General features: G+C 65.2%; 62 protein-coding genes (2 of these 62 cut by a window edge). 40 read left to right on the top strand and 22 right to left on the bottom strand.

The window, feature by feature from the left end:
• From ACP156_RS19110 to ACP156_RS19060, 11 genes are all read left to right on the top strand, one after another.
• Nucleotides 1-804, top strand: partial view of a MaoC family dehydratase gene (locus tag ACP156_RS19110; RefSeq protein WP_425052973.1) — the 3' portion only. 225 nt of this gene lie to the left of the window's left edge; the window shows 804 of its 1029 coding nt (coding positions 226-1029); its start codon lies beyond the left edge, outside the window; it ends in the stop codon at nucleotides 802-804.
• A gap of 131 nt (nucleotides 805-935) precedes the next feature.
• Entirely contained in the window at nucleotides 936-1682 is a 747-nt protein-coding gene (locus ACP156_RS19105; protein ID WP_425052972.1) for a DUF4344 domain-containing metallopeptidase, read from the top strand.
• Between the two features lie 201 nt (nucleotides 1683-1883).
• Nucleotides 1884-2270, top strand: a complete 387-nt coding sequence (gene sdhC, locus ACP156_RS19100) for a succinate dehydrogenase, cytochrome b556 subunit (RefSeq protein ID WP_425052971.1) — start codon at nucleotides 1884-1886, stop codon at nucleotides 2268-2270.
• 11 nt (nucleotides 2271-2281) lie between these two features.
• Nucleotides 2282-2653: a succinate dehydrogenase, hydrophobic membrane anchor protein gene (gene sdhD / locus ACP156_RS19095; RefSeq protein WP_425052970.1), complete on the top strand. Its 372-nt coding sequence runs from the start codon at nucleotides 2282-2284 to the stop codon at nucleotides 2651-2653.
• A 10-nt stretch (nucleotides 2654-2663) separates the two neighbouring features.
• Nucleotides 2664-4469, top strand: a complete 1806-nt coding sequence (gene sdhA, locus ACP156_RS19090; RefSeq protein ID WP_425052969.1) for a succinate dehydrogenase flavoprotein subunit — start codon at nucleotides 2664-2666, stop codon at nucleotides 4467-4469.
• Between the two features lie 99 nt (nucleotides 4470-4568).
• Nucleotides 4569-5219 (top strand): class I SAM-dependent methyltransferase, encoded by a 651-nt coding sequence (locus ACP156_RS19085; protein WP_425052968.1) that lies wholly within the window; start codon nucleotides 4569-4571, stop codon nucleotides 5217-5219.
• Nucleotides 5216-5971: a hypothetical protein gene (locus ACP156_RS19080; RefSeq protein WP_425052967.1), complete on the top strand. Its 756-nt coding sequence runs from the start codon at nucleotides 5216-5218 to the stop codon at nucleotides 5969-5971. Before ACP156_RS19085 ends, ACP156_RS19080 begins: the two co-directional genes overlap by 4 nt.
• Before the next feature lie 27 nt (nucleotides 5972-5998).
• On the top strand, nucleotides 5999-6781 hold the full coding sequence (locus ACP156_RS19075; RefSeq protein WP_425052966.1) for a succinate dehydrogenase iron-sulfur subunit: 783 nt from the start codon (nucleotides 5999-6001) through the stop codon (nucleotides 6779-6781).
• A 93-nt stretch (nucleotides 6782-6874) separates the two neighbouring features.
• Complete coding sequence (locus tag ACP156_RS19070) at nucleotides 6875-7075, top strand: hypothetical protein (RefSeq protein WP_425052965.1); 201 nt, start codon at nucleotides 6875-6877, stop codon at nucleotides 7073-7075.
• 212 nt (nucleotides 7076-7287) lie between these two features.
• A complete protein-coding gene (locus ACP156_RS19065; protein WP_425052964.1) occupies nucleotides 7288-7557 on the top strand; it encodes a hypothetical protein in 270 nt (89 codons plus the stop codon).
• Nucleotides 7558-7667: 110 nt separating this feature from the next.
• Nucleotides 7668-8525, top strand: coding sequence for an urea carboxylase-associated family protein (locus tag ACP156_RS19060; RefSeq protein ID WP_425052963.1), 858 nt, complete (start codon nucleotides 7668-7670; stop codon nucleotides 8523-8525).
• Nucleotides 8526-8527: 2 nt separating this feature from the next.
• On the opposite strand, the gene ACP156_RS19055 is transcribed toward ACP156_RS19060, so the two are convergent.
• The 12 genes from ACP156_RS19055 to gspG form a co-directional block, all read right to left on the bottom strand.
• Nucleotides 8528-9739 (bottom strand): type II secretion system F family protein, encoded by a 1212-nt coding sequence (locus ACP156_RS19055; RefSeq protein WP_425052962.1) that lies wholly within the window; start codon nucleotides 9737-9739, stop codon nucleotides 8528-8530.
• Nucleotides 9739-11169: a GspE/PulE family protein gene (locus ACP156_RS19050; protein WP_425052961.1), complete on the bottom strand. Its 1431-nt coding sequence runs from the start codon at nucleotides 11167-11169 to the stop codon at nucleotides 9739-9741. Before ACP156_RS19050 ends, ACP156_RS19055 begins: the two co-directional genes overlap by 1 nt.
• Before the next feature lie 101 nt (nucleotides 11170-11270).
• Nucleotides 11271-13202: a type II secretion system secretin GspD gene (gene gspD / locus ACP156_RS19045; RefSeq protein WP_425052960.1), complete on the bottom strand. Its 1932-nt coding sequence runs from the start codon at nucleotides 13200-13202 to the stop codon at nucleotides 11271-11273.
• Nucleotides 13189-14046, bottom strand: coding sequence for a type II secretion system protein N (locus tag ACP156_RS19040; protein ID WP_425052959.1), 858 nt, complete (start codon nucleotides 14044-14046; stop codon nucleotides 13189-13191). Before ACP156_RS19040 ends, gspD begins: the two co-directional genes overlap by 14 nt.
• Nucleotides 14047-14133: 87 nt before the next feature.
• A complete protein-coding gene (gspN, locus tag ACP156_RS19035) occupies nucleotides 14134-14859 on the bottom strand; it encodes a type II secretion system protein N (protein ID WP_425052958.1) in 726 nt (241 codons plus the stop codon).
• Nucleotides 14856-15347, bottom strand: a complete 492-nt coding sequence (gene gspM / locus ACP156_RS19030; RefSeq protein WP_425052957.1) for a type II secretion system protein GspM — start codon at nucleotides 15345-15347, stop codon at nucleotides 14856-14858. Before gspM ends, gspN begins: the two co-directional genes overlap by 4 nt.
• Nucleotides 15348-15349: 2 nt before the next feature.
• The gene (gspL, locus tag ACP156_RS19025) at nucleotides 15350-16480 is read right to left on the bottom strand and encodes a type II secretion system protein GspL (protein ID WP_425052956.1); all 1131 of its coding nucleotides are present in this window, start codon (nucleotides 16478-16480) and stop codon (nucleotides 15350-15352) included.
• Nucleotides 16481-16553: 73 nt separating this feature from the next.
• A complete protein-coding gene (gene gspK, locus ACP156_RS19020) occupies nucleotides 16554-17471 on the bottom strand; it encodes a type II secretion system minor pseudopilin GspK (protein WP_425052955.1) in 918 nt (305 codons plus the stop codon).
• A complete protein-coding gene (locus ACP156_RS19015; RefSeq protein ID WP_425052954.1) occupies nucleotides 17468-18064 on the bottom strand; it encodes a type II secretion system protein GspJ in 597 nt (198 codons plus the stop codon). The genes gspK and ACP156_RS19015 overlap by 4 nt, the downstream gene beginning before the upstream one ends.
• Nucleotides 18061-18435 (bottom strand): type IV pilus modification PilV family protein, encoded by a 375-nt coding sequence (locus ACP156_RS19010; RefSeq protein WP_425052953.1) that lies wholly within the window; start codon nucleotides 18433-18435, stop codon nucleotides 18061-18063. The genes ACP156_RS19015 and ACP156_RS19010 overlap by 4 nt, the downstream gene beginning before the upstream one ends.
• Entirely contained in the window at nucleotides 18426-18854 is a 429-nt protein-coding gene (locus ACP156_RS19005; RefSeq protein WP_425052952.1) for a prepilin-type N-terminal cleavage/methylation domain-containing protein, read from the bottom strand. The genes ACP156_RS19010 and ACP156_RS19005 overlap by 10 nt, the downstream gene beginning before the upstream one ends.
• Complete coding sequence (gspG, locus tag ACP156_RS19000) at nucleotides 18851-19306, bottom strand: type II secretion system major pseudopilin GspG (protein WP_425052951.1); 456 nt, start codon at nucleotides 19304-19306, stop codon at nucleotides 18851-18853. The genes ACP156_RS19005 and gspG overlap by 4 nt, the downstream gene beginning before the upstream one ends.
• A 169-nt stretch (nucleotides 19307-19475) precedes the next feature.
• On the opposite strand from gspG, the gene ACP156_RS18995 reads away from it, so the two are divergent.
• The gene (locus ACP156_RS18995) at nucleotides 19476-20609 is read left to right on the top strand and encodes a hypothetical protein (RefSeq protein ID WP_425052950.1); all 1134 of its coding nucleotides are present in this window, start codon (nucleotides 19476-19478) and stop codon (nucleotides 20607-20609) included.
• Between the two features lie 21 nt (nucleotides 20610-20630).
• On the opposite strand, the gene ACP156_RS18990 is transcribed toward ACP156_RS18995, so the two are convergent.
• Nucleotides 20631-22109 carry an NAD-dependent succinate-semialdehyde dehydrogenase gene (locus ACP156_RS18990; protein ID WP_425052949.1) on the bottom strand — a complete coding sequence of 493 codons (1479 nt, stop codon included), beginning with the start codon at nucleotides 22107-22109 and terminating at the stop codon, nucleotides 20631-20633.
• Nucleotides 22110-22188: 79 nt separating this feature from the next.
• On the opposite strand from ACP156_RS18990, the gene ACP156_RS18985 reads away from it, so the two are divergent.
• Nucleotides 22189-22983 carry an alpha/beta hydrolase gene (locus ACP156_RS18985; RefSeq protein ID WP_425052948.1) on the top strand — a complete coding sequence of 265 codons (795 nt, stop codon included), beginning with the start codon at nucleotides 22189-22191 and terminating at the stop codon, nucleotides 22981-22983.
• 28 nt (nucleotides 22984-23011) lie between these two features.
• Here the strand turns inward: ACP156_RS18985 and ACP156_RS18980 are convergent, their stop codons facing one another.
• Nucleotides 23012-24001 (bottom strand): P1 family peptidase, encoded by a 990-nt coding sequence (locus tag ACP156_RS18980; protein ID WP_425052947.1) that lies wholly within the window; start codon nucleotides 23999-24001, stop codon nucleotides 23012-23014.
• Between the two features lie 71 nt (nucleotides 24002-24072).
• A complete protein-coding gene (locus ACP156_RS18975) occupies nucleotides 24073-24813 on the bottom strand; it encodes a glucose 1-dehydrogenase (RefSeq protein ID WP_425052946.1) in 741 nt (246 codons plus the stop codon).
• 204 nt (nucleotides 24814-25017) lie between these two features.
• Here ACP156_RS18975 and ACP156_RS18970 point away from each other — a divergent pair, with 204 nt between their 5' ends.
• From ACP156_RS18970 to ACP156_RS18930, 9 genes are all read left to right on the top strand, one after another.
• A complete protein-coding gene (locus ACP156_RS18970; protein WP_425052945.1) occupies nucleotides 25018-26229 on the top strand; it encodes an aminopeptidase P family protein in 1212 nt (403 codons plus the stop codon).
• Between the two features lie 184 nt (nucleotides 26230-26413).
• Nucleotides 26414-27490, top strand: a complete 1077-nt coding sequence (locus ACP156_RS18965) for a hypothetical protein (protein WP_425052944.1) — start codon at nucleotides 26414-26416, stop codon at nucleotides 27488-27490.
• Nucleotides 27491-27541: 51 nt separating this feature from the next.
• Nucleotides 27542-28681: a hypothetical protein gene (locus ACP156_RS18960; RefSeq protein WP_425052943.1), complete on the top strand. Its 1140-nt coding sequence runs from the start codon at nucleotides 27542-27544 to the stop codon at nucleotides 28679-28681.
• Between the two features lie 112 nt (nucleotides 28682-28793).
• Nucleotides 28794-30728, top strand: coding sequence for an ATP-binding protein (locus ACP156_RS18955; protein ID WP_425052942.1), 1935 nt, complete (start codon nucleotides 28794-28796; stop codon nucleotides 30726-30728).
• A 4-nt stretch (nucleotides 30729-30732) separates the two neighbouring features.
• The gene (locus ACP156_RS18950; protein WP_425052941.1) at nucleotides 30733-31053 is read left to right on the top strand and encodes a hypothetical protein; all 321 of its coding nucleotides are present in this window, start codon (nucleotides 30733-30735) and stop codon (nucleotides 31051-31053) included.
• Nucleotides 31050-31430, top strand: a complete 381-nt coding sequence (locus tag ACP156_RS18945; RefSeq protein WP_425052939.1) for a hypothetical protein — start codon at nucleotides 31050-31052, stop codon at nucleotides 31428-31430. Before ACP156_RS18950 ends, ACP156_RS18945 begins: the two co-directional genes overlap by 4 nt.
• On the top strand, nucleotides 31427-32803 hold the full coding sequence (locus ACP156_RS18940; RefSeq protein ID WP_425052938.1) for a DUF6638 family protein: 1377 nt from the start codon (nucleotides 31427-31429) through the stop codon (nucleotides 32801-32803). The genes ACP156_RS18945 and ACP156_RS18940 overlap by 4 nt, the downstream gene beginning before the upstream one ends.
• A gap of 3 nt (nucleotides 32804-32806) precedes the next feature.
• Nucleotides 32807-33082 carry a hypothetical protein gene (locus tag ACP156_RS18935; RefSeq protein ID WP_425052936.1) on the top strand — a complete coding sequence of 92 codons (276 nt, stop codon included), beginning with the start codon at nucleotides 32807-32809 and terminating at the stop codon, nucleotides 33080-33082.
• A 10-nt stretch (nucleotides 33083-33092) separates the two neighbouring features.
• Entirely contained in the window at nucleotides 33093-33782 is a 690-nt protein-coding gene (locus ACP156_RS18930) for a DUF1523 family protein (RefSeq protein ID WP_425052935.1), read from the top strand.
• A 22-nt stretch (nucleotides 33783-33804) separates the two neighbouring features.
• On the opposite strand, the gene ACP156_RS18925 is transcribed toward ACP156_RS18930, so the two are convergent.
• Nucleotides 33805-34044, bottom strand: a complete 240-nt coding sequence (locus ACP156_RS18925; RefSeq protein ID WP_425052934.1) for a hypothetical protein — start codon at nucleotides 34042-34044, stop codon at nucleotides 33805-33807.
• A gap of 138 nt (nucleotides 34045-34182) precedes the next feature.
• On the opposite strand from ACP156_RS18925, the gene ACP156_RS18920 reads away from it, so the two are divergent.
• From ACP156_RS18920 to ACP156_RS18905, 4 genes are all read left to right on the top strand, one after another.
• The gene (locus tag ACP156_RS18920; protein ID WP_425052933.1) at nucleotides 34183-34872 is read left to right on the top strand and encodes a M48 family metalloprotease; all 690 of its coding nucleotides are present in this window, start codon (nucleotides 34183-34185) and stop codon (nucleotides 34870-34872) included.
• A gap of 88 nt (nucleotides 34873-34960) precedes the next feature.
• Complete coding sequence (locus tag ACP156_RS18915; protein ID WP_425052932.1) at nucleotides 34961-35209, top strand: DUF6455 family protein; 249 nt, start codon at nucleotides 34961-34963, stop codon at nucleotides 35207-35209.
• Between the two features lie 207 nt (nucleotides 35210-35416).
• A complete protein-coding gene (mscL, locus tag ACP156_RS18910) occupies nucleotides 35417-35851 on the top strand; it encodes a large conductance mechanosensitive channel protein MscL (RefSeq protein WP_425052931.1) in 435 nt (144 codons plus the stop codon).
• 237 nt (nucleotides 35852-36088) lie between these two features.
• Complete coding sequence (locus ACP156_RS18905; RefSeq protein ID WP_425052930.1) at nucleotides 36089-36733, top strand: SH3 domain-containing protein; 645 nt, start codon at nucleotides 36089-36091, stop codon at nucleotides 36731-36733.
• On the opposite strand, the gene ald is transcribed toward ACP156_RS18905, so the two are convergent.
• Nucleotides 36730-37848, bottom strand: a complete 1119-nt coding sequence (gene ald / locus ACP156_RS18900) for an alanine dehydrogenase (protein ID WP_425052929.1) — start codon at nucleotides 37846-37848, stop codon at nucleotides 36730-36732. The two genes, ACP156_RS18905 and ald, sit on opposite strands and share 4 nt — an antisense overlap.
• A 130-nt stretch (nucleotides 37849-37978) precedes the next feature.
• On the opposite strand from ald, the gene ACP156_RS18895 reads away from it, so the two are divergent.
• The 4 genes from ACP156_RS18895 (at nucleotide 37979) to ACP156_RS18880 (ending at nucleotide 41412) form a co-directional block, all read left to right on the top strand.
• Complete coding sequence (locus ACP156_RS18895) at nucleotides 37979-38440, top strand: Lrp/AsnC family transcriptional regulator (protein ID WP_425052928.1); 462 nt, start codon at nucleotides 37979-37981, stop codon at nucleotides 38438-38440.
• A gap of 76 nt (nucleotides 38441-38516) precedes the next feature.
• Complete coding sequence (locus tag ACP156_RS18890; protein ID WP_425052927.1) at nucleotides 38517-39242, top strand: STAS/SEC14 domain-containing protein; 726 nt, start codon at nucleotides 38517-38519, stop codon at nucleotides 39240-39242.
• A 115-nt stretch (nucleotides 39243-39357) separates the two neighbouring features.
• On the top strand, nucleotides 39358-39675 hold the full coding sequence (locus tag ACP156_RS18885; RefSeq protein WP_425052926.1) for a hypothetical protein: 318 nt from the start codon (nucleotides 39358-39360) through the stop codon (nucleotides 39673-39675).
• Nucleotides 39676-39678: 3 nt separating this feature from the next.
• Complete coding sequence (locus tag ACP156_RS18880) at nucleotides 39679-41412, top strand: methyl-accepting chemotaxis protein (RefSeq protein ID WP_425052925.1); 1734 nt, start codon at nucleotides 39679-39681, stop codon at nucleotides 41410-41412.
• Between the two features lie 280 nt (nucleotides 41413-41692).
• Here ACP156_RS18880 and rpsU read toward each other — a convergent pair whose 3' ends face one another.
• Nucleotides 41693-41899, bottom strand: a complete 207-nt coding sequence (gene rpsU, locus ACP156_RS18875; protein WP_057812606.1) for a 30S ribosomal protein S21 — start codon at nucleotides 41897-41899, stop codon at nucleotides 41693-41695.
• A gap of 125 nt (nucleotides 41900-42024) precedes the next feature.
• On the opposite strand from rpsU, the gene ACP156_RS18870 reads away from it, so the two are divergent.
• The 3 genes from ACP156_RS18870 to ACP156_RS18860 all read left to right on the top strand — a co-directional run bounded on the left by ACP156_RS18870 (nucleotide 42025) and on the right by ACP156_RS18860 (nucleotide 44718).
• Entirely contained in the window at nucleotides 42025-42759 is a 735-nt protein-coding gene (locus ACP156_RS18870) for a COQ9 family protein (protein ID WP_425052924.1), read from the top strand.
• A 7-nt stretch (nucleotides 42760-42766) separates the two neighbouring features.
• Nucleotides 42767-43753 (top strand): NAD(P)H-quinone oxidoreductase, encoded by a 987-nt coding sequence (locus ACP156_RS18865; RefSeq protein ID WP_425052923.1) that lies wholly within the window; start codon nucleotides 42767-42769, stop codon nucleotides 43751-43753.
• 161 nt (nucleotides 43754-43914) lie between these two features.
• Complete coding sequence (locus ACP156_RS18860; RefSeq protein WP_425052922.1) at nucleotides 43915-44718, top strand: aldo/keto reductase; 804 nt, start codon at nucleotides 43915-43917, stop codon at nucleotides 44716-44718.
• Nucleotides 44719-44724: 6 nt separating this feature from the next.
• Here the strand turns inward: ACP156_RS18860 and ACP156_RS18855 are convergent, their stop codons facing one another.
• Nucleotides 44725-45354: a ribonuclease T2 family protein gene (locus ACP156_RS18855; RefSeq protein ID WP_425052921.1), complete on the bottom strand. Its 630-nt coding sequence runs from the start codon at nucleotides 45352-45354 to the stop codon at nucleotides 44725-44727.
• 127 nt (nucleotides 45355-45481) lie between these two features.
• Here ACP156_RS18855 and ACP156_RS18850 point away from each other — a divergent pair, with 127 nt between their 5' ends.
• Entirely contained in the window at nucleotides 45482-46246 is a 765-nt protein-coding gene (locus tag ACP156_RS18850; RefSeq protein ID WP_425052920.1) for a DUF1013 domain-containing protein, read from the top strand.
• A 167-nt stretch (nucleotides 46247-46413) separates the two neighbouring features.
• Nucleotides 46414-47316, top strand: coding sequence for an oxygen-dependent coproporphyrinogen oxidase (gene hemF, locus ACP156_RS18845; RefSeq protein ID WP_425052919.1), 903 nt, complete (start codon nucleotides 46414-46416; stop codon nucleotides 47314-47316).
• A gap of 10 nt (nucleotides 47317-47326) precedes the next feature.
• Here hemF and ACP156_RS18840 read toward each other — a convergent pair whose 3' ends face one another.
• Both ACP156_RS18840 and hemE read right to left on the bottom strand, forming a co-directional pair.
• On the bottom strand, nucleotides 47327-49018 hold the full coding sequence (locus ACP156_RS18840) for a tryptophan halogenase family protein (protein ID WP_425052918.1): 1692 nt from the start codon (nucleotides 49016-49018) through the stop codon (nucleotides 47327-47329).
• 122 nt (nucleotides 49019-49140) lie between these two features.
• The gene (gene hemE / locus ACP156_RS18835) at nucleotides 49141-50169 is read right to left on the bottom strand and encodes a uroporphyrinogen decarboxylase (protein WP_425052917.1); all 1029 of its coding nucleotides are present in this window, start codon (nucleotides 50167-50169) and stop codon (nucleotides 49141-49143) included.
• A 141-nt stretch (nucleotides 50170-50310) separates the two neighbouring features.
• On the opposite strand from hemE, the gene hemC reads away from it, so the two are divergent.
• The 5 genes from hemC to nusG all read left to right on the top strand — a co-directional run bounded on the left by hemC (nucleotide 50311) and on the right by nusG (nucleotide 53294).
• Entirely contained in the window at nucleotides 50311-51261 is a 951-nt protein-coding gene (gene hemC / locus ACP156_RS18830; protein ID WP_425052916.1) for a hydroxymethylbilane synthase, read from the top strand.
• Between the two features lie 69 nt (nucleotides 51262-51330).
• Nucleotides 51331-51531 carry a preprotein translocase subunit SecE gene (secE, locus tag ACP156_RS18825; RefSeq protein ID WP_425052915.1) on the top strand — a complete coding sequence of 67 codons (201 nt, stop codon included), beginning with the start codon at nucleotides 51331-51333 and terminating at the stop codon, nucleotides 51529-51531.
• A gap of 111 nt (nucleotides 51532-51642) precedes the next feature.
• Entirely contained in the window at nucleotides 51643-51861 is a 219-nt protein-coding gene (locus ACP156_RS18820; RefSeq protein WP_425052914.1) for a DUF2945 domain-containing protein, read from the top strand.
• Nucleotides 51862-52134: 273 nt separating this feature from the next.
• Nucleotides 52135-52488, top strand: a complete 354-nt coding sequence (locus ACP156_RS18815) for a hypothetical protein (protein ID WP_425052913.1) — start codon at nucleotides 52135-52137, stop codon at nucleotides 52486-52488.
• A gap of 272 nt (nucleotides 52489-52760) precedes the next feature.
• Nucleotides 52761-53294: a transcription termination/antitermination protein NusG gene (gene nusG, locus ACP156_RS18810; RefSeq protein WP_425052912.1), complete on the top strand. Its 534-nt coding sequence runs from the start codon at nucleotides 52761-52763 to the stop codon at nucleotides 53292-53294.
• Between the two features lie 45 nt (nucleotides 53295-53339).
• Here the strand turns inward: nusG and ACP156_RS18805 are convergent, their stop codons facing one another.
• Nucleotides 53340-53527, bottom strand: partial view of a PLP-dependent aminotransferase family protein gene (locus tag ACP156_RS18805; RefSeq protein WP_425052911.1) — the final stretch only. Its footprint extends 1030 nt past the window's final position; the window shows 188 of its 1218 coding nt (coding positions 1031-1218); its start codon lies beyond the right edge, outside the window — the gene reads right to left on this strand; it ends in the stop codon at nucleotides 53340-53342.

Below are 53527 nucleotides of genomic sequence, written 5' to 3'. Positions count from 1 at the left end.
GTGCCGGACGTGTCGCTGAACGCGGTCGCGAACCTTGGTTATGCCGAGGGCCGCTGGCTGAAACCGGTCTGGCCGGGCGACACCCTGCGGTCCGAGTCCGAGGTGATCGGCGTCAAGGAGAACTCCAACGGCAAATCCGGGGTGGTCTGGGTGCGTACGCGGGGCCTGAACCAGAACGACGAACCGGTGCTGGAATACGTACGCTGGGTCATGGTGCGGAAGGGCAACCTGTCGGCGCCTGCGCCCGAAACGGTGATCCCGGACCTTGCGAAGGCCGTCGATCCATCGGCGCTGGTGATCCCGGACGGGCTGGATTTCAGCGGCTACGATTTCGGTCTGGCCGGAGAGCCGCACCGCTGGGGCGACTACGAGGTGGGAGAGACCATCGACCATGTCGATGGCGTCACCATCGAGGAAGCCGAGCACATGATGGCGACCCGCCTGTGGCAGAACACGGCCAAGGTCCATTTCGACGCCACTTACCGCCCGGACGGCAAGCGGCTGATCTACGGTGGCCACGTGATCTCGATGGCGCGGGCGCTGTCGTTCAACGGGTTGGCCAACGCGCAGTTGATCGTCGGTCTGAACGGCGGAGCGCATGCGAACCCCTGTTTCGCCGGAGACACCGTTCGCGCATGGTCCGAGGTGCTGGATAAGGCGGAGACCCCGGCGCCCGGCGTCGGTGCGATCCGGCTGCGGTTGGTGGCCACCACGGGTGCGCCGTTCGTGCTGAAGGGCGACGATGGGAAGTACCTGCCCGAGGTCTTGCTGGACCTCGATTACTGGGCATTGATGCCGGTTTAAGGCGGCTGGCAGGGTCGGGCATGTCACCGATGGCCAGCCGGAAAGGCCTTCCAGCCACAGGCACGCTTGTGCGAACCGAAGACCGTTCGAGGGTCTTGACCGGAATCGCGCACGGGGCCTTAATCCGCGGCATGAAACAAGTCATTGCCTTGCTCATTGCCCTTAGCGTCGCGCTTCCTGCCAATGCCGCCCGGTTGCGGCAGGAACGTCACGACTACCTCGACGCCAACCTGCGCGCGATCTTTTATCACGAACTGGGGCACGCCCTGATCGACGTGATGAAGCTGCCGATCTTCGGACAGGAAGAAGACGCCGCCGATGTGCTTTCGGTGTTCCTGATCGACGCGTTGTTCGACAACGATGTGGCGGTCGAGATGGCGTATCACACCGCCACAGGCTTTCTTGGCGAGGCGAAGAACAGCGGCGGTGTCGAGCCCGCCTACTGGGACGTGCATGGACCCGACCTTCAGCGCTATTATACCTTCGTCTGCCTGTTTTATGGCGCCAAGCCGGACCTGCGCCGCAATGTCGCGCGGGACCTCGAGTTGCCCGAACCGCGACAGGCGACCTGCCGCGACGAATACGAGCAGGCTCGGGAAAGCTGGGGCGAAGTGATCAAGCGGCTTTACGAGAACGGGCCGGGCAGTTCGATCCGCTTCCTTGCGGACCACCGCGTCGACGAATACGGGCGCTTTACCGCGAATGCGCTGGAACAGATGATCGACGAGATGAACGCCGAGATGTCGCTGCCGAAGCGTGTTCTGGTTCGGGTCGAGGAATGCGGCACCGCCAATGCCTTCTATGACGGCAAAACCCGCGAGATCATCATGTGCACCGAGTTCGCGCGCTATCTGCACGACCTTGCGCCGAACCGCTGAGGCTGCTTGCCCGGCGGGATTCGCGGAACTGCGACCGTTAGCGCCGAAACTGTGATCACACGCTTGATTTCTGTGATCACAACGCGCGGAAATTCGGAAAATGCGGCAATTTTCCACCGTGCCATTGCAGCATTCCCACGTGACTTGCCCTGAAAACATACGTTATGGGAAGGGCAGCCACCGCCACGCAAAGGAGCCGACATGCCAGACAAACCCGTGGAACGGCCTCTCTCTCCATTCATGCTGGGGCAGTATTACCGCCTCCAGATAACGTCGGTCAGTTCGCTGCTGACCCGGATCACCGGCAACGCCCTGATCGTCGCCGCGTTTCTGATCGTCTGGTGGCTGGTCGCCATCGCGTCGGGGCCCGAATATTTCGAACCGGTCAACCGCTTCATGACATCGTGGTTCGGTGATCTCGTGTTCACCCTTTCCGCGCTGGGCATGTGGTACCACTATCTTGCCGGGCTGCGGCACTTCCTGTTCGACGCGGGCCGTGGGCTCGAGGTCGAGACGGCGGAGAAGCTGGGCTGGGCCTGCATCATCGGCTCGGTCGTGCTGACCCTGCTGACCATCATCATCGTCTGACGGAGGCGTTCATGCGTTATCTGACCGCCCGCAAGCGCGCCGAGGGCAAGGGCGCCGCCCACCACGGGACCGAGCACCACTGGTATATGACGGTTTCCGGTGCGGGGCTGGCCCTGCTGGTGCCGATCTTCATCTTCATTTTCGGCCGCGCCCTTGGCGGCAGTTATGAAGAAGTCGTCGCGACCTTCGGCCGCCCGTTCCCTGCCATCATCACCGGTCTCGTGATCGTCGTCGGCCTGCGCCACTTCGTCAGCGGCTTCACGATGATGGTCGAGGATTACACCCACGGCACCACGCGCAAGCTGCTGGTGATCGGTGTGATCACAGTTTCCTACTTCCTCATGGCCGCCGGTCTCTTCGCGCTGGCCAAGATCGCACTTTAAGGAGCCTCCCATGGCCGCTTACGACTACGAGACGCATGATTATGACGTCGTGGTGATCGGGGCCGGTGGCTCCGGTCTGCGCGCGACGCTGGGCATGGCCGAACAGGGCCTGCGCACCGCCTGCGTCACCAAGGTGTTCCCGACCCGGTCCCACACCGTTGCCGCACAGGGTGGCATCGCCGCCTCGCTTGGCAACATGGGGCCGGACAGCTGGCAATGGCACATGTACGACACCGTGAAAGGGTCGGACTGGCTGGGCGACACCGATGCGATGGAATATCTTGCGCGCGAGGCGCCGAAGGCTGTCTACGAGCTGGAACACTACGGCGTTCCGTTCTCGCGGACCGAGGAAGGCAAGATCTACCAGCGCCCGTTCGGCGGCCACACCACCGAGTTCGGCGAAGGCCCCCCGGTGCAGCGGACCTGCGCCGCGGCCGACCGGACCGGTCACGCGATCCTGCACACGCTGTACGGCCAGTCGCTGAAGCAGCAGGCCGAGTTCTACATCGAATATTTCGCCATCGACCTTCTGATGTCCGAGGATGGCGCCTGTCGCGGGGTCCTCGCATGGAAACTCGACGACGGCACGATGCACGTGTTCAATGCCAAGACCGTGGTGCTGGCCACCGGCGGCTATGGCCGGGCCTACTTCTCGGCCACCTCGGCGCACACCTGCACAGGTGACGGCGGCGGCATGGTGGCCCGTGCGGGCCTTGCGCTGCAGGACATGGAATTCGTGCAGTTCCACCCGACCGGCATTTACGGTTCGGGCTGCCTGATTACCGAGGGCGCCCGCGGTGAGGGCGGCTATCTGACCAACTCGGAAGGCGAGCGGTTCATGGAGCGCTATGCGCCCCAGTACAAGGACCTCGCGCCGCGCGACTACGTCAGCCGTTCGATGACGATGGAAATTCGCGAGGGTCGCGGTGTGGGCGAACATGGCGACCACATCCACCTGAACCTGTCGCACCTGCCGGCCGAGGCGCTGGCCGAACGTCTGCCGGGCATCTCGGAATCGGCGAAGATCTTCGCCGGTGTCGACGTGACCAAGGAACCGATCCCGGTTCTGCCGACCGTGCACTACAACATGGGCGGCGTTCCCACGAACTATTGGGGCGAGGTGCTCAACCCGACCGCCGAGGATCCGACCGCGATCGTTCCGGGCCTGATGGCCGTGGGCGAGGCTGGCTGTGCCTCTGTTCACGGTGCGAACCGGCTGGGTTCGAACTCGCTGATCGACCTTGTGGTCTTCGGCCGTGCCGCCGCGATCCGCGCCGGCAAGGTGGTCGACGCCGACACCGCCGTCCCGGCTGCGCCGAAGGCTGCCATCGACAAGGCCTTCGACCGGTTCGACGCGGTGCGCAACGCCAGCGGCGGCACGCCGACGGCCGATCTGCGTGACGAGATGCAGCGCACGATGCAGGCCGACGCCGCCGTGTTCCGCGCCAGCGAGTCGTTGAAAGAGGGCGTCGAGAAGATGACCGCCATCGCGGCCAAGCTGGACGACCTGAAGGTCACCGACCGGTCGCTGGTCTGGAACTCGGACCTGATGGAAACGCTGGAACTGACCAACCTCATGCCCAATGCGCTGGCGACCATCGTCGGAGCCGAGGCGCGGCAGGAGAGCCGTGGCGCCCACGCGCACGAGGACTTCCCGAACCGCGACGACGACAAGTGGCGCGTCCACACCGTCAGCCGCGTCGACGGCAACAAGGTGGACCTGACCTATCGTCCGGTCATCACCGACCCGCTGTCGACCGAGGACGAAGGCGGCATCAGCCTGAAGAAGATCGCGCCGAAAGCGCGGACGTTCTGAGCAGCTGATGCCAGCCGGTCATCGCATAGCCACAGGGGACTCCCCCCGGTCCTGCCGGTTCGTCCGGCAGGCAACGGCGATGCGCGGTCCGGTGCTGCCATGAAATGGCTGTTCTCGAAGAAACGGAAGCGTCCCTTCACCGGGTCCGGTGACTATTGGGTTCAGCGATACGGCGACGGGCGCACCTTTGGTTCCGGCAGCTACGGACGGCTGGCGGAGTACAAGGCCGGCTTTATCAACGATTTCGTTCGTGACAACGGCATTGGCGCTGTCATTGAGTTTGGCTCGGGCGACGGTAATCAGGCGTCGATGTTCGACTTCGCGGACTACACCGGCGTCGATCTGGTGCCGCAGGTGGTGGAAGCCGCCCGCGCACGGTTCGCGGACCGTCCCGGATGGCGGTTCCTGACCGTGGCGGAGGATGTGGCAGAGGCTGGTCGCTATGATTTGGCGATGTCGCTCGACGTGATCTATCACCTCGTCGAGGACGACGTATTCGAGGCTTACATGACGCGCCTCTTCGCTGCGTCGGATCGGTTCGTTCTGGTCTATGCCTCCGACGTCGATATGGTCGATACCGGAAACGCCCACGTCCGGCACCGCCGTTATTCCGACTGGGTGGCAGCGAATGCACCTGACTTCCGCGAAGCCGGCGCATGGGACCAGCCCTATCCGGCGGCGCCCAGCCAGGAAACGCGGGCCACGAGCTTTGCCGCGTTCAAACTCTTCGAGCGGCGGAGGCTGTCATGATCGTCGCCAACCTCGCCACCTATCCGCCGCGCCGCGATGCGCTGCTGCCGGTCGTGCAGGCCATCGCGCCGCAGGTCGATCGGCTGAACGTCGTGCTGAACCAGTACGACGACACGCTGCCCGAGCTGAGCGGTATCGCGAACGTCGAACAGATCATCCCGGACTACGACACCAAGGACGTCGGGAAATTCTATCCCGACGTGTCCGGCGCCGAGTATGTGTTTCTGATCGATGACGATCTGATCTATCCCGCCGATTTCGTGTCAAAAACGATCGAACGGTTCGACGCATTGGGGTCGGGAAAGTTCATGGGCGGCTATCATGCCTCGCTTTACACCAAGCCCGAATTCTCTCTGAGCCCGAAGAAGCTGCTGAAGCGGCTGCGCTACTCCGACGACCGCATCGCCGACTATCGCAAGCCCTACCGCTTCTACGAGCAACTGAACGCGCCGGTCGTCGTGGATCAGGTCGCCACCAATGCCGCCATCCTGCGCGGCGCCGATTTCCCGCCGCATGACTTCATGGCTGGAAGCCAGAAGTTCGTGGACGTTCGTCTTGCTGCCTGGTGCTTTCAGCACGGCATCCGCCCCGTCGCCCTGCCCAAGGACGCCGGCTGGCTGGGGGAAGTCCGGTTCGAGGAAACGATCTTCCGCGATTTCACCCGTAAAAACCCGCCGCATGTCGCAGCCGAGATCTGGAGCTATGCCTTCAAGGTCGAAGGGCGTGGCATGCCACTAAACCCGCCCGCCTGACCCAGCGGCCCGAAACGGAGACATCTGATGGTTCAACTGACCCTCCCCAAGAACTCCCGCATCCGCACCGGCAAGACCTGGCCGAAGCCCGAGGGCGCTACGAACGTCCGCGAGTTCAAGATCTATCGCTGGAACCCGGATGACGGTGAGAACCCGCGTGTGGACACGTACTTCCTCGACATGGACAAGTGCGGCCCGATGGTTCTGGACGCGCTGATCAAGATCAAGAACGAGATCGACCCGACGCTGACCTTCCGCCGTTCCTGCCGCGAAGGCATCTGCGGGTCCTGCGCGATGAACATCGACGGCATCAACACACTGGCCTGCATCTACGGGATGGAGGACATCAAGACCCCGGTGGTGAAGATCTACCCGCTGCCGCACATGTCGGTGGTCAAGGACCTGATCCCGGACCTGACGCACTTCTACGCGCAGCATGCCAGCATCATGCCGTGGCTGGAAACCAAGACAAACCGCCCGCAGAAAGAGTGGAAGCAGTCCATCGAGGACCGCAAGAAGCTTGACGGTCTGTACGAGTGCGTCATGTGCGCCTCGTGCTCGACGTCGTGCCCCTCCTACTGGTGGAACTCCGACCGCTACCTTGGCCCGGCGGCTCTGCTGCACGCGTACCGCTGGATCATCGACAGCCGTGACGAAGCGACGGGCGAGCGTCTGGACGACCTTGAGGATCCGTTCAAGCTGTACCGCTGCCACACGATCATGAACTGCGCCAAGACCTGTCCGAAGGGTCTGAACCCGGCCGCAGCGATTGCCGAGATCAAGCGCATGATGGTCAACCGGATCGTCTGAGCTATCTGAACCGAAGTGAATGGGCCGCGCCGGGGAAACGGGGCGGCCCTTTTCGTTCTGACGCCGCCATTGCGGCCTTCAACCGGTGGTCCCGTGATCCTATTCGTCTTCCTCGCCATCGGAGTGGTCGCCTACCTCTGGTGGAAACGGACCCATACGACGCTGACGCGCGACTGCCGCTGGCGGCAGGACAAGCCTGCTGGGGACTGGCATTGCGTCGCCTGTGGTGCGCGAACCGTTCCGCCCGAGGGCCAGTCGCCACGCAACTGCCTGAGGTCGGCGCGCGCCGGCTGATCGCAGGCGACTGACCGCATTGTTACAACCTTGCCACAGGATCGGCGGAGCCGCGCCGGTCTTCGGCCGGATTCCGGCCTGTTGCCGGGGGGTAAGGTTTTTGTGACTTTGCCGGAATCGGAAGCCGTGGCTAGTTGGCAAAAAAGAGCAGAACAAAAAACACGGTGAATGTGATGATTGCAATTCGAGAGAACTCCCGCGCGTTTCGGATCATGCCGCGCCGCACGTCGATGATTTCAATTGGCAGAGGCACCAAGGCAAAATCGGGCTTCGACGGGGACACCATCCGCAGCCAGTGGCAGGCAATTTACGCCTTCTGCACGATGGATGAACTGGAACTGGAGCTGAACCGGCTTCAGCGCGAACGCGCCGCGATGCGCGACTGCGAAACGACCGAGAAGCGCGCCCGCCGGATCAACCGGATCCGGACCGAGCTTGTCGATGCCCGGATCGCCTTGCTGACGGCGCGCTCGGACGGCTGACGGTTCCCGCGTCCGCCCGGTGCTTTACGCGCCGGGGCGGATCGTCCTACATCGGTCCCGACCACGCGGTGGCGGCGTATCAGCCGCCCCGCGAATGGAAGGGGACTCTGATGACCGACACACCCGGCACTCCGCCCGCCGACGCCGAGGCGCGTCGCGCCATCCCGCCTGTTGTGGCGTATCCCGACGACACGCTGCCTGAGCCGGACCTAACGCTGTACACCCGTGTCCGTGCCAGCGCCGAGAAGGTGTTTGAAACGCAGGCCGCTCCGCGCGACGCCGCGACCTTCCGCGTGCCGGCTGGCCACTTCTTCCGTATCACTTCTATCGAGGGGCCACAGGTCGGGGACCTGAACCTGTGGGCCGCCGATGACCTGACAGAGCGGTTCTTCTCGGGCAAAACCCGCGCGCTGCACGGAACCCATGTCACCACCGGTGACCGGTTATGGAGCAGTCTTCCCTACCTGCGACCGATGGCGACCGTCGTCGAGGATACGCTGGGGTGGTACGGAACCGACCCGCATGGCGGGCGGGTGCATGACGTAATCGGAACGCGCTGCGATCCTTATACGCATCGCCTGTTGACGGGCGGCGAGTATCACCACTGCTGCCATTCCAACCTGTCCCGCGCCTTGGCCGCCGAAACCGGGATGCCGGTGCGCGAGGCCGAGATGTACGTGCATGATGTTCTGAACGTCTTCATGTGCACCGGTTTCACGCCGGACACCGGGCAGTATTTCATGAAGGCCAGCCCGGTGCGTCCCGGCGACTACCTCGAATTCTTCGCCGAGATCGACCTGCTGGGCGCGCTGTCGGCCTGTCCCGGCGGCGACTGTTCCGCCGAGCATTCCAGCGACGCCGCCGCCTGCCATCCGCTGCTGATCGAAGTCTTCGCGCCTGCGCCCGGTGCGCTGGAGGGGTGGGAGCCTGCAAAAGTGAACGCGTACAGCCGAGGCCACGGGCTCTGACGCTACTGCATTACCGCCGATTGAAGATCGAAGATCGGCAGCAGGACCGCCAGTACGACGATCAGGACGAAGCCGCCGACCAGCATCATCAGGACCGGGTCGAGTATCGCCGCGAGCCGTTTGCGGTCATTCGCGAGCCATGTTTCGACCAGCACGGCGGCGCGTTCCGCCATCGGGGCGAGCCGTGCCGAGTCCTCTCCCACGCGGATCAGCTGCAACGCCACCGGCGGCAGGATCGGGAACCGCTTGAGCGCCATGCCAAGGCTTTCGCCCTGCCGGACAGCCGTCACGACCGCATCGGCCTCGGCCCGGTGGGTCGAGACGTCGACCACCTCTGCCGCGCCGGTGGCGGCGTTCAGCGCGGTCTGACGGCTGCCCAGCACGACAGCCATCGTGCGAAGATACTGCGCCGCGATGGTCATCCGCTTGAGCCGGCCGAACACGGGGATCCTAAGTCCCGCGCGCCGCATCCGGTCGCGCCCTGCCGGTGTGCGCCATGTCACCACGACCCCGAGGACGGCGGCAATCAGCCCGAGGCACAGCGCCAGCCAATGCGCCTCGATCCAGCCGGAGACGCCCAGAACGGTGCGGGTGATGCCGGGCAGGGGCTGGCCCGTGACCTCGAACATGCCGACCAGTTCCGGGGCGACGGTGGTGACGAGGATCGCGCAGACCACCAGCGACACGGCCGCCACGAAACCGGGATAGACCAGCGCCGTCGCGATCTCTGCGCGGTTCGCGCCCTGCGCTTCCAGATAGTCGGCCAACCCGCCGAATACCGCCGCGAGTTCCCCCGAGCCCTCTCCGGCTCGAAGGCTGGATGCGTAGTAGGGTGCGAACCCGGCACGGCTGCTGTCGATGGCGTCGGATAGCGGATAGCCTTCGAGTGTTGCAGCTTTCAGCCCGGCGGCGAAGGCCTGCATCGACTTCGATCCATCGCTTTCGATCACCGCGTCCAACGCGTTCTCGATCGGCAGGTCGGCGGCCAGCAACACCGCCATCTGCCGCGTGAAGAGCGCGCGTTCGTCGGCGTCGAGTTTTCCCCCGCGCCGCGCCGGACCGTCCCGTTTCGCCCCGGCGCGCGCCTCGATCTCCGAGGCCATCAGACCCTGCGCCTTCAACGCGTCGATCGCTGCCCGCTCGGATTCCGCAACCAGCGTACCCGTCCGGCGCTGGCCCTTCGCGGTATAGGCGACGTAGGCGAAGGGCTGCACTAGAGGTCGCCCAGCACGCGGCGCACTTCGGCGAGACTGGTGCGGCCTTCGGCAGCCAGTGCGAGGCCCTGCGCCAGAAGCGTGCCATCCTTCGCAACCGCCATCTTCCGCAACTCCAGTTCGCTGGCATTCTCGCCGATCCGCGCCGACAGCGTCTCGTCTACCTCGACGATCTCGAACACGCCCTGCCGCCCGGCATAGCCGGTGCCGCCACAGGCGTCGCATCCGTTTGCGTGATGCAGTTCGGCCGGGGCATCGATCCCGGCGGCGCGGAACAGTGCGCCGTCCTCGGGGCCGGCAGGTTCAGAGGTCGCGCAGGTGCACAGCTTCCGCAGAAGGCGCTGCGCAAGAATACCGCGCAGCGTCGCGGCGATCAGGTAGTTGTCGAGCCCGAGGTCACGCAACCGGGTCACCGCGGCAACCGAGTTGTTCGCATGCAGCGATGAAAACACGAGGTGCCCGGTCAGCGACGCCTGCGCCGCGACCTGCGCCGTCTCGCCATCGCGGATTTCGCCCACAAGGATCACGTCCGGGTCCTGCCGCAGCGTGGCCCGCAGCCCGGCGGCGAAGGTCATGCCGATCTCGGCGTTGGTCTGGGTCTGGCTGATGCCGGGCAGGTGATACTCGATCGGGTCCTCGACCGTGACGATGTTGCGCCGGCCATGGTCCGCGAGTTGCAGCAGGGAATACAGCGTCGTGGTCTTGCCGGACCCGGTGGGACCGGTCGCAAGCACGATGCCGTCGGGCCGGTCCGCCAGCCGCCGCAGCACCGCTTCCTGCGCGGGCTTCAGCCCCAGCGCGTCCAGCGGAAGCAGGCCGGAATGACGGTCCAGCATCCGCAAGACGACCCGCTCGCCGAACTGCCCGGGCAGGGTCGAGATCCGCACGTCGATGTCCCGCCCGCCATAGCGCAGCCCGATGCGCCCGTCCTGCGGCAGCCGCGTCTCGGCGGTGTCGAGCCCGGCCATCACCTTGAGCCGCGACACGACACGCTTCACCGGCACGTCGTCGCGGTCCATCACGGTGCGCAACATCCCGTCCACCCGAACGCGCGCGCGCAACCCGCCCTCGTGCGGTTCGACGTGAAGGTCCGAAGCCGTCGCGCGCACGGTGCGGCGCAGAAGCTGGTTCACCAGTTCGATCACAGGCGCTTCGGTCGCGTCTTCCAGAAGGTCGCGCATACCGGGGCCGTTGCGGGTTTCGAGGTCGAAGGACAGGTCTGCCTCGCCGTCCTCTGCGCCCTGGCGGTAGTGGGCGTTCAGAACCGCGTCGAAAGAGGCGGCCTCCACCTTTTCGATCCGCAGCGGACGGCGCATCCGCCGCCGCACCTCGCGCAGGCCGAACGCGGTGGCGCCGGGGCCGCACACAAGACGGTCTCCTTGCAGAACAAGCTGCTGGTCGCGGGCAAAGACGAAGGGCAGATCGGCCATGACGGAAATCTACCGCAAGCGAAGCGGGCTAGGCGAGGGGGAACAGAATTTTCGCGAAAATTCTGATGCCTCCGGCGGGGATATTTTCAGACCAAAGAAGCTCAGGGCGTGCTGAATTCCAGCCGCGACGGTAGCGGCGGGAAGGTGCGCGTGCGGGCGTAGGGGTCGATGAAGCCCGCGTCGAACGGTTGGTTCAGGTTGGCGCCGTCGAACGGGAAGCTGGACGGCGGCAGGTTCGGGTACTGATCGTCCGGGTTCGGCTTGATCGCATCCGAGGCGCGGCGAGCGTCCAGCGCCAGCTCCGCCGTCAGGCGATGCGCGTCCTCGTCATTGTGCACCACGCGGGGGCGCAGCAGAAGCAGCAGCACCCGCTGGTCGCGGTTCACGGACCGCCCGCGGAACAGGTTGCCGAACAGCGGCAGGTCCTTCAGGCCCGGCACACCCTGGTTCTCGGCGCCAGAGCCGTTCTCCAGCAGGCCGCCCAGCATGATGACACGACCGTCTCCGACCAGCACGTTGGTGTTCAGCGTCCGTTTCGAGGTGATTTCGCCGCCCGCGGCCGAGGTCGAGTTCGTGAGGTTCGACACCTCCTGCTCGATCGACATCCGCACGGTGGCGTCACCGGTGATCTGCGGGGTGACGCGCAGGGTCAGGCCGACGTCCTCGCGTTCGATGGTCTGGAACGGCGCGTCGGGCAGGGCGCTGTCGCCGACGGTGGAATAGCTGCCGGTGACGAAGGGCACCGACTGGGCCACGACGATCTCGGCTTCGGTGTTGTTCAGGGTCAGAACCGAGGGCGTCGACAGCAACCGCGCAGAGGTGGACCCCGTGAGCGCGGTGATGAACCCAAGGAAGCCGTCGTCGCCGTTCTGCTTGCCATAACCCAGCGTACCGCCCTGACCGGGGCTGATGGCGTTGCCGTCGATTGCGGCCGAGACCAGCGAGGTCAGCGAGGGGCGGCCGCCGATCGAGAACTCGGCGCCGCCGAACAGGGCGTTGTTCAGAAGAACCCCGAACTGGGCGGACAGGTCCGACAGGGTCTGCACCGAAAGCTCGAAGATGACGGCCTCGACAAGCACCTGGCTGGGGCGCTGGTCCAGACGGCGGATGGCGGCGGTGATGGTGCCGATGCGGTCCGCCGGCGCGGTGATCAGCAGCGAGTTGGTTTGCGGTTCGGCGACGATGGTCACCTCGCCCGGCTGGTCCTGCCCACCGGCAAGGACGGATCGGGCGATGACCGATTCAAGCTCGACCGCGTCGGCGTAGTTCAGGCTGACCACGGCGGTCGAGACGCTGCGCTGCGGGGTGTCGAGTTGAGTGACGACCTGCCGGATACGGCTGCGGAACTCGTCGTTGCCCGACACCACGATGGCGTTGGACCGCTGGTCCGCCGACAGGCTGCCGCCGGGCGGAACGATGTCCAGCGATTGCAGGGTGGCAAGGATCTCGGTCGCGATCGAATGGCTGAGCCGGATGGTTTCGATCGTTTGCGCCGCTGGCCGGTCCAACTGGTCGATCAGGCGCGCGATCCGTTCGATGTTCTCGCGCCGGTCGGAGATTACCAGAAGGCTTGACTGGTCGATGGTGGACACCACCGCCTCGGCCGGCAGAAGGGGGCGGATCACCTCGACCACCTGCGGAAGCGGGATGTTGCGGATCGCGAACACGCGTGTCTCGAAGGCGCCGCCCGCCGTCCTGACACGTTCTCCCGGCGCCAGTTCGCGGGCGAGGTCCAGCGGCACGATGCGGTCAACCTGCTGACCCTCGATGATGGTCAGACGGTTCAGTTCCAGCACGTTGAGGAAGACTTCGTACAGCGCGGCGGAGTTCACCGTCCCCGGCGCGATCACGGTCACGGTCCCCTGCACGCGTGCGTCCAGGGTGAAATTCCTGTTGGTCGCCTCTGCCACGATCTCGACGAAGCTACGCAGATCGGCGTCCCGAAGGTCGAGAGCGATCTGGGCACGTGCGGTCGTAAGCGTTGCGCAAATCAGCGCGAGGGCGACAAGGACTGCTCTGCTAACCTTGCCCAAGGTTGACCTTTATGATCTGGCGGGTTCCATCGCGAAGGATCTCTAGGTCGATGGTCCCGCCTTGCGTTATGGCGTCTGGCAGGTGTGCCAGCAGGTCTGGATTCTCCACCATGGACCCGTTGATGCGCAAGATTTTATCGCCGGTTCGCAGCCCGATGCGCTCATAAAGCTCGCCCTGTCGTATCCAGACCACATCCAGCGCGCTGGATCCGTCGTCTTCATCAGTCAGGACAAGACGCCCTGCGGCCTCGAACGTACGCTGAAGAAAACGCCGATCCATCCGCTCCATCGTCACGTCCACTTCGCCGAGCGTTTCCGGCGGCGGCGCCGGTTCCTCGGAGACGGTGGTCATGAACAGGCTGCTGTCGGTGCGTGTGACGGGGATCAGTTGCGGCAGGCCGCGCCACGTGATCCAGACGCCGTCATTGTCGATCTTCTCGACGACCTCGCCGCCTTCCAGTTCGTCGCCGACGCGGATCAGTTGCTGCAGGCCACCGGCCGAAACCAGCGCCCAGCCCTCGCGGTCGCCAGCGACGATCCCGGCGAGGATGTAATCGTAGCGGATTTCCGGTTCGGGCTCGGGCTGGGGCTCTGGCGCGGGTTCTGGGGCTGCCACCGGTTCGGGCTCGGGGGCGGGTTCCGGTGCGGGCGGCACCGTCCCGAACACATCGGGCCACTGTGGCGACAGCGCCGGGGCGGCCGCCAATACGACCGGAACGCCCGCAGGTTCGGGCGGCACGAAGGCATCACGGTCCGGAGTTGTTGCCGTCAGCGCGACGCTGCCCGCCGCGACTCCCAGAGCGGCGACAGAGGCGTATTGCGCGATGTTCGACAGGACGGTCATTGTTGAAATAGCTCCGATGTCCGCCAATGCATTAGGAAACCGGCGATTTCATGTCTATCACCGTTTGAGCCGTCGCGCCATTCCCGCTCAGCGTGTGGCCGCCGATCCCTCGATGATCCAGCCCGCACCGTCCGGGCGTCCGATACGGTCGAGCGCCGACACGATCTCGGGCGGCAGGTCTTCGCTTTCGGCGACGCGCAGGCTGTAGGTGAACAAGGTCTCGGTCAGAGTTCCACGCGCGTCGGCCTCTACCGGCGCGGCTCCATCGGACAGTGCCAGGTCTGCGGTCCAGTTGCCTTCCCGGTCCAGCGTCGCGTGCAGGGGGCCGCTGCCAAAGCCGGTGCCGGCGACGTTCGCCCCGACAACTTCGGCCGTGACATCCCCGGTGACTACGGGGGCTTCGTTCAAGCCGGTGACGTAGAGCACGCCCTGCGCGCCGGTGATGTCGCCGGTCACGCCGGGCACCAGTGCCGAGACCGGGCCGCTGCCATCGCTGATCCGGACCCGCATCGAGGTGGGCCAGAACGGGACCGACACACGTCCGACCGAGTCCACGCCGTCGCCGCGAAGACGCACGTTCCATTGCCAGCCGGACGCATTCGGCAATTGCGCGGTCCAGCTCACCGTCATTCCGGCAAAGGGCAGCCCGTCTGGCAAAATGGCGCTGCCTTTGCGGACGGTGGAGTCCGGCGTGACCGCATCCGTCCAGCCCGGCAAGTCGGTCACCGACCGCAGGTGCTGCATCCGTCCCTGCCATGCAAGGGCGACCAGCGCCCCGCCAAGGAACACAAGGATCAGGACAAGCACCCTCATTGCGACGGCTCGAGCACAAGCGAGGCGCGGGCCAGCCCCGGTTCGTCACGCTCGATCCGGAAGGCCGCGACGTCGTATCCCCAGGATGGCGCGACCTGCGCCAGCCAACCGATGAGATCGGTGAAGGGCACGGGGCCGAAGGCAATCTCCAGCCTGCCGCTCTCGCGGTTGGCAAGCTCGGTAACGCTTTCGCGCAGACCTACGGCGACAAGACTTTGCTCCAGCGTGCTCAGCCCCATGGGAGGCGGGGTGTCCTGCGCCGCCGTTTCTTCCAGTCCCGTTGGCGGAAGATCGGCGACGCGGGCGGCGACCCAATCGCGCAGGTCTTCGGCTTGGGTCACCGCGCTGCGGGCGTCCGCGCGGGCGTCGAGAAGCGGCACGGCAACGAGGAACAGCAGCGCCAGCGGTACGATCACGGCGGCCAGCAGCGCGAGAAGGATGCGTTCCCTGTCCGACAGCTGCGAAAGGCGATAGCTCAGGCGGTCCATCGTCACGCTCCCGCAGCCGCCAGATGAAGACGGGCCGAGACGCCGCCACCGGGACGCACGCCCGTGTCCTGCTGTTCGACGTCGAAGCCGGCGGACTGCAGGTCGGCGACCACCCGTTCAAGCGCCGCGAAGTCAGCCAGCACCACAGAGGCGATCAGCCCGGTTTCGGTCTGCCACGTAATCGACTGAAGCTCGATACCTTCGCCCGTCAGCCACGGGGCGGCGGTCTGGAACAGCACCAGCGCGTCGGGTTCCTGGGCATCCGGCGCGGCGGCGTCCGCAAGGGCGCGGTCGACTTGCGCGCGCACGTCGAGGATCGGGCCGGCGGGAACGAAATGTGCGCGTACCATGGCCAGCGTGTCGCCCTGCGCATTGCGGGCGCGGGCGTCGAGATCGTGTGTCTGCCACGCGACCCCGCCAAGCCACACCGCCAGCGCAAGGCCCGCGGCGATCGCCGGAGCGGCCCAGCTGCGAAGCCGGGCGCTGATGCGGTCGAAGCCCGCGTGGGGCGGCGTCATGAGGTCGAGGCCAGCCGTCGCATGCGCCCAGTTCAGCGGCTTGCCGGCGTCCGTGTTCTCCAGCGATGCCGTGTCGGCGTGGACCGGCACACCGCGTTCCGCGAGTGCCGAGTCCACCGCGCCATCGGCTTCGCCAAGCCGGAGGATGGCCTCGGGGCGCTCGGCCTCGGCCAGCAGCAGGGCGGCAAGCTCCGGTTCTGCGGTGAACCCGTCCGTTTCACCCAGCCGCGCACGGACGATGCCGTTGCTGACTTCCACGGTCCAGACGCCGGAATAGCAGGGAAGGGCGGCATAATCGGGCAGCATCCCGGTGCAGCCGGGCATCAGCCGGGTCCGCCAGTCCGCAAGCTGCCCGGCGTCCGCGACGATGGCGCGGTCCCATTGTGCGCTGGCACGCAGGCACGGCCGGATTTCGACCGTTTCCGCAGGAAGCCCCAGCGCCTCGGCCAGCATCCTGCGCCCGACGCGTTCGCGGGCTATGCCTTTCAGCGTTGCGGGAAGGTCCACGGGCAGCAGCGGAGCGTCGGTGCCGGGCACCAAGGCGATATGCGGGCCACGCGGCGCCTCGCCATCGTCCAGTCGCCACAGCACGGGCTGTCCCGGTCCCCGTTTCACGCGCGTTCTCCGTCTACCTGCAAGTGCGGACCGTGGGCCGCAGTTCGCACTATGGGCGCAAGGCGCGGCGGCATCAATCGGGCAGCGCCCAGCGGTACACGACACTTGGCCGAACGTCGTCCAGCCGTTCGCGGTGCAGGATCACCCGCCGCGACGCGACGCGGCCTTCGTGCTCGGCATGGATGTCTGCGGCGAACCAGCTGCTCGAGACGGTCATCCGGTCCAGCGGCAGGCCGGACAGATCCTCGGTCTCGAGCACGGCGATGGCCAGGTCGCGCAGTTCCTTCATGTGTTCGACAGGGCCTTCCCTGTCGGGCCGCAGGAACTCTGTCCGGACCTCGGCGGGGAAGGGCGCCAGCAAGGCTTCGAGGACCGCCGCCGGCGCGGTGTTGACGTTGACCCGCGTGTCCCACGGCAGTGCTGCCGCATTGTCGGACAAGGTCGCGAAGGCGGTGGCGTCAAACCCGTTGACCAGCCGCAGGTCTTCGATGGTGGATGCGGCGCCGCCCCTTGGCTGAACGGGAAAGCTGCGGCGCAGGTAGACCGGCAGGCTGCGGGGACCGCCGGGCGCAAGGTAGTCGCGGATCTCGTCCAGAAGCGCCAGCGGCAGGTCGATCCGCCGGAACAACTCTGCGAACGCGCCTTCGACCAACGCGTCCTCTGCACCGGCTAGCCAGTTGACGTTCATCCGGCCCTGAAGGTCGGTGATGCGGATGCGCACTTGGCCGTCGCCGATCCGGTACAGATGATCCCCGGCGGCCCAGTCCTGCCGGGTGTGGACGATCTGCCCATTCCGTCCCGTGTCGGCAAGCAGCAGCCGCACAAGGCTTTCGGCAGCATCCAGGTGGTGATCCAGTTGCTCGGCGTCCTGCACCGACGCGGCCCGCATCATCGCCGCACCGGACCGGGTGAGAAGCGCGGCAGAGACCGAGGCCAGCACGAGCACGACGATCAGTGCGTTCAGCAGGACCATGCCGCGGTCGTTCCTCATCGCAGGGTCACCACCGTGGCGAGCGGGCCGAGCGTCGCGTGTTCCAGCGTGACCCGGATGGCATCGGGCAGCGCGTCGGTGTCCTCGTCCGGCTTCGGATAGCCGACCGTCCAGCCGTCTGCGGCGTCATACCCCTCGACCGTCAGCGCGGTGATGCTCTCGAACACGGTTACCTCTGGACCGGCCAGCCGGGTGTCGCCGGGGATCAGCGCGGGCCAGTGCTGTCGTGTCACGACGCCGGTCACCGGGTTCAGCGACCATGTCACGCGCGCCTGACCCGGCCCTGCTCCATCAAAGCCGGGCTGGCCGCCGAGGCTGAGAGAGAACCGTGCCTGCCGCGCGGGCGCGTCGAACGCGGGCAGCGCAAGGTTGCCGGGCGGATAGAACGGCAGGGCAACCGCAGCGCCGAGGTCGTTGCTCAACAGGGCAAGGCCATAGGCGACCTCTGCGCTTGCCTCGCTGGTTTCGGTCAGGCGCGCGTCGCTGCGGACGGCCTGCGCGATGACCTGCGCGCCGATCAGGGCGATGACCGCGAAGATCGCCATCACGACAACCAGTTCCAGCAGCGTCAGGCCCCTGTCGCGTCCGGTCATTCCGTCGCCTCTGGCTGGACATAGGTCACCACCGATGCACCCGGCAGACCCTCCGACCGGGCGGTGACCGTGGCCTCTACGAAGCCGCCGGCCGTCGCGGCCTCTGTCACCTCGATCCGCCAGTCCCAAGGCCCCATGTTCACGACGTCCGGCAAAGCGCGACCGGCGGCCATGCCCAGAAGCTGCAACTCCTCCGCCCGGTTGAGGGCGGCGTGCCGCGCCATAAGCCGGGGCGTTTCTTCCCCGATCACCCGCGTGGCCTGTCCGAGACCGCGAAAGCCCGCCGCGACGCCTATCGCGAGGATGAGAACGGCGATCACCACCTCGATCAGGCTGAGACCGGCGTCTTGGCCAGAAGGGTTCAGCCGCATTCCACCGCCCTCCATCCGTCGCCCTTGCAGGTGCGCGCGCCGTCCGAGACACCGAAACGCACCGTGACCGGTGTGCTGCGGCCGTCCGGCAGGAATGTCACGACCGCCCCCGGATCGAAGGGCCGTTCGATCCGCACCGGGTCTTGCCAGTCGCCGCCGCCTCCCTCGGCCTGCCACACCCCGTCAATCCGGCGCATCCGGCGAAACCCCGTCGCGTTCAGTTCCAGACCAAGGACCTGCCGGCCCAGCACCGCTTGTTCGCGCAGGCTGTCGTGCAGGGTGGCGAAGCGGCTCCAGTCCTGCGACCGGGCCAGTCCGGGGCGGTTCACGCCAAGGACGACGGACAACGTCAGGACGGACAGGATCGCCACCACGACGACCAGTTCGACCAGGGTGAAGCCCCGGTCGTCACGGGTCATTCGCGGTTCCATGTCCCGATGTCCGCGTCGGCACCTTCGCCGCCCTGCGCCCCGTCGGCCCCGAAGGTGAAGATGTCGAACTCTCCATGCACGCCGGGCGACAGATATTGATAGTCGTTGCCCCAAGGGTCTTTCGGCAGACGTTCGATATAGCCGCCCTCGGCCCAGTTCGCGGGGGCCGGTTCCCCGGCGGGCCGCGTCACCAAGGCATCCAGCCCCTGTTCCGTCGTGGGATAGCGAAAGTTGTCCAGCTTATAGAGGTTGATCGCGCTTTCCAGCGCCGCAAGGTCTGTCTGCACCCGCACGACGCGGGCTTGATCCGGCCGGTTGATGACGCGCGGCACGATAACCAGTGCGAGGATCGACAGGATCACCACGACCACCATCAGTTCAAGCAGCGAAAAGCCGGCGTCATCGCGCTCGGCATGCGGTGCGGTGGGGGGCTGGCGCATGACAGGGTGTCCCGGAAACGATCTTGTCCCCGAGACCTAGCAACTCCGGGACGCCGTCTCAACGACCAAGCGGCGTCGGAGAAGACCAGAAAGGTCAGGGATAGCCGACCTGACAAACTTATTTGGCTTCGTGCAATCTCGGGCTAGGGTGGCCGGACAGGGAGTGCGCATGCGGCAATTGTTTCTGCACATCGGACAGGAGCGGACAGGATCGGGATTCCTGCAGTCTGTTCTTGCCCGGTCGACCGCCGTTCTCGAAGCCTCCGGCATCGAATACCCCGGCGCCGAAGAAGGCGCTGTCGTTGGTAACGGCATGCGGCTTGCGAAGATTCCAGAGACGGGTCACCGTTTCGAGGCGGACAAGGTTCTGTTCAGCCACGTCGGCTTGTGCGGTCTGCTGCAAGAGGCCGCCTTCCGATCCCGGCTGCGTCGGATCTGCACCCAGAACGAAATCGGCTCGGTGAAGATCCTGATGTTCATCCGCGATCCCGTTGCCCACGCAGAGGCGATGTATCAGCAGGAAATCCGCCGCCGGGGCGCGACCTTTGATCCTGCCGAGGGGTTCCGGCGGTTCCGGCAGCCGGCGCTGGCGCGGCAGTTGCTGGAAAACGATCTGGGCCTTCCCGGCGTCGAGTGGACCGTGCTGAACTACGACCGCCACCGGGACGGCCTGCGCGGAGAGATGGCGCGGTTTCTCGGGTTGAAACCCGGCACCTTCACCGATCCCGGCCGCGGAGTGGTGAACCGGGCGATGACACGGGGCGAGCTGGCGCTTTTGCGATCTCTCAACAGCAAGGTGCGGGGCGGCGCCGCGGCGCTGGGCGAGGCGCTGGCAGACCGGCTGCCCGAGGTGACGCCGGATCGGCATTTCCCCTCGGTCGAGGTGCAGGAGGCCATGGTCGAGCGTCTGCGCGCCGACATCGACGCGGTGAATGCTCTGGTGCCGGCGGACGAAACCTATCGGATCAACTATGTGAAACGCCCGCGCCGCTGGCCGGTGCAGGAACTGGACGCCGAGCAGATCGCGGTGACCGGCGAAGTGCTTGGCCGCGCCATCGGCGAGACGCAGCGGGCCAACCTTGTGCTGCGGACAGAGGTCGCGCTTTTGAAGGCGCGGGTGATGCTGGATCGCAACCAGCCGGTGCAGGCGCAGGACGAACTCGACCGGGCGCAGACGATGCTGGACCGGATGGCGAAGATCGTCGAACTCGACCACCAGCACCGCCGGTTCACGTCGCGCCTGCAACGGCTTTCGGGTCGTGTGCGCGCCAGCGGGGCAGAGCCGGAAAAGCGGCTGCACTAAGCCGCTTTTCCGAGCGTCGGGTCAGACGCTCATGCAGATGTACTTCATCTCGAGATAATCCTCGATGCCGTGGCTCGAGCCTTCGCGGCCCAGTCCCGACTGCTTGACGCCGCCGAAGGGGGCGACCTCGGTCGAGATGATGCCGGTGTTCACGCCGACGATGCCGTATTCCAGCGCCTCGGCCACCTTGTAGACCCGCTTTAGATCGCGGGCGTAGAAGTAGGACGCCAGCCCGAAGATCGTGTCGTTCGCCATCTCGATCACCTCGTCCTCGTCCTTGAACCGGAACAGGGGTGCGAGAGGGCCGAAGGTTTCTTCGGTCGCGAATTTCATCGAGTTGTCGGCGCCGGTGATGACGGTGGGCTCGTAAAACAGGGGGCCCGCATCGTGCGGCGCACCGCCATAGATGACCCGCGCGCCTTTTTCCGATGCGTCGACGATATGCTCGCGGATTTTCTCGACGGCTTTCTCGTCGATCAGCGGGCCGAAATCGGTGCCGTCTTTCAGCCCGTCGCCGGTCTTGCGCTTTTCAAGCGCCTCCACCAGCCGTTCGGCGAACTTGTCGTAAATGTCGTCCTGCACGTAGATCCGGTTGGCGCAGACGCAGGTCTGGCCGTTGTTGCGGAACTTGCACATCATCGCGCCTTCAACCGCCGCGTCGATGTCGGCGTCGTCGAACACGATGAAGGGCGCGTTGCCACCCAACTCCATCGAGCATTTCATCACCTGATCGGCGGCCTGTTTCAGCAGGATGCGCCCCACCTCGGTCGAACCGGTGAAGGACAGTTTGCGCACTACGGGGTTTTCGCAGAACTCCTTGCCGATATCCGATGCCGCGTCGGACGGGATCACCGACAGGATGCCTTTCGGCAGTCCGGCGCGTTCCGCCAGCACCGCCAGCGCCAGCGCGGAAAGAGGCGTCTGCGAGGGCGGGCGGACGACCATGGCGCAGCCGGCGGCCAGTGCCGGACCGACCTTGCGGGTGATCATCGCGTTCGGGAAGTTCCACGGCGTGATCGCGGCGCAGACGCCGATAGGCTGCTTGATAACCGTCAGCCGCTTGTCAGGCTGGTGACCGGGGATCGTCTCGCCATAGACGCGGCGGGCTTCCTCGGCGAACCATTCGATGAACGAGGCGCCGTACAGGATTTCGCCCTTCGCCTCGGCCAGCGGCTTGCCCTGCTCGGCGGTCAGGATCGTGGCAAGATCGTCCGCGTTTTCGACCATCAGGTCGAACCAGGCGCGCATCAGGTTCGAGCGGTCCTTCGCGGTCCGCTTCGCCCATTCTTTCTGCGCCGTTTCGGCCGCTGCGATCGCTCGGGCCGTCTCGGCGCGGGACAGGTCCGCGACCTCGATCAGCACGTCGCCGCGCGCCGGGTTTGTCACGGCGAAGGTCTTGCCGTCATCGGCGTCGACCCAGTCGCCCGCGACATACGCTTTGCCGGTCAGCAGCGAGGGATCTTTTAGCAGGCCGGGGAGATCGGTGGTGGAATCGAGCATTGGGAACTCCTTTCGCAAGTCCGGGTAGCGTGACGCTTTCCCAAGGCTATAGAGTGCAGAGAATAACAGGGGCAAGAGCATGAACCTTACCGACGCTTACGAGAACGGGGCCTATATTCCGGGGTCCGCTCAATACCCGCCGCGCTGGACGGCGCTGGCGCATGCCTTCCGCGAGTCGATGGACGAAAGGTCCGAGTGCGACATCAGCTATGGGCCGGGGACGCGGCAGGTGTTCGACCTGTTCCACCCCGAGGAGAAACCCAAAGGCCTGGTCGTCTTCGTGCACGGCGGGTACTGGCGTCGGTTCGACCGGACGCTTTGGTCTCATCTTGCCGCCGGTCCGGTCGCGCATGGGTGGTCGGTGGCGATGCCGTCCTACACGCTGGCGCCCGATGCGTGGATATCCGAGATCACGGTCGAGGTCGCGACAGCGGTCGCCACGGCGGCGGCGCGGGTTGACGGACCGATCGTGGTCACCGGCCACTCGGCTGGCGGCCACCTGTCGGCGCGGATGCGCTGCCGCGACGTGGCGCTGCCGCAAGAGGTCGCGCGGCGGCTGGAGCGGGTGGTGCCGATTTCGCCTCTGTCCGACCTGCGGCCCTTGATGCAGACCGAGATGAACGAGGACCTGCGTTTGCGGCCCGACGAGGCGGCGGCGGAAAGCCCGGCGCTGATCCACCAGTTACGGGACACCGAAACGGTCATCTGGGTCGGTGGGGCAGAGCGTCCTGCATTTCTGGATCAGGCGCGGTGGCTGGCGGACGCATGGCCGGGCAGCGCGTTGTATATCGACGAGGGCCGCCACCACTTCGACGTGATCGAGGGGCTGGCGAAGAAGGACAGCGCGTTGACGCGCGCCGTCATCGGGGCGTGATGGAGTTATCTCAACGACTGTTGAAGTGTCAGCCGAAGGTGTCTTTCCACGTCGGGAACGGATCACCGGGCGCGGAGGTGGCGCTGTAGACGCCCCGTGCGATGGCGCGCGACAGGCACAGCGCGGCCGCATGTCCGATGGTCAGCACGTCGCCCACCGGGTCGTTGACCGGACGCGCGCCGGTGGCCGCGGCAAAGACAAGATCGCCGTCCGCGGGCGTGTGGCTTGGCACAAGGGCGCGTGCCATGCCGTCGTGCGCCGCAGTCGCCACCCGCGTTGCCTGTGCCTGATCGAGTGCGGCGTCGGTGGCGACGATGGCGATGGTCGTGGCGGCGTTGCGAAGCTGGTGCTTCGTGGCGAAGGGCAGGGGGTCATAGGCCGAAGCCGGTCCCAGCCCGCCGAACTCGGCCTCTAACTCGAACGGGGCGGCCCAGAAGTGCGGGCCGCCATCCACGGTCGCCCGCCCCAGCGCATTCACGACGACCAAGGCGCCGACGGTATGGCCAGAGGGCAGGACCAGCGAGGCGGACCCCAGCCCTCCCTTGAACCCCGCCGTAGTGGCTCCGGTACCCGCACCGACCGTGCCAAGCCCGAAGTCGCGTGCGGCCACGCTCAGGGCATTGCGACCAAGCGCGGGGTAGGGATTCTCTGGCCAGTTCTTGTCGCCGCCGTTGACGAGGTCGAACACGATGGCGGCGGGTACGATGGGAACGATCTGCCCGGCAACGTCCAGACCCTTGCCCTGAGCGCGCAATGCGTCCGCGACGCCTGAGGCCGACGCCAGCCCAAGGGCCGAACCGCCGGACAGCACCAGCGCGTGAACCTGTTGCACCATCCTGTCCGGCGCCAACAGATCGGTTTCCCGCGTTCCCGGCGCGCCGCCCATCACGTGAACCGCTGCGGTGAACGGTTGTTCACCGGTCAGAACGGTGGTCCCGGTCTTGATCCCGTGGTCCTCGGCATTGCCGACCAGCAGGCCCTCGACATCGGTGATCAGGTTCAGGGGGCCGGATTTCATGCAGGTATCTCCGCAGCTTGCGGCTTATGGAGTATGCGCATTCCGAAGCAGAGGGAACCCTGCGCCACCGATCAGATGCACCGTCCGCCGTCGACTTCCATCGCGACGCCGGTAACCATCGACGCCTCGTCCGAGCAAAGGTAGCAGGCAGCGTTGCCCATATCCTCGGGGGTCGAGAAGCGGCCGATCGGGATCGTGGACAGGAACTTCGCGCGCATCTCGGGCGTGTCCTCTCCCATGAAGCTCTTTAGCAGCGGCGTCTCGCCCGCCACGGGGCAAAGCGCGTTGACCCGCACGCCGGATGGCGCGAGTTCCACGGCCATCGACTTGGTCGCCGTGATCATCCAGCCCTTCGATGCGTTGTACCAGCTCAGGTTCGGGCGCGGCGACAGCCCGGCGGTCGATGCAAGGTTCACGATCGCGCCGGTCCCGCGGGACTTCATGTGCGGAACCAATTCGCGCGCGGTGAGGTAGACAGACTTGGCATTCACCGCAAGTACGCGGTCGAACAGGTCTTCGGGCACGTCTTCCATCGGCGTTGGCAGGTGCGTGATGCCAGCGTTGTTCACAAGGATATCGACTTGCCCCAAAGCGTCCAGCGCCGCCTTCGCCATGGCCGCGACGCTTGCCCCGTCCGACACGTCGACCGTGCAGGCGATGCCGCCCACTTCGGACGCCATCGTTTCGGCGGCGGTGGTGTTGATGTCCGCAACCAGCACCCGCGCGCCTTCCGCCGCGAATTTCCGCACGATGCCCGCGCCAAAGCCCGAGCCGCCACCGGTGACGATGGCCGTCTTGCCGTCCAGCCGCATGAATTTCCTCCCTTGTCCCTGCCGGGCAGAGTGGGGCGGGCGGCGGGCCTGCGCAAGGGGCTTGCCGAAACGCCTTCGCGGGTGCAGAAATATTCCGTCCCGGAGATGGCGTCTCCGGCGATCTTCCAACGCATTGTCCTGTACGCCGGGAACCCAATGACTCCCCGGCGGTGCAGTCGGGGTGTGTTCAGGAGATCGTAAACGATGACCGAACGTCCGGAATTCTTCCGTTTTCACAATGGCGGCGAAAAGGTGCCGCTGCCCTTCTCGTCAGAGGAATACGACGCGCGATTGGCCGGTCTGCGGGCCGCCATGACCGAGGCGGGCGTCGACGTGGCCGTGCTGACTTCGATGCAGAACATCGCCTACTATTCGGGCTTCCTGTACTGCAGTTTCGGGCGCCCTTACGGGCTGGTCGTGACCGCGACCGAGTCCGTCACCATCTCGGCGGGCATCGACGCGGGGCAGCCGTGGCGGCGGTGTCATGGTGACAACATCACCTACACCGACTGGGCGCGGGACAATTACTGGCGCGCCATCCGCAGCGTTGCGGGCGAGGGGCGGCACATCGGCGTCGAGGGCGATCACATGACGCTGGCGGCGCAGACGGCCATGACCGCGTTCCTGTCGCCGTCCAAGGTGACCGACATCGCCCCGGCCACAATGCGGCAGCGGATGATGAAATCGCCCGCCGAGATCGATCTGATCCGCGCAGGTGCCGCCGTGGCCGACGTCGGCGGCTATGCCATCCGCGAGGCGATCCACGAGGGCACGCGCGAGATCGACGTGGCCATGGCGGGGCGTGACGCGATGGAGCTGGAAATCGCCAAGCGCTATCCCGATGCCGAGTATCGCGACACGTGGGTCTGGTTCCAGTCAGGGCTGAACACGGACGGCGCGCACAACCCGGTCACCGCCCGCAAGCTGAAGCGCGGAGATATCCTGTCGCTGAACACCTTCCCGATGATCTCGGGCTACTACACGGCGCTGGAGCGGACGCTGTTCGTGGGCGAGGCCGACGAAGCCTCGATGGGGTACTGGAACGCCAACGTCGGCGCGCATGAACTGGGGATATCGCTGATCAAGCCGGGGGCCACCTGCTCGGGCATCACGGCGCAGGTCAACGACTACTTCGCCGAGCGCGACCTGCTTCAGTATCGCAGCTTCGGCTACGGGCATTCCTTCGGCATCCTGTCGCATTACTACGGACGCGAAGCGGGGCTGGAACTGCGCGAGGATATCGACACCGTGCTTGAACCGGGCATGGTCGTGTCGATGGAACCGATGTTGACCATTCCCCACGGCAAGCCCGGCGCCGGGGGGTATCGGGAACATGACATTCTGGTCGTGACCGAGGACGGCGCGGAAAACATCACCGGCTATCCATACGGACCGGGGTTCAATATCGTCGGCTGAACGTCCTTCAAAAACTGCGCTTTCCTGCGCCAAGTGCCTGATTTCTGTCACAGCTTCCTGTCAAGGGTCGGGAAATCCCGACCCTTGTGCCCTCTTGAAACCGGGACGAAACGGGATGACCTGATACACAAAGCGGGGTAAACACCCCGTAATAGATGACAGATATTCCGTTGCGAGGAGAGCGATGAGCGATTTCGATGCCCAAGTGCGCAAAAGCCAGGCCGAGGTGGCCGAGGCTCAGGCCAAGATTTCCGAACTGACCAGCCGGGTCGAGACGATGGGGGCCAAGGCCAAGTCGGGCGACGATATCTCGATCGACATCGAGAACGCGACGCTGGACGACGTCCATTCCCACACCGAGCTGATGAACGCCAACATCGCCGAGCTGATCATGGGTCTCGACGATGTGACCGCCGGGTTCAGTCAGGACTTCGATCAGATGCGGAACAAGACGGGCTGGGAAAGCTTCGTCGGCTTCTTTTCCAAGGGCAAGTCGGACTCGCTGCGGCAGGAACGCATTCGCACCGCCAACATCGACGACAAGCTTCAGGACCTGATCGGCAAGTCCGACACCATCGTGAAGCTGCTGGAAAACCAACTGGACGTGCTGAACGACCACAAGGGTCGGGTCGAGACCAACCTGACGGGCACGCTGGACGAGCGCGAGGCGGTCGTCAGCGAACTCGAGGCGCTGCGGGCCGAGATCACGGCGATGGATCCGAAGATCATCGAGATGGAAAACAAGATCTCGGTGGAACAGGACGCTGCGGCGCGGACCAAGCTGGAAGGCGATCTTGCTGCGCTGAACGCCAAGTACAACGAGATGGTGCAGCAAGAGCAGGTGAAGCTGGCAAAAAGCCAGACGCTGGAACGCTACATCGAGAAGGGCAAGACCTGGGTCGACTCGCTACAGAACCAGGCGGCGACGCAGATGGTGCTGATCAACAAGCTGCAGACGGACACCAAGCAGCGGGTCGTGCTGTACGACGCGCTGACCAAGTCGCTGAAGACCGCGCAGCAGCAGGACGTCGCGCACCGGATCAACGAGATCGGGGTCGAGACCGACAAGGAAGCGCAAGCCGCGATGGCCGCCATCGGCACCGCGACGAACCAGCGGATGGCCGACATGATGGAAGCGCACGAAGATCACATGGTCTTCGCCCGGAAGGTGCTGGAACAGAAGGCCAAGGCCGACGAACGCTTTGCCCGCCGGTTCGCCGCCATCGTCGAAAAGCACGACAAGAACCTGTACGGGGCGTGATGCGCCCCGACGGACCCCGGAACGGCTGCACGGCCATGACGCAGGCCCCGCATGTCTGACACGATCAAGGAAGACCTTACCCGCGACCACGCCGGGCTGACCGATACTTTCGCGGCCCGGCGCTATTTCCAGAAGTTCGAGGCGATCACCGGCCACCTGGCCCGTGTCGCCGCGGTGATGGAGCAGGAGCGCGGGCTGTCGAAGCTCGACGTGAAGGTGCTGGGCGGCTACGTCCGCGCCATCGCGGCGACCTTCGAGGCGCTGAGCCTGAAGTACCTGATGACGGGCCGAGACACCGGCACGTTCTTCGGCTCGATCGCAATCGACCGGACCGAAAGCGGCTTTCCGGTGTTCCGTGAATTGCTGACCATGGCGAATGACGCCCAGCAGGCGGCGCGGCATCTTGCCGGGACCATGAGCACCGCGAAGCTGAAGGACGAGATGATCCGGCAGATCGTGGGCGATCTGACGATCCCGACGAAGCTGCAGTTCGCGATGTCGCAGCGCCTGTACTACGAAGCGCTGGAGCGGGACGGGCTTTTCTGGGCGCAGAACGATCCGCAGGCGCAATGGCTGGGCGACCTGAGCCCGCAGCGGCGGCGCTATCTGCTGCACTGGGCGGTCTACGACAGCCAGGTCAATCTTCCGGCGATCTATTTGCTGGAGGTCGAGGACAGCGGCGCGCGCGGTCTGCCGGTGGACGACCGCCGCTGGCCCGAGGCGCAGGCGCACCTGATGGCGCAGTCGCTTAACGGTTTGAAGCTTTTGACCATCGCGCAGGGGTTCGACCGCGATTTTGACGACCTGCACCCGAAGCGGCTGCGGCGGTTTCACATCGGGCCGATGTACTCGGCCGCCTACACCTTGCAGACCGGGCCGATCCACGACGTGCTGGAAGAAGCCCGCGCCCCCGAGGGTCAGGACTGGGCCTTGGCCTGGACCGAAGAGCGTCTGGAAAGCGAGCGGGTAGAGCGGGAACGGTCGGGCTGGTTCGGCACGGTGGAACGCGAGATCTTCGCGTTGGACCCGTTCGCGGGCCGCGGTGTCGACACCGGCGCCACCGCGACCGAACGCTCGATCATCATGCCTGCGCGGCCCTTCCAGGTGCTGGCCGAGAAGAACCCGCCCGGGTTCCGCGACGTGCGCAAGTTCGTGGTGTCGCGCAGCGGGCAGGTCGTGAGCTACCGGTGAACTGGGCGCGGGCATATTGTGCGCCGCCGGTGCCGGAAAAGGGGGCTTTGCCCCCGTCGCCTGCGGCGACTCCCCCAGGATATTTGAAGACCAAAGAAGATCGGATTTCGAGATGAGCGTTTCGGGCGACCAGATGGAACTGCGCGAGGAGGAGATCCGCGCGCATTACGATGCCGCCGTGGCGATGCTGGAGGGGTTCGACCACACGCCGCGGATCGCCAAGCCGGGCGAGAAGCCGCAGGCGGAGCGGTCCAGCGGGATCGGCACGCGGCGGCGGTTCCGCTCGACCACGCCCGGTCTGGTCACGCGCTCGACGGCGCGGCCCGAAGGGGTGCGCCTGCTGGAGCGGATCGAGACCTCGGACGGCGGTGACGCGCTGGTGTCGCCGGTGCAGGCGACCGTGATGCAGTCGCTGCGCCGCGCCATCGCCATCGCGCTGGCTGTGGGCGAAGGGTTTTCCGACGCAACCGGTCTGAAGGCGCTAAAGAAGGAAAACCTGGAAGGCCGTCTGCCGCAGGCGCAATCCGCCGAGTTCGCAGAACTGCTTCAGGCGGAAGCGCTGGCGGTTCTTTATACCTTCGCCAACGGGGTCGCTTTCCTGCTGGCCTCGTCCGCGTCGGAAGCGACTGTGGAACTGGGCGGCATCGACGAGATGCTGACCGACAACGCGCAGTTGGCGCTGCACGGCGCCTTGTGGGAGCTGGATCAGGATCTCGAACGCTTCGCTGATGGCGAGGCGAAAATCGTGGCGGTCGTGCTGGCTTTCGCCGAGACGCTGATGGAGAAGGTCAGCCTTCGCGCGCAGACCGCGCCGCGGCTGGGCACCTTCACCGGGGCAAGCTGGCGGGTCGAGGCGGACGATTTCACCATCCAGGGTTTCAGCCCGGCGCGGAAGGCCAAGGGCACCACGCTGACGATGCAGTTCAAGAAGCCGAACGAGGTCGTCGGCAACCACATCGCCAAGTATCAGGCGATGAAGCTTTCAAAGATGCTGATGGCCTACGATTTCGAGCGCAAGCTGAACCCCTTCGCCGAGATGGGCGGGTTCATCTTCACCTTCATGGGCGACGGCAAGCCGGGTACCGGCAAGACCACCCTGATCCAGATGATGGCGGGGCTGATCAACGAGTACTGCCTGAACGCGGGCTATCCGTTCCGCTATCAGAACTTCGGCATCGACAACATCGACAGCTATCAGGGCAAATCGGGCCAGAACGCGAAGGCGTTCATCGACAACGTGCTGGACCCGAACGTGATCGGCTTCGGCACCGTCGACGACATCGACCAGATCGCGGGCAAGCGCGGCGACCGCCAGTCTTCTGCCGGTCAGCAAGAGGTGACGGCGGTGCTGATGGAGGCATTCGCGGGGGCCAATACCGTGGTGCGGGGGAACTGCACCTTCGGGATGTTCTCGAACTATCCCGAGAACGTGGACGACGCTTTGCGGCAGCGGGCCGGCGCGCGGTTCCTTGTCGACGGCCCCCAGACCCGGGACGACTATATCGACATCCTCGCGATGCTTCTGGGCAAGCGGCACGATATTCCGCTGGGGGAGCACGAGCTTTACGCGGCGCAAGAGATCAAGAAGGCCGTCGCGCGGTCGTTCGAACAGCACGGGCGGCCGCACGAGGACGGGCTGATGCGGGTGTGGGAGGCGACCGAGGCGAAGCTGGGGGCGCTCGACACCATTGCGAAGATCGGCACCTACCTGAAGGGCATTCAGGAGGCGGACGAGCGCTTTACCGGCCGGGCGATCAAGAACATCACCGACGCCGTGAAGGTGCGCGCGATGGATTTCGAACTGCCCGACGAATGGATGGAAGATCCGGAGCTGTTCCTCTTCAGGCCCTATGACGAGAAGCTGAAGATGCTGGAAGACATGCGGCAGCCGATAACCGTCGAGATGGTGATCCAGGAGGTGAACCGCTACGCCGACAGCGAATTCCGCTATGCCGACAAGTCCGACGAGGTCGCCATCGAGGCGATGGTCCGCGACTTTGGCCGGCAAGAGGAAGCCCGACGCCGCTATGCCGAGGGGAAAGGCTGAGCCCATGGGCCTGTTGATGATCCTGATGCTGCTGGGCTTCGTGCTTGCGGGCGCGCTGTTCAGCGCGCGCCTCGCGCAGGCGCGGGGTGCCGGCGGCACCGGGATCGTCGTGCTGGCGCTGGCGGGAGGCACCGCTTTCGGGCTGTTCGCCTTCGTTCTGGTGCTGGCGCTGCGGCTGACCGGCTTTGCCGGACAGATGGGCGAGGTCGGCGGCGTGATGATGGACATGACGGCGATGGTCTGGCTGCGCGTCGCCGGAACGGCGGCTGCTGTCCTTGTGGTGGCCGCGCTGGTCGTGGCGTGGATCTCGGGGCGGAAGACATGATGCACACCGCGCCGATCACTTTCTTCAACACCGCGCTTCCGCTGGTCCTTCTGGCCGCGCTGGCGGTCATCGTGCCGTTGCTGATGGTGCCGAGGGGCACCCGCAAGCACTGGGAGGTCGCGGTCGGCATATGGGCGTCGGCGGGGATGGTCCTGCTGGCGGGCGGCGCGGTATTTGCCGCGATCTACGCGCTGGGCGGCGTCGGCGTGGGCACGGCCCTGCGCGCCGCGCCGTTGGCGACGGGGTGGTTCTTTCTTAGGCTGTCGGGAACGGCGGCGGTGGCTTGGGTGCCGGTTCTGCTGCTGACGTGGCTGGGTCTGGCGCAGGTGGTCGAGAAACGGAAGGGCCGGGACAGGGTGCAGGAGGGACGGGGATGAGACGCCTTATCGAAAAGGGCCTGATGTTCGGCAACCTCGTCGAGGTCTCCTCGCCCGCGCTGGTCGAGCGTTACCGCCGGGCGTTGAAGCACCTGACGGGGAAAACCTCCGCTCTGAACGACTTCCACATCGACATCTCTGGCTATTCCCCCGAGATCGGCGACGAGCTGGACGACGACCTGTACCTGAACCCCAACGGCTGCAATCGGCAGTTCATCCTGCTGACCACGGAACAGAAGTCAGCGCCGCTGCTGAACGCGAAGTTCTCGTTCTCTCGCACGATCCTTCGGGACTTCATCGAGCAGAACGAAACGAAGCTGTTCGCGCTGACGACGCGGGACGCGGTGGCGGGTGAGTTGATGAACTCGGTTCTCGACATGGGCACGCCGCAGCGGCTGTTCGACATCAGCCGCATCGTGGTCGAGGCGGATACCACCGCTGGCGACGTGAAGAACGCGCGCAAGTTGCAGGAGAAGATCGAGCATTTCCGGGGCGACGACGACGCGTGGTGGGACGATGTTCTGATCGCCGAGATGATCGGCCTTGCCAAACAGACCGGCGACGTGACGCGCAATCCGGTGGACCTGACAGTGTTCACCGAGGACGTGCCGGATTTCTGGACGGCGCATTTCGGCGCGCTTTACGTGTTCCGCGGGGTCGAGCATCCGGCGGCCATCGCCTCGGGCGGTGTCGCTGCCGTGGGGGACCTGCCCATCAAGTTCGTGCTGGGCATGAACGAGCCGAACCGGATCGCCAAGTTCCTAGAGTTGAACGGGCTGGCCGAGCCGATCGTCAAGGCGCGCGGCGTGGATGCGGCGGCGATCCTTCGGCAGAAGATGGATTTCATCCTTGTGGACGTGGCCTCGACCCTTGGGCACGATCTGACGGGTGCGACGCGGCGCGACCTGCGGATGCTGGCGCGGCAGTTGGGAACCGCGTTGCCCGAGGCCTACCACGGTCTGCACGCGCTGTTGCGATGGGCCGAGGGTGGCGGCGACTGGCCCCGGATCGCCAGCGATCATCCCGCGTATTTCTACACGCTTCGTGCCGCCGCCGGGCCGCAGCGCGACCTTGTGAACCAGCTTCTGGCAGAGCTGACGCCGCTGGACGTCCGGCAGCTGTTCATCTGCCACAAAGAGCTGTTTTACACGCTTTACCGTGGCTGGAGCGATGCGAAGCGGGAATTCGTGGCCGAGTTCCTTGCCGCCGAGTATCAGGTCGACAAGGCGGGTGCGCGGGCGGCGCTGTTCGGTCACGAGCCAAGCATGGAAGAGCCGCCGGCCGAGCCGGAGCCCGCGCGCGGCGGGCCCTGGAACAGCCGCCGGGATCTTGTGGACGTCGTGGGCCCCTGGGGCGCGGTGCGGAGGAACTGAGCCATGAACCTTGTCCGACTTGTCGTTTTCGGGTTCATCGGGCTCAGCATCGTATATGGGCTGGTCTGGCTGTACTCTCGTTCCGTCCGGCGCGAGAAGCTGGAAAAGGCTTGGGAGGCGGACAATCCCGAAGGCGGTGACCCCGAGGCGCGCGCGCGCTATGTCGAGGAAGGGATGCAGGACTACCATTCCTCGATCCGGCCGAAGCTGATCCTGCTGGTTTACATCATCCCCGCCGCGATGGTGATCGCGGTCCTGATCCTGACGAACTGGAATTGAGGCGAGACGCATGGTCTATGTGAAATGGTTCTTCCGCATCGTGGCGTTCGTGCTGGTGTTCGGCACGCTGGGCTACGTGCTGCCGCGCCACGACGTCGCGCGGATCACCGGGACCGAAGTGATCCGGATGGATTTCTCGTCCTTCAACCGGATGTTCTATGCCCAGTCCGACAGCGGAAACGTCGAGGGCGAGACGCGCGACCTGCGTCTGATCAACACCTACAAGCGCAAGACGTGGCTGTTCGGGTTCATCCCGCGCGACAGCTACGGGGTGATGGTCTACCGCAACGAGGACACCGGCTGGATCTGGCCGCCGTACTTCAAGTTCGACAGTTCCGATCTTCAGGCCGAGGCGTCGAACCTTCAGTCGACGGCGGCCGATCCTCAGTGGGTGGTCATCACGCAATACGGCTGGCGGAACCGGTTCTTCACGATCTATCCGAACGCCATCGCGATCCGTCCGATCGACAGCCCCGACGACAGCCCGTTCCCGTGGTTCAACGTATTCTTCTTCGTATTCGTCGGCGTGGCGTGGCTGTTCATCCGCGCGATGTGGCGGCAGTTCCGCGAACGCTCGGTCGACCCGGCGATGGAGCGCGCCGGAGAGGCTTGGGATGCGGCCGATGCGCAGATCGACGAACGGCGCGGGCGCTTCCGCAAGTGGCTGGACAGCTGGAAAAGCAAGCCCAAGCGTTACTGACAAGGCGTCGCCGGGGGGGCTGTCAGTCCTCGTTCCGGCGCAGGCGGTAGACGCCTTCGGGAAGGTTCAGCGCGGCTGACAGGTCGCGCAGCTGCGCCATCGACAGGGTGATCTTCTGAAGCCTGTCCGTGTGCGGGTCCAGCTGTTCGACTGTGACGCAGTCCTCGAAAGCGTTGACGATGACGTCTTCCTGAAGGTGGACGCTGCCTTCGTCGACAAGCGTGACGACCGTCGCGTCGAAATCGTGTTCGATGGTAAACATGCCCCGACCCTAGCCGTGCGTCTGCGCTTTGCACAGGGCCATTCGGCGGTGGAATGCGGTGCGCGGATCGTGATCGAGGGGCCGCTGGCGTCTGCCGCTGCGGCCACTATGCTGGCGCTGCCGTCAACAGAGTGTTCCATGCCCCGTTTCCTTTTCCTGCCGCTGTTTCTGTGCCTTGCCGCTTGTGGCGAGATCCTTGTCCCGACCGAGACGTCCACCGGCCCCGGAACCCTGTCGCCGGCGGGCGCGGGGACCAACCTTGCCGCCGTGGTCGACCGGACCGTGCCGGTCGCCGAGCAGGTCTGCCGGGCCGAGCGCATCGTGCGGAATTGCGACTTCGTCGTCCTGATGGATTCTGATCCGACCGTCGCGCCGAACGCGTTCCAAACCGAAGGGCCGAATGGCGAGGCCGTCATCATTTTCACCGCGTCGCTGCTGGCAGAGATGCAGAACGACGACGAGATCGCCTTCGTGCTTGGTCACGAGGCGGCGCATCACATCCTCGGCCACATCCCGAAAGCGCGCGAAAGCGCGGCGCGCGGGGCCGTTCTGGCCGCGATTCTTGCAGAGATGTCCGGTGTAGAGGGCGACGACCTGATCGCGGTGCAGTCCATCGGCGCAGAGCTTGGCGTCCGCAGTTTCGCCAAGACGTTCGAGCTTGAGGCGGACGCGATGGGAACCGTGATCTCTTCACGGGCCGGGTACGATCCGCTGGTGGGGGCCGCGTATTTCCAGCGTATTGACGATCCGGGCAATGTCTTCCTGGGAACGCACCCGCCCAATGCGGACCGGATCGCTATCGTGCGTCAGGTGGCGGCAACCCTCTAGCGGCTTGATCCTGATCAAAGCGGGGCGCGGCATTTGGGTCTATTCTTCAACTTATCAGACAGGTTGGGGAATGCCGGAGGTCACTGTCATGAGCAATCGGATGGAAGACGCCGACACGGCCTGCCTGATGCAGGGTATGTCGCGGGTACTGGGAACCAGCGCCGACCAGATCGAGGGACGACTGGGTGGCGAGCGACTGCGGGACATGGTGACGACATGCCGGTCCTGTACGCGGTCCGATGACTGTATCCTGTGGCTCGTCGAGAACGAGGCGGGGGCCCGGAGGGCGCCGGGCTACTGTCTCAATGGCGAGCAACTGGAGGTGCTGACGCGCTAGCGCGCGAGGGCGTTTAGGGCGCGCTTGGTGCAAGGCACTCGCAAGTCGCCGTCTCCGGAGAGGCCGAAAGGCCCGGCTTCGGGGGCGGCGCAAATGCGTCTGGTCGGCGACAATCCCCATAATCCGAGAGCTTTGTTCAGAAAGTAATTAAACTTTCTTTCGATTCCCGTAATCTGACCGCGCAAGGTGCGAGCGAAGGGACAGATTATGCTCAACGAATTCAAGGCATTCATCGCCAAGGGCAATGTCATGGACATGGCCGTCGGCATTATCATCGGCGCGGCTTTCACCGCGATCGTCAATTCCATGGTGAACGACCTGATCAATCCGATCATCGGCCTGTTCCTTGGAGGGTTCGATTTCACCAACAACTTCCTCGTGCTCAGCGGCGACGGCGAATATGCCTCGCTTGACGCAGCGCGCGAGGCCGGTGCGGCGGTCTTCGCCTATGGCGCCTTCATCATGGCGATCATCAACTTCCTGATCATTGCTTTCGTCGTGTTCATGCTTGTTCGCTACGTGAACAAGGTCCGCGACATGGCGGTGCGGAACGAGGATGAACCCGCCGAGGCCGCGCCCGCGGGGCCGACCGAACTGGACGTGTTGCTGGAAATTCGCGACTCGTTGAAAAAGCCGGCCTGATCCGGAAATGGATGGCCCGCCGCGCGCGCGTCGGCGGGCCGCTTCCCGGCATGGCGGGAAAAACCGAATGCCATGCTAATATGCGCTGAACGATTTCATCGCGGCCGAATCATTACCGGTGGAGGGCCATGATTTTCGGGCGCTTCGCATCGGTTCGCTTTTACGGGCCGTCGCTTGGGCAGGCAGGCGACTGCCGTCCGATTTGAAGACACGTATTTGTTGACGGAGGACTTGATAATGATCGCCAAGGCACTTCTACCTCTCGCAGCCTGCGTTGCTGCCGGGTTCGCTCCGGCGGCGGTTCAGGGCGGGCAGGCGACGCTGGGTGGCGCGGCGGGTCTCAGGGCCGGTCCCGACATGCTGTACGAGGTAGTCGCTACCGCGCCGGCGGGCACGCGGGTACAGACGATGGATGGCGCGGTGACCTACGCCCGGGGCGGATCGGTGATCGCGACGATCGAGCACGTTTCCGGTTGGACGCTGGTCCGCCTGCCCTCGGGGGCGAAGGGCTGGGTGCAGAACGCGCTGCTTGGGGCTCCCGTTGCCTTGCCGGTCGAGCCGGCGGTTGCCGTTGTCCCGACGCCGGCACCGCAGCCCGTCCCCGTACCGCGCCCGACGACCGACCCGCTGGTGACAGCGGTCGCGCCGGTGTCGGCCCCGCCCGCGCCCACGGGTCCATCCGCCGCCCGCTATACCTCGGTCGTGTGGCCGTCCGAGGGCAAGCTGGACCTGCGCTCTGGCCCCGGCGACGACTTCGCCGTCTTGCGCGGGATGGAACGCGGCGACTGGGTCGCCGTGATCGAAAAGGACGGGCCTTGGGTCATGGTCGAGCACGAATCCGGCGTGACCGGCTGGACCCTCAGCGCCGAACTGACCCGCTAGGCCTTGAGCGCCAGCGACGGGGATAGAACGTCGATCCCAAGCGCCTTGCCGACCGGGTAACTGGTCAGCTTGCCCGCGTGGACGTTCAGCCCTTCCAGTAGGTGCGGATCGTCCTCGCAGGCTTTCCGCCATCCCTTGTCAGCCAGCGCCAGAAGGAACGGCATCGTCGCGTTCCCCAGCGCGATGGTCGATGTCCGCGCGACCGCGCCCGGCATGTTCGCCACGCAATAGTGCATGATGCCATCGACCTCGTAGATGGGGTCCTCGTGAGTGGTGGCCTTCGAGGTCTCGAAACAGCCGCCCTGATCGATGGCGACATCGACGATGGCGGCGCCGGGTTTCATCGTCGACAACTGCGCGCGCGACACCAGCTTTGGCGCGGCCGCGCCGGGGATCAGCACGGCGCCGATCACCATGTCCGCTTGCGCGACCAAGTCGGCGGTGTTCGCGGCAGAGGCATAGCGGGTGCGGAACTGCCCGCCGAACACGTCGTCGAGATAGCGCATCCGCGGCAGCGAGCGGTCAAGCACCGTCACTTCGGCGCCCATCCCGGCAGCGACGCGCGCGGCGTTGGTGCCGACGACACCGCCACCGATGACCACGACCTGTGCCGGACCGACGCCGGGGACGCCCCCCAGCAGCACGCCGCGCCCGCCATTCGCCTTCTGCAACGTCCACGCTCCGACCTGCGGCGCGAGTTTGCCTGCGACTTCTGACATCGGTGCAAGCAGGGGAAGCCCGCCCGCCGCATCGGTCACAGTTTCATAGGCGATGCAGGTCGCGCCCGACGCCAGCAAGTCCGCCGTCTGCTCCGGGTCCGGGGCGAGGTGGAGGTAGGTGAAGAGGATCTGACCTTCGCGCAGCATCTTGCGCTCTGCCGCCTGCGGTTCCTTGACCTTCACGATCATGTCCGCCGCCGCGAAGACTTCGGCCGCAGAGCCGGCGATGGTCGCGCCAGCCGCGATGTAATCCTCGTCGGTGAAGCCGGACCCGACGCCCGCGCCGGTCTCGACCAGCACCGCGTGACCGTGCATCACCGCTTCGTTGGCGGCGTTGGGCGTCACGCCGACGCGAAATTCCTGCGGCTTGATTTCCTTCGGGCAACCGATCTTCATGGGTATCCTCCTCGCTTTGATCCAGCATGTCGGGGGCGCGGCGCAAACTCTTCGGAATTTTCGTGCCAAACCTTCTGTCTTGGCGTAGATCCTGCGGCAAAGTGGCGCAAAGGCGGGAGGAATCTGCGACATGACCGAGCTGGACGACACCGATCGCCGAATCCTGCGGACGCTTCAGAAGCGTGGTCGCATCTCGAACGCAGAGCTGTCGGAAGCGGTTAACCTGTCGCCCTCGGCCTGTCACCGCCGGGTGCAGCGGCTAGAGACCGAAGGGGTGATCGCGCGTTACGTGGCTTTGCTCGATCCGCGCAAGCTGAACCGGCCGACCACCGTGTTCGTCGAGATCACGCTGTCCGGGCAGGCGGAAGAGGTGCTGGATGCGTTCGAGCGCGAGGTGGCGCGGATTCCGGATCTGCTGGAATGTCACCTGATGGCGGGTACGGCCGACTATCTTCTGAAGCTGTCCGCCGAGGACACCGACGATTTCGCGCGGATCCACCGGCGCTATCTGGCACGGTTGCCCGGGGTCGCGCAGATGCACTCGTCCTTTTCGCTGCGCACGGTGTTCCAGACGACTGCCCTGCCTGTGTGACATTTTACCGGGTCTCCTGTGAGCAGGTCTGCCCCGTGCCTATATGCTGGCAGGGAGTTATTCGGAGGGACCTGTCATGATGGAACTGAAGGAAACGCACCGCGACGACATGCTTCATGTGTACGTCTCGGGCAGTGTGACGGACGCCGACTACCGCGATGTGCTTATGCCCGCGATCGATGCGGCGACCGAGGGCGACGCGCGTCTGCGGTTGCTGATGGAAATGGAGTCGAACGCCGGCGACTTCACGCTTGGGGCGCTGTGGGACGATGCGCGCACCGGGCTGAAGCACTGGCGCGGCTTCGACCGGATCGCGGTCGTGACCGGCTCCAAGGGCGTGGCGCGCGCGATCAAGGCGTTCGCGGTGATCCTGCCGTGCCCGGTCATGGTGTTCCATCCCGGACAGGTGGACGAAGCGAAGCGCTGGCTGACCGAGTCGCTGGGCGCGATCCATCAGACCGACCTTGGCGACGGGGTGCTGGAAATCCAGTTGCTCGGGAAGCTCGACAGCGCTGTTTACGATGCCGAGGTCGAGCGGTTGAACGCCTTCATCCGCGCGAACGATCGCTTCCGCCTGCTGCTGGACATCCGCGACTTTGATGGCTGGCAGGGGTTCGGCGCGCTGGGCGAGCATTTCAAGCTGGTTCGTGACCACGCACCGATGCTGGAAAAGGCCGCCATCGTCGGCGATGCCGGCTGGCAAAAGATGGCGGTGGGGCTTGGTAAACGCGTTCTGGGCAAGGATGCGCGCTATTTCGAAGCCGAAGACCACGCTGCCGCGCGGGACTGGCTCAGGTCCTGACACGACCTGGGCGACATACAGGGCGGTCCGTCTCGGCCGCCCTTTTTTGTGCGTGCATGTTCAGACCGACTTAAACATTTGTCTCCTATACCCGGCCCAACCTGAACGAGGTGCCGTGGTGCGTCTGATCCTATTCGCCTTTCCCCTGCTTGCCGTCCTGTCTGGACCGGTCGCCGCCGTTGTCGGCGGCACGCCCCGCACGGACTCGCCGATGCTGGTGATCGTCCCGCCTTGGCTGGACGCCGCCAGCGTCGTCGACGGGGCCGGTGGGCGGCTTGTCGGTCCGGTGCGCGCGCCGTTGGCGGTCTTCGCCACGGTGGCCGACGGGGCCGGGCATGCCGCGACCTCTGATTTCGTGCGCCGGGTTCGTGACGAAGGCGCCTGGTGGGTGACGGACGGCACTGCACTTGCCGCGATTTGTGGAGTGGGCTGAGGTATGAATACAGAGCAAAGCGAACTGGACAGAAGCCGCGACGTCGCAACCCGGCGTCTGATGATGTGCGCCTGGGCCGGCGTGCCTACGGTGGCTTTGGTGGTCCTGTTGACGGGCTCGCAAAGCTGGGTGGCGGTCGGCATCTCGGCCGCTTTCGCGGCGCTGGGCCAGGTCGGCATGCGCACCGGCGGGCGTTTCGGTCGCATCGCGGTCGGGCAAAGCATGGTCGGTCAGGCCATCGGGCTGACCGCGGCTTTCGCCGGCCACCCCTGGCAGCTGGATGCGCATATGTCCTTCTTCGCGGTTCTCGCGGCGATGGTGGCGCTTGTCGGGGTCCGCGCGATCATCTTCGGCGCCGCCACGATCGTGCTGCACCATGTCTCGCTCAGCATCCTGCTTCCGTCGCTGGTCTATCCGTCTTCGGACATCTTCGCCAATATCGAACGGTCGCTGTTTCATGGCGCGGTCGTGCTGGTTGAAACCGCCGCCTTGGTGATCGCCGTGCGGATCCGCCTGAAAATGGATGCCGAAAGCCAGGCCCGCAACGCCGCGCTGGAAGAGGCAAAGCTTGCGACCGACGAAGCGCTTGCCCAGGCGCGCGCGGCGCAGGCCGATGCCGAAGCCGACCGCGCAGAGGCAGAGGCCGCGCAATCGAAGGCAGAGGCGGCGACGGCGACGGTTCGCGCGCAACAGGCCGAGGCGGATGCAGCACAACAGCGGATGCGCGAGGCCGAGGAACGCGAGGCTGAATCGCGCCGCAAGATGACGGAGCAGCTGGCGCAGGTTCTGGAGGCGCTGAAGATCGCCTTGCGGGGGCTGTCGACCGGCGACCTGAACACACGCATCAATGCCGCCTTCGCAGAGGAATACGAACCGCTGCGGGTCGATTTCAACGAAGCGCTGGCACAGTTGTCGGAAGCCCTGCGCGACGTGGCCGAATACACCGATCGCATCCGCAACGACGCATCGCAGATCAACAGTTCTTCGGAAGAGCTGTCGATCCGCACCGAACGTCAGGCCGCGACCCTACAGGAAACCGCAGCGGCGCTGACCGCGCTGACCACCTCGGTGGACGAAGCCGCGTCTATGGCGGAAGACGCCTCTTCCTATGCTGGCGAAGCACAGGACAAGGCCAGCGCCGGTGGCGAGATCGTCGAACGGACGGTGGCCGCGATGAGCCTGATCGAATCGTCCTCGGGCAAGATCGCAAGGATCACCAATGTCATCGACGACATCGCCTTCCAGACCAACCTTCTGGCCCTGAACGCGGGGGTCGAGGCGGCGCGCGCCGGAGACGCCGGTCGCGGCTTTGCCGTCGTCGCCTCCGAGGTGCGGGCGCTTGCGCAGCGGTCGTCAGAGGCGGCGCGCGAGATCAGCCAGCTTATCTCGTCCAGCGGACAGCAGGTTCAGGAAGGCGTGCAACTGGTCGGCCGGACCGGCGAGGCGCTTGAAGGGATCGTGACCGCCGTGCGTGAAACCGCCGAGCGTATCGGTCGCATCGCGACAGAAACCCGCGCCCAGTCCGGAAGCCTTGCAGAGATCACCAGCGCTGCGAACGAACTGGACAAGGTGACCCAGCAGAACGCGGCAATGTTCGAGGAAACGACGGCTGCGGTCGGCTCGATGAACGCCGGCGCCGAAGGGCTGTCCGGCGCGGTTGCGGCCTTCCGCTTCGGGGACGAGCACGGGGCCGAGGACGAGCAACTTGCCTGGGACAGCGCGCGCAAGTCCGCCTGACCGGACATGCTTCTGATGCGGTCGCGAACCGCGTTGGCTTCAAAAGCCGTCCGAACGCGACATGAAGGGCGGTGGTGTCCGCCGAACCGCTCGCAAAAGATCGGGCCAGTGGTTGTCCAACTCCGAAAGCCGCAGACAAAACTGCCGTCGTGGTGATAATCGTCACCCGGCGGCAGCAGTGCGTTTCGGCAAACGCGACCCCAGAAATGACAAACCCCCGGGCAATGCCACGGGGGTCGTCTGAGCGGCGGGTCGCCCCGCCGGCCAAGCCTCGTCAGTCTTAGAGAAGACCTTCGCGCTGGGCTTTTTTGCGTGCGAGTTTGCGGGCGCGGCGGATGGCCTCGGCCTTCTCGCGTGCGCGCTTCTCGGAGGGCTTCTCGAAATGTTGCCGAAGCTTCATCTCGCGGAAGACGCCCTCACGCTGCAGCTTCTTTTTCAGAGCCCGAAGGGCCTGATCGACATTGTTGTCGCGAACGCTGACCTGCATGTGGTTGTCACCACCTTTCTAAGTTAGGGTTGCGGAAATTGCAGGAAGTGGCCGTATAGCAAAGGCAAGCTAGCTTGTCCACCTATAGGCGGCCGGCGATAACGCGGGCGAAGACGGAGGAGCCGATGACCGATCCATCCACCGAAAATGGCAGTGAAACGACGGGGCGCGGTGCTGTTGCTGCGGACCGTTCGCAGCTTCTGGACGCGATCCTTCCGCACGTGGCGTTCGACGGCTGGTCCGAGGCCAGCTTCCGCGCTGCCGCGGCCGATCTTGGCCTTACGACAGCCGAGGCGCGCGCCATCGCACCCCGTGGCGCGCTGGATATGGCGGTGGCTTTTCACAAACGCGGCGACGCCGCGATGCTGGACCGCCTTGACCGCGCCGACCTTGCCGAGATGAAGATCCGCGAGCGGATCACCTTCGCGGTGCGCGCCCGGATCGAAGCGATCGACGACCGCGAGGCGGTGCGCCGCGGCTCTGCCTTCTTCGCGCTGCCGCAGAACGCGCCGGAGGGCGCGCGCCTGATCTGGGAGACCTGCGACGCGATCTGGACCGCGCTTGGGGACCCGTCCGACGACATCAACTGGTACACCAAACGCGCGACGCTGGCCGGGGTCTATGGCTCGACCGTGTTGTTCTGGCTTGGCGATGACAGCGAGGGGCGGGCCGAGACATGGTCTTTCCTCGACCGGCGGATCGAAGACGTGATGCGGATCGAAAAGGTAAAGGCGCAAGTCCGGAAGAACCCGGTTCTGAACGGCCTGATGGTGGGACCGAACTGGCTGATGTCGAAGGTGAAGGCGCCGCAGCACCGCGACGCGTCCGACCTTCCCGGACACGTGCGCGGCGAAGGATAAGCCGACAATGACCGACATGATGACCGCGATCGAGATTGCCGAGCCCGGCGGACCGGATGTCCTGCGACCAACGCAACGGCCGATCCCCGTGCCGGGTCACGGACAGATCCTCATCCGGGTGGCCTATGCCGGTGTGAACCGGCCCGACGCCCTGCAACGCGCGGGCAGCTATCCGCCGCCTCCGGGGGCGTCGGACCTGCCGGGGCTCGAAGCAAGCGGAACCGTCGCGGCGGTTGGCCCGGGCGTCACGGCTTGGAAAGAGGGCGACGCGGTCTGCGCACTGCTGCCGGGGGGCGGGTATGCCGAGTACGTGGTGACGTCGGCCGATCACGCCCTGCCCGTACCCAAGGTGCTGGACATGGCCGCCGCCGCCTGCCTGCCAGAGACGTTTTTCACAGTGTGGACCAACGTGTTCATGCGGGGCGGACTTGCGGCGGGCGAGCGGTTCCTCGTGCATGGCGGCTCGTCGGGCATTGGCACCACGGCGATCCAGCTTGCCGCGCATTTCGGCGCGCGCGTCTTCGCGACCGCCGGCAGCGCCGAGAAATGCGCCGCCTGTGCGAAACTGGGGGCCGAGCGCACCATCAACTACCGCGACGAGGATTTCGTCGAGGTGCTGAAAGCCGAAGGCGGAGCGCACCTAATCCTCGACATGGTCGGCGGCGACTATATTCCGCGCAACGTGCGCGCGCTGGCGGACGACGGCCGGTTGGTTCAGATCGCCTTTCTGTCCGGCCCGAAAGTCGAACTGAACTTCGCGCAGATCATGGCGCGGCGGCTGACCGTGACCGGCTCGACCTTGCGGCCGCAAAGCGACGCGTCGAAGGCCAAGATCGCGGACGGGTTGCGGGCGCATGTCTGGCCGCTGCTGGAGGCGGGGCGCGTCGCGCCCGTGATGGATTCGACATTTCCGCTTGCCGACGCCGCCAAGGCTCATGCGCGCATGGAAAGCTCCGAGCATATTGGGAAGATCGTTCTTCAGGTTGTCGACTAGCGGGCGCAAACGACCGCAAAATGCACGCAATTGGTGCAAGTCTAAAACGAAATTCGCCCCCTAGGGGCGAAAATAGCTAAAAAGCAGCAGTTCGGACCTATGGGGCTGAACTTTTTGCCGCCTTGCCCGTTTCTCCAATACGAGAACGGAAAGGTATTAAATTGCTTACTGAGATTCCGCAGATCGGCTTCGGCACCTGGACACAAACGGGTGGCGAGGGCGAGAAGCTTGTGACTGCTGCATTGGAAGCCGGCTATCGGCACATCGATACGGCCGACGCTTACGATAACGAGACAGAAGTTGGTAACGCCGTCGCTGCAAGCGGCATCCCGCGCGAACGGCTTTGGATCACCACCAAAATTCCCGCGTCCAAGTACGGCGAAGTCCGCAAGGCCGCCGAGCAAAGCCTTGGCCGCCTGAAAGTGGATCAGGTGGACCTGTTGTACCTGCATTGGCCGTCGAATGACATGGCGATGGAGGATTATCTGAAACCGCTGGCGCAGGCGCAGGACGAGGGGCTGGCCCGGCATATCGGGGTTTCGAACTTCAACAAGGTCCTGGTCGACGAAGCGGCGCAGATCCTTGGCGGCCCCGAGCGGATCTTCATGAACCAGATCGAACTGTCGCCGTATCTGGCGAACACCCCCATCGTACAGCACTGCAGGTCGCTGGGCATCGGTCTGACGGCCTATTCCCCGCTGGCGCGCGGCAAGATCAAGGGCGACCCGATCCTGAAAGGGCTGGGCGACGAACTGGGCGCGACCGAGGGGCAGGTGGCTTTGGCCTACCTGATGTACAAGGGATACGTCGTGATCCCGACATCGTCGAAGCCAGAGCGCATTGCCGAGAACCTTGCGGCAAAGGACCTGGAATTGTCGGACGCGAACATCGACCAGATCGACCGGCTGGATCGCAAGAAACGCATCGTCGACCCCGACTTCGCGCCCGAGTGGGACGCTTATTGACGAGGGTCAGTCGATCGGGTCCAGCAGCGCGTCGGTCATCGAACAGTCGCGCCGGACATCCCGGCCACAATCGCGGAACTCCAGATCGCGGGTAAGGCAGATCCGCGCTTCTTGGATGCGTCCGGACTGACAGGTGATGGTGATCGCGTCCGCCGCGAGTTCCGGGTTATCCTTCAGGAAGGCCTCTTCGATGACCGAGGCGGGAACCGTGACGGCCTTGTCCAGCCGGCGCAGTACCTCGGGGCGCCTGATCCGGTCGTAGGCCAGCCGCGCAAGCGTGAAATAGTCGTCGGAACTCAGCCCGGCGCAGCGCCCGTGTTTCTTCCACTGGTGCCAAGCCGAACCAGAGCTGCCCATGATATCGGCCATCGCCGCGGTGTCGGCCCGCGACGGATTGCGGGTGTTGTTCCGGCAATAGCTGGGCCACCCGTCTTCGTACTGCGGCCACAGCCCGTGCAGCACCCAGCCGAAGCCTTTGCCATCATCGCATTGGGGGCTGCCAGAGGCGTCGCCCTCCAGCGCGCACCACGTCGGCGACCATGACAGAGACAGCACATAATAGTCGAAATCGCCCGGTGTTTCGCCCTCGGCGAAGGCGGCGCTCGCGGTCAGGAACAAGGCTGCGATCCAGCGCATGGGGGCTTTTCCTTTGGGCAATTTGAGGCTATATGAGCCGCCAACTTCCCCGAAAACGAGGATAGGGTCCAGCCGGACCAGCCGTTTTCACGGCGAAGAAGGTATTTGTCGAAGGAGACGCACGATGATGGCGAAACCGATCATGGCGAAAGCCACCGCTGTCTGGCTGGTGGATAACACGACGCTGAGTTTCAAGCAGATCGCGGACTTCTGCGGCCTGCACGAGCTGGAGGTTCAGGGCATCGCGGACGGTGACGTCGCGGCCGGCGTGAAGGGCTTTGATCCGATCGCCAACAACCAGCTGACTCAGGAAGAAATCGACAAGGCCGAGAAGGACGTGCTGTACAAGCTGAAGCTGAAGCACAACCCGGCTGCCGTCGGCGAGGAAAAGCGGCGCGGTCCGCGTTACACCCCGCTGTCCAAGCGGCAGGACCGGCCGAACGCGATCCTGTGGCTTGTGAAATTCCACCCCGAGTTGTCGGACGGCCAGATCTCGAAGCTGGTGGGCACCACCAAGCCGACGATCCAGTCGATCCGCGAGCGGACGCACTGGAACATCGCGAACATGCAGCCGATCGACCCTGTTGCGCTGGGCCTCTGCAAGCAGATGGAACTGGACGCCGCGGTGGCCAAGGCTGCCAAGAAGCTGGACGCGGTTATGACCGACGACGAACGGCGCAAGCTGGTGTCGACCGAGCAGAGCCTCGAGATGGATACCGATCCGAAGATCCCGACCGCGATCTCGGGTCTCGAGACGTTCTCGCTGTCGGACGATCCTCGCGGTGACGACGACGACAAGGAAGAAAATCTGCCGGACGCCGACAGCTTCTTCAACCTGCCGTCGGGCGACGACCAGCCCGATGTCGATGACGAGGACGACGACAAGCGCTGATCCCGGCGCGACCGATTTCGATAAACCCCGGCCCCTGAGCCGGGGTTTTTCTTTTGCGGCATCGGTGCGGTCGCAGGGCCGGATGCGACGCTATCTCCCGCCTTCTGCCAGTTGACGCCGACGGCGCGGGCGCGCATCTGTCCGGCGACGCGACGAAGGAGACCACCATGTCCGACCAGAGCGAAGGTTTGTTCGACGACCGCAAGTCCCGCGCTTCGGGCTGGTTCCGCGAGTTGCGCGACCAGATCGTAAGTGCCTTCGAGGCGCTGGAAGACAGCCAGACCACCGGCCCCTTCGCAGACGCACCCGCCGGGCGGTTCGAGGTCACCGAGACTCGCCGTGCGGCTGAAGGCGAGGCGGATGCCGGCGGTGGTCTGATGAGCGTCATGCGCGGCGGTCGCGTGTTCGAGAAGGTCGGCGTCAACGTCTCGACCGTTTATGGCTCGCTGGGCGAGGCGGCCCAGAAGTCGATGGCGGCGCGTGGTGTCCCCGGCATTGCCGAGGATTCCCGGTTCTGGGCGTCCGGCATCAGCCTGGTGGCGCATATGCAGAACCCGCACACGCCCGCTGTCCACATGAACACGCGCATGTTCTGGACGCCGAACGCGTGGTGGTTTGGCGGCGGTGCCGATCTGAACCCCTGCATCGAGTATGACGAGGACACCGTGGATTTTCATGCCGCGTTGAAGGCCGGCTGCGATCCGCATGGGGATGACCTTTACGACCGTTTCAAGGCGTGGGCGGACGAGTATTTCTATATCCCGCATCGCAAGCGGGCACGGGGCGTCGGCGGGATCTTCTATGACGACCGGAACACGGGCGACTGGGAGGCGGACTTTGCCTTCACGCAGGATGTCGGCCGGGCATTCCTGCCCGCCTTCCTGCCGGTGACCGAGCGCCGTCGGAACACGCCGTGGACGGAAGCCGACAAGGAGACTCAGCTGGTCCATCGCGGGCTTTATGCCGAGTACAACCTTGTCTACGACCGCGGCACCAAGTTCGGACTGGCGACCGGTCACGACCCGGACGCCGTCCTGATGAGCCTGCCGCCCCTCGCCAAGTGGCGCTAGGCAGAGCCGTCTAAAGCAGGCTTGCGCCTTCGTCTTCCAGTGTGTCGGGCGCTGGCGGGGCTTTCGGCAGATGCGCCATCGGCGTCCCGGGCAAGGGCACCGTCGCCTGTGGCATCGCGAAGCCGCCCATCGCGGGCTGCGCTGGCTTGGCGCCGCCGGGGGTGATCTCGCCCCGCATCTCGGCAAGATAGCTGCGATGATCGCAGGCTGCGCCGACCGCCTGTTTCACCTGACCCCGAACCTGCCCGAGGTAGGTCTTCCACTTGTCCGCATCCAGCCGCGACCCGCGCGCCAGCTTGCCGCGCGCGAATCCGGTTTCGTAGACGCGTTTGCCCAACAAGACGGCCTGATAGGTGATGTGGTCGAACAGGATCGAACTGGGCAGGTCCAGCGGGCCGGGCAGGGCATAGCGCCATGTCTCGATCAGCTCGGCCAAGCGGTCGGGGACTTGCAGCTCTTCGCGGGCGTCGATCCAATACTGGCTGTCGGTGCGGTTGCCGAGGGCATAGTGGAGGATGATGAAATCCCGCACCTCGTCATACATCCGGTCGGTCAGCCGGTTGAAATGATCGCGCAGCGGCGGGGCGAAGTCGCTGTCGGGGAAATAGGTGGTCAGCCACCGGACGCCCATGTCGATCATGTGGATCGCCGTCGACTCAAGCGGCTCGATGAAGCCGCCGGACAGCCCCAGCGCGACGCAGTTCTTTACCCAGGCGTGCCGGCTGCGCCCGATCCGCATCGGGATTACCCGCGGCTCTGCGTCCTTGCCGGCGGGACCGAGGTGGGCAAGAAACTCGGCACGCGCTTCTTCGTCGGTGCGGTGCGCGCTGGAAAAGACATAGCCGGTGCCGATCCGGTTATAGAGCGGTACGCGCCAAGACCATCCGGCCCCCAAGGCCGTCGAGCGAGTGACGGGCTCAAGCTTCTGCTTGTCGAGATGCGGGATCTGCACCGCCATGGCGCGGTCGTTGGCGAGGTAGCGGGAATAGCTGACGAAGGGCTCTTTTAGGGCCTGATTGATGATCAGGCCTCGGAAGCCGGTGCAGTCGATGACCAGTTCCACCGGATGCCGGCCCGATTTCTCGAGATGCAGCGCCGCGACGTATCCGCGCTCATCCAGTTCCACGTCCTGCACGTTGTCGCGGAGGTGATTCACTCCTGCGGCGACACAGGTCTTCTGCATCAGGCCGGCGAACTTTCCGGCGTCGAGATGGTAGGCATAGCCGATCTTCATCTTCTGATCGAACTCGCCCGCCCCCGACATACGCGGCGCGCGGCAGGCGTTGATCAGGTCGACCGTGGGCGAAAAGGTCTGGACGAAATCCAGCGCTCCCGCGCCAAGGTCGCTGTAGTAGACGCCCAGTTGCTGCGTTCCGATCGCAGGCGGACGGGCAAAGGGGTTTATGTAGGATATCGGCTTGCCGTTGCGGTCCCGGTTCCAGTCAGTGAAGTCGACACCAAGCTTGAACGAGGCATTGCAGGTCTTGAAGAACTCCCGCTCGGAGATGCCGCACTGGTGCAGCGTGCGGGGCATGTTGGGAACCGTGGCCTCGCCCACGCCGACGGTGGCGACATCGGGCGACTCGATCAGGGTGATCTTCACCTTGCGGCCCTGTTGCAGCCCGGTCTGCAGCAGCATCGCCGCCATCCATCCAGCGGTGCCCCCGCCGACGATGGTTATCTCGCGGATCGGTTTCGCCATGCCGATGCTCCCCCCACGGTGTGACCTTGGAGAAGCCTAAACGGTGACCTAGCGGAAAGTCACCTGTTTGCGGCCCGAGGGCTTAGCAGGGTTGTCGCTGGGTCACAGCACGGCGGCGATGGTCAGCCGCGGATCGCTTCCAGCAGGACGTTCACGTTCTCGGGGTCGGCGTCGGGGGTGATGCCGTGCCCAAGGTTGAAGATATGCGGCCCACCGGCGAACGCCGCCTTGATCCGCTTGGCCTCGTCGATCAGCTTCTGACCGCCCGTCACCATCAGCTTCGGGTCAAGGTTGCCCTGTACGCAGCCATCCTTCTGCACATGTGCTACCGCCCACTCGGCGTCGACCGAGTTGTCGAGCGCCACGCAGTCCGCGCCGGTGGCCTTGGCGAAGCCTTCGTAGGCCGGACCTGCCTCGCGCGGGAAGGCAATGATGGGCAGACCCGGATGGCGCTTCTTCAGTTCTGCAATGATGCGGCGGGCCGGGGCGACCGCGTATTGCTGGAAAGCGTCGGCGGGCAGGGAGCCGGCCCAGCTGTCGAACAGTTTCACGACTTCCGCACCTGCGTCGACCTGTGCCGAGAGATATTCGATTGTGGCCTCGGTGATCCGTTCCATCAGCGCGTCGAACAGCGCCGGGTTCCCGGTGCGCAGCGCGTGCGCCGGAGCCTGATCGGGCGTGCCGCGACCGGCGATCATGTAGGTCGCCACGGTCCATGGCGCGCCAGCGAAGCCGATGAGGGTCGTCTCTGCCGGCAGCTCGCGCGACAGGATGCGCACGGTTTCGTAGATCGGCGACAGCGTGTCATGCACGGCAGCCGCCGGTTTCAGTACGTCGAAATGCGCCTGCGCGTCGATGGTCGACAGGCGTGGACCTTCGCCGGTGACGAACCACAGGTCGGCGCCAAGCGCCTGCGGCACCAGAAGAATGTCGGCAAACAAGATGGCCGCGTCGAAGCCGAAGCGGCGGATCGGCTGAAGCGTGACCTCTGCCGCAAGCTCGGGGTTGTAGCACAGCGACAGGAAATCCCCGGCCTGCGCCCGCGTCGCGCGGTACTCGGGCAGGTAGCGTCCCGCCTGCCGCATCAGCCACGCCGGCGGCACCGCCTGCGTCTCGCCCGCCAGCGCGCGGAGGATCGTCTTCGAAGCCATTCCCGTCTCCCTTTCGTTCCGGTGACAGGTCTAGCGCCCGGCGTCCGGAGTCAAGCGGTTCGCAGCTTCCGCGCCGCCATGACGCGGCGCCGATGTCGCGCCCCGTTTTCCTTCCCGCACAGTTCGGTTATGGCGGAAGCCATGACGATGCCCACACCCCACGACCCGCTCAAGATCGGCACCCGCGGCTCGCCGCTGGCGCTGGCGCAGGCGCACGAGACGCGCGACCGTCTGGCCGCCGCCTTCGACCTGCCGTCCGAGGCTTTCGCCATCGTGGTGATCCGCACCACCGGCGACGATGCGGCGCTGATCGCGAAGGACAAACCGCTGAAAGAGCTGGGCGGGAAGGGGCTGTTCACGAAAGAGATCGAGGAACAGCTTTTGTCCGGCGGCATCGACATCGCGGTGCATTCGATGAAGGACATGCCCGTCGAACAGCCGGGCGGTCTGGTGCTGGACTGCTATTTGCCGCGCGAGGATGTGCGGGACGCGTTCATCTCGCCGACGTTGGGCGGTATCGCGGAGCTGGCCGAAGGCGCGGTTGTCGGAACGTCCAGCCTGCGGCGGAAGGCGCAGCTTCTGAACCGGCGGCCCGACCTGAAGGTTGTCGAGTTCCGGGGCAACGTGCAGACCCGGCTGCGCAAGCTGGCCGATGGCGTGGCCGAGGCGACGTTTCTTGCCAAGGCGGGACTGAACCGGATGCCGGACCTTGATGTGCCGCACCGCCCCATCGACCCCGATGACATGCTGCCCGCCATCGCGCAGGGCGCAATCGGGATCGAACGGCGTGGCGACGACAGCCGCGTGGCCGGGATGCTCGAAGCGATCCACGACGCGGTCACCGGCACCCGTCTGGCGGCCGAGCGCGCGTTCCTCGCCGCGCTTGACGGATCGTGCGAAACGCCGATTGCGGGGCTTGCGCAATTGGACGGCGGGCGGCTGCGGTTGCGGGGAGAGATCCTGCGCACCGATGGCTCCGAAGCGCTGGCCGACGCCGCTGAAGGCTCTGCCGAGGACGGCCCCGAGATGGGCCGCGCAATGGCCGCAGCCCTGTTGTTGCGGGCGGGCGAGGGGTTCTTCGACTGGAAGTGACTCCGGTGCCGCTTGAAAAGCGCGCCGAAAACCCGTATCTGCCGCCCGATCCGATCCAGAGGAATGACGATGGCCACCCGTACCAATCCGCTTCAGTTCATTCAGCAGGTCCGTGCTGAAGTCGCCAAGGTCGTCTGGCCGACCCGCCGCGAAGTGCTGCTGACCACCGTGATGGTCTTCGTGATGGCCTCGCTGACGGCCGTGTTCTTTTTCCTGGTCGACTGGATCATCCGGTCCGGCCTGCAGATCCTGCTGACCTACGTCGGCTGATCATTCTCCGCCGCGGCGGAAACCTCCTGAAACCTGTCCCAAGCGCCGTCCGGCCATTGCCGTGGGCGCGCTTTTGCCTAGGTCTTTCCCCAAATCTTTGGAGGAAAGCGAATGGCGAAGTACGGCGAAGGTGACAAGGTAGAATGGAACTGGGGCAATGGCACCGGGACCGGCACCGTCCAGACGGTCTATACCCGCAAGACCACCATCAAGGCGCAGGGGTCCGAGGTGACCCGCGACGCTGACGAGGACAACCCGGCCTACCGGATCGAACAGTCCGACGGCGACGAAGTCCTGAAATCAGAGAGCGAGCTGACGAAGGCGTCTTAGGGCGGGCGCGACGGGCGAGTGAGCGGCGTTGGACAGCGCCTGTCGTGGTGGCGGATTGTCCATCGTCGCGCATGGCGATGGCTTGCTCCGCCTTTCTTGGCTGCGTACGAAGCACCTGATTAACCGAGATAATTTCGCCGCTTGATCATTGTCGTCAGCGCTGATCGCTCCCTCGTGTTCATTGCATCACATTAGGTTAGCGAGGGTCTCGGCGCCCAATGGCGGACATATTCAACCTGTTAATCACACCCTCCCTAAACGGAGGAAATCCTTATGAAACGTGCCCTGCTTGCTTTGACTGTTGTTTCGATGCTTGGCGCTTGTGCCCAGCAACCAAATCAGGTCCAGGCGATTCCGGTCTCGACGATGAACTACAGCGGTATGACCTGCCACCAACTCGCTGCCGAACGTGCCGACATCATCTCGCGCGTGAACACGCTGTCCGCGGCCCAGAAGCAAAAGGCCGATCAGGATGCGGTCGCGATGGGAATCGGAATGATCCTGTTCTGGCCGGCTCTCTTCGCATTGACCGCAGGTACGGACCAGGGTCCGGCGCTTGGCCAGGCGAAGGGTGAATTCGACGCAATCGAGAAAAAGCTTCGCGAACGCGGCTGCGTTCGCGCCTAGCGGCGACTTTAAAGTTCTTGTCGGCATCCGGCCCCGAAGAGCGGGCCGGATGCCGTTTCTTTAACGCGGCGCCAGTTGCGGTCGTGGCGCTTTGGCCAACAGCCGTGGGTCAATCGGCTTGAATTCCGCCGGATTGCACTGTATCGGGGCCGAACTTCCCCGACATGGCGAGCATCGAATCGAGTGGCCCGCCTCAGTGTGTTTGGGGATCATTGGGAAAACGGCGCGAATTTTCCTCGAAAATTCGGGCGCAGATCAGGACGGACGACGGTATGGCCAAGCGTTGGTATTCGGTGAGCGTGCTCTCGAACTTCGAGAAGCGGGTGGCGGAACAGATCCGGCACGCCGTCGCCGACGCCGGTCTCGAAGACGAGATCGAGGAAGTGCTGGTTCCGACCGAAGAGGTCATCGAGATCCGGCGCGGCAAGAAGGTCACCGCCGAGCGGCGCTTCATGCCCGGCTACGTGCTGGTGCGCATGGAGATGACCAACGCCGGCTATCACCTGATCACCTCAATCAACCGCGTGACCGGCTTTCTTGGCCCGCAGGGCAAGCCGATGCCGATGCGCGACGCCGAGGTGAATGGCATCCTGAACCGCGTCGAAGAAGGTCAGGAAGCGCCGCGCACCCTGATCCATTTCGATGTGGGCGAGAAGGTCTCGGTCACCGATGGTCCGTTCGAGGGCTTCGACGGCATGGTCGAGGAAGTGGACGACGACAACCAGCGCCTGAAGGTGTCGGTGTCAATCTTCGGCCGCGCGACGCCGGTCGAACTGGAATACACCCAGGTGTCCAAGCAGGGCTGAGCCGAATGGCGGGGCGAGCCCGCCATGGCTTTTGGCTTCCGGCGCTCAGCGCCGGATGTTGCCGCTGATCTCCGGCACGCCGAACTCCTCGCGACAGATTTCGGCAAGCCGGGCGACGCCCTTGCGGATCGTCTCGATTGGCGGGTTCGCGAAGCATAGCCGGATCCAGCGGTCGGCATCGCCTTCCAAAGACCAGTCGGGCCCGGGGTTCACCGCGACGCCCTTCGCCCCGG

The organism is Psychromarinibacter sp. S121 (assembly GCF_049801035.1).
GTDB lineage: Bacteria > Pseudomonadota > Alphaproteobacteria > Rhodobacterales > Rhodobacteraceae > Psychromarinibacter.
This window is presented reverse-complemented; position numbering and strand designations above follow the sequence as displayed.

Bases quoted from the DNA above. Each gene is read 5' to 3' on its own strand.
- ACP156_RS19085 (WP_425052968.1), top strand. From the start codon at position 4,569: ATGAAATGGCTGTTCTCGAAGAAACGGAAGCGTCCCTTCACCGGGTCC.
- ACP156_RS18930 (WP_425052935.1), top strand. From the start codon at position 33,093: ATGGTCTATGTGAAATGGTTCTTCCGCATCGTGGCGTTCGTGCTGGTG.
- mscL (WP_425052931.1), top strand. From the start codon at position 35,417: ATGCTCAACGAATTCAAGGCATTCATCGCCAAGGGCAATGTCATGGAC.
- ACP156_RS18880 (WP_425052925.1), top strand. From the start codon at position 39,679: ATGAATACAGAGCAAAGCGAACTGGACAGAAGCCGCGACGTCGCAACC.
- ACP156_RS19010 (WP_425052953.1), bottom strand. From the start codon at position 18,435: ATGCGGCTGAACCCTTCTGGCCAAGACGCCGGTCTCAGCCTGATCGAG.
- ACP156_RS18995 (WP_425052950.1), top strand. From the start codon at position 19,476: ATGCGGCAATTGTTTCTGCACATCGGACAGGAGCGGACAGGATCGGGA.
- ACP156_RS18955 (WP_425052942.1), top strand. From the start codon at position 28,794: ATGAGCGTTTCGGGCGACCAGATGGAACTGCGCGAGGAGGAGATCCGC.
- ACP156_RS18965 (WP_425052944.1), top strand. From the start codon at position 26,414: ATGAGCGATTTCGATGCCCAAGTGCGCAAAAGCCAGGCCGAGGTGGCC.
- ACP156_RS18850 (WP_425052920.1), top strand. From the start codon at position 45,482: ATGGCGAAACCGATCATGGCGAAAGCCACCGCTGTCTGGCTGGTGGAT.
- ACP156_RS19040 (WP_425052959.1), bottom strand. From the start codon at position 14,046: ATGACCGTCCTGTCGAACATCGCGCAATACGCCTCTGTCGCCGCTCTG.
- gspN (WP_425052958.1), bottom strand. From the start codon at position 14,859: ATGAGGGTGCTTGTCCTGATCCTTGTGTTCCTTGGCGGGGCGCTGGTC.
- ACP156_RS19015 (WP_425052954.1), bottom strand. From the start codon at position 18,064: ATGACCGGACGCGACAGGGGCCTGACGCTGCTGGAACTGGTTGTCGTG.
- ACP156_RS18975 (WP_425052946.1), bottom strand. From the start codon at position 24,813: ATGCGGCTGGACGGCAAGACGGCCATCGTCACCGGTGGCGGCTCGGGC.
- gspK (WP_425052955.1), bottom strand. From the start codon at position 17,471: ATGAGGAACGACCGCGGCATGGTCCTGCTGAACGCACTGATCGTCGTG.
- hemF (WP_425052919.1), top strand. From the start codon at position 46,414: ATGTCCGACCAGAGCGAAGGTTTGTTCGACGACCGCAAGTCCCGCGCT.
- ACP156_RS18895 (WP_425052928.1), top strand. From the start codon at position 37,979: ATGACCGAGCTGGACGACACCGATCGCCGAATCCTGCGGACGCTTCAG.
- rpsU (WP_057812606.1), bottom strand. From the start codon at position 41,899: ATGCAGGTCAGCGTTCGCGACAACAATGTCGATCAGGCCCTTCGGGCT.
- ACP156_RS18985 (WP_425052948.1), top strand. From the start codon at position 22,189: ATGAACCTTACCGACGCTTACGAGAACGGGGCCTATATTCCGGGGTCC.
- ACP156_RS18920 (WP_425052933.1), top strand. From the start codon at position 34,183: ATGCCCCGTTTCCTTTTCCTGCCGCTGTTTCTGTGCCTTGCCGCTTGT.
- ACP156_RS18970 (WP_425052945.1), top strand. From the start codon at position 25,018: ATGACCGAACGTCCGGAATTCTTCCGTTTTCACAATGGCGGCGAAAAG.
- ACP156_RS18980 (WP_425052947.1), bottom strand. From the start codon at position 24,001: ATGAAATCCGGCCCCCTGAACCTGATCACCGATGTCGAGGGCCTGCTG.
- ACP156_RS18905 (WP_425052930.1), top strand. From the start codon at position 36,089: ATGATCGCCAAGGCACTTCTACCTCTCGCAGCCTGCGTTGCTGCCGGG.
- ACP156_RS18840 (WP_425052918.1), bottom strand. From the start codon at position 49,018: ATGGCGAAACCGATCCGCGAGATAACCATCGTCGGCGGGGGCACCGCT.
- sdhD (WP_425052970.1), top strand. From the start codon at position 2,282: ATGCGTTATCTGACCGCCCGCAAGCGCGCCGAGGGCAAGGGCGCCGCC.
- ACP156_RS18915 (WP_425052932.1), top strand. From the start codon at position 34,961: ATGAGCAATCGGATGGAAGACGCCGACACGGCCTGCCTGATGCAGGGT.
- sdhA (WP_425052969.1), top strand. From the start codon at position 2,664: ATGGCCGCTTACGACTACGAGACGCATGATTATGACGTCGTGGTGATC.
- ACP156_RS18940 (WP_425052938.1), top strand. From the start codon at position 31,427: ATGAGACGCCTTATCGAAAAGGGCCTGATGTTCGGCAACCTCGTCGAG.
- ACP156_RS18945 (WP_425052939.1), top strand. From the start codon at position 31,050: ATGATGCACACCGCGCCGATCACTTTCTTCAACACCGCGCTTCCGCTG.
- secE (WP_425052915.1), top strand. From the start codon at position 51,331: ATGGCCACCCGTACCAATCCGCTTCAGTTCATTCAGCAGGTCCGTGCT.
- ACP156_RS19080 (WP_425052967.1), top strand. From the start codon at position 5,216: ATGATCGTCGCCAACCTCGCCACCTATCCGCCGCGCCGCGATGCGCTG.
- ACP156_RS18890 (WP_425052927.1), top strand. From the start codon at position 38,517: ATGATGGAACTGAAGGAAACGCACCGCGACGACATGCTTCATGTGTAC.
- ald (WP_425052929.1), bottom strand. From the start codon at position 37,848: ATGAAGATCGGTTGCCCGAAGGAAATCAAGCCGCAGGAATTTCGCGTC.
- ACP156_RS18870 (WP_425052924.1), top strand. From the start codon at position 42,025: ATGACCGATCCATCCACCGAAAATGGCAGTGAAACGACGGGGCGCGGT.
- ACP156_RS18865 (WP_425052923.1), top strand. From the start codon at position 42,767: ATGACCGACATGATGACCGCGATCGAGATTGCCGAGCCCGGCGGACCG.
- ACP156_RS19050 (WP_425052961.1), bottom strand. From the start codon at position 11,169: ATGGCCGATCTGCCCTTCGTCTTTGCCCGCGACCAGCAGCTTGTTCTG.
- ACP156_RS18925 (WP_425052934.1), bottom strand. From the start codon at position 34,044: ATGTTTACCATCGAACACGATTTCGACGCGACGGTCGTCACGCTTGTC.
- hemE (WP_425052917.1), bottom strand. From the start codon at position 50,169: ATGGCTTCGAAGACGATCCTCCGCGCGCTGGCGGGCGAGACGCAGGCG.
- ACP156_RS18855 (WP_425052921.1), bottom strand. From the start codon at position 45,354: ATGCGCTGGATCGCAGCCTTGTTCCTGACCGCGAGCGCCGCCTTCGCC.
- ACP156_RS18820 (WP_425052914.1), top strand. From the start codon at position 51,643: ATGGCGAAGTACGGCGAAGGTGACAAGGTAGAATGGAACTGGGGCAAT.
- ACP156_RS18960 (WP_425052943.1), top strand. From the start codon at position 27,542: ATGTCTGACACGATCAAGGAAGACCTTACCCGCGACCACGCCGGGCTG.
- ACP156_RS19060 (WP_425052963.1), top strand. From the start codon at position 7,668: ATGACCGACACACCCGGCACTCCGCCCGCCGACGCCGAGGCGCGTCGC.
- ACP156_RS19005 (WP_425052952.1), bottom strand. From the start codon at position 18,854: ATGACCCGTGACGACCGGGGCTTCACCCTGGTCGAACTGGTCGTCGTG.
- ACP156_RS19105 (WP_425052972.1), top strand. From the start codon at position 936: ATGAAACAAGTCATTGCCTTGCTCATTGCCCTTAGCGTCGCGCTTCCT.
- hemC (WP_425052916.1), top strand. From the start codon at position 50,311: ATGACGATGCCCACACCCCACGACCCGCTCAAGATCGGCACCCGCGGC.
- ACP156_RS18815 (WP_425052913.1), top strand. From the start codon at position 52,135: ATGAAACGTGCCCTGCTTGCTTTGACTGTTGTTTCGATGCTTGGCGCT.
- nusG (WP_425052912.1), top strand. From the start codon at position 52,761: ATGGCCAAGCGTTGGTATTCGGTGAGCGTGCTCTCGAACTTCGAGAAG.
- gspM (WP_425052957.1), bottom strand. From the start codon at position 15,347: ATGGACCGCCTGAGCTATCGCCTTTCGCAGCTGTCGGACAGGGAACGC.
- ACP156_RS18950 (WP_425052941.1), top strand. From the start codon at position 30,733: ATGGGCCTGTTGATGATCCTGATGCTGCTGGGCTTCGTGCTTGCGGGC.
- ACP156_RS18935 (WP_425052936.1), top strand. From the start codon at position 32,807: ATGAACCTTGTCCGACTTGTCGTTTTCGGGTTCATCGGGCTCAGCATC.
- gspG (WP_425052951.1), bottom strand. From the start codon at position 19,306: ATGCGCCAGCCCCCCACCGCACCGCATGCCGAGCGCGATGACGCCGGC.
- ACP156_RS18990 (WP_425052949.1), bottom strand. From the start codon at position 22,109: ATGCTCGATTCCACCACCGATCTCCCCGGCCTGCTAAAAGATCCCTCG.
- ACP156_RS19075 (WP_425052966.1), top strand. From the start codon at position 5,999: ATGGTTCAACTGACCCTCCCCAAGAACTCCCGCATCCGCACCGGCAAG.
- ACP156_RS19065 (WP_425052964.1), top strand. From the start codon at position 7,288: ATGCCGCGCCGCACGTCGATGATTTCAATTGGCAGAGGCACCAAGGCA.
- sdhC (WP_425052971.1), top strand. From the start codon at position 1,884: ATGCCAGACAAACCCGTGGAACGGCCTCTCTCTCCATTCATGCTGGGG.